We start from the raw sequence: 57,671 nt of genomic DNA, 5'->3' as shown, positions 1-57,671 counted from the left end.
GAAAAACGTTCATTATTATGTTGAGGATTTTCGATTTCATCTAAAACAGCGATAGCGTAATCGGAATAACTGATATAGCTCTCACCTTTTGAATTAAGGATTAATTGGTCTTTCCCCTTTCGGTAAGAACCTGTTCGTTTACCTTCTGGATTAAAGAATGCTGCTGGACTAATATAAGTCCATTGAATACCTTCTGTGTCTTGTAGCTCCTTAAGGTTTTTCATCATGTTAGATGCAGTCGGCAAGTAGGCTTCAGGAAAATCTGGAGTTTCTAGTAGTCTCACTGTTTTTGCTTCATCTACAAATAAACTTCCTGCACCTCCAACAACGACTAACCTTGTCTGTGGAGCACCTTTAAGAGCTGAAATTAATACTTTGCCAGCCTCTACATGTTGATGTTCATGTCCTCGTGCATTAAATGCATTTACTACTACATCAAAATTTTTTATATCCTCGGATTTTAAGTCAAAAATGTTCTTTTCGAGAACGGCAACATGTTCATTTTGCACCTTTGATGCATCTCTTACAATCGCAGTAACGTCATGAGCTCTTTCTACAGCTTCTTTTAAGATAAGCTTTCCTGCCTTACCAGTGGCGCCGATAATACCAATATTCATTTATAGTCCTCATTTCTTTTTGATGTAACAATTTCGATTACCTGTAATCATTTTAATTACATGTTTGGATTTTGTCAATACACTAGAAGCATCCAAGTTATTTTCCCTTATTTTTCGAATTTATTTACCATGTAATTAATTAATTACACGGTGAATAATGAATACGGATAAAAATTAAAAATGCCCCGGCATTATAAGCTAGGGCATTAAATATCTTACTTATCCAATGATTGACCCGCCAGCCATTCCATCAGCGTGGTGGTTTTACCATCAATACTCTTTGAGACCTCATTATTGTACACATAGATCCAGGACCAGTGTCCATCATATTCATATGGTGTACCGTCTGCTTTTTTGTATAGCCCTGTAGTATCGACCACTTTATCGAACAGGGACATATGGACATCTTTCGCTCCAGCCTCAATCAGTCGGCTGTAGGTTGGAACAACATACTTATTAACAGGCACTGTTGTATCTGTTTTAGCTGCAACAAACCAGATGGGAAGGTCCTTCATACTCTGAATTTGTTCGTCCGTAATAAGAGAATCCTTTAACGCCTCGCAAGTCGGGAATGCGGCCGCAAAGTACTCCGGATTATCACGGATCATCAACATCGTCATATAGCCCCCATTTGAATCTCCACCAATAAGAATCCGATTAGGGTCAATGTCTTTATTGTTTTTCACATAGTCTTTTATCAGTGACATGAGCGCATCTTCATATTTTGACGTTCCGTCGCCGAATCCGGTGAATCCGTCCATCCAGAGGGTCGGAGTCTGCGGAGCCAGCACATACGCTCCGTCAAAATAGGATTGAATTTCTTCGGACGCAAAGTTAGCTGCCTTATTACCGGAAATCGGAACCGTCGGATTTGTACCGCCTTCACCCATGCCGTGAAGCCAAATGATTAACGGATTCTTATGATTGTCCTTTGCCGGTGTATAATCTGCATAGGTTAACGTCACATCATCGTAGGTTTCTTTTCCGGTTCCGAAATCATCTACCAGTTCTCTTACTCCGCCAGTAAAAGTGTCAGCAACCAATCCCGAAATCTTTCCTGCTGGTGTAAGAATGTCTTTTTGCTGGGTAATCGTATAATCACTGTCAACCCAGTCATTTAAAAATGTACCCAAATCGAAGTTCATTGGTGACCCCAAGGTATCAGCCGGGCCAATTTCCATTTCCAGCACGGCATATTTTCCGGTTTTCACCGCAGGGTTCCCTTGTTTGTCCGCTACATAAGCTTTGATGACTTTACGATTTCCTTCCCCCAAAAAAGGATTGGCCTGCCTGCTGTCACTTCTTTGCACATGAACATTGAATGTATCAGTAGTTACAGAATTTACAGGTACTGGTCTCCCTAAATCGACAATCACCTTCGTAATGGCTGGTCCCCAGTCTTCTATTTCAGTAACCGTCTGATAGGATGCTGGCTGAGTTTTGACCTCCTTGGCTTGCACTCCTGCACTGAACGAAAGGGTGGTACCCGCCGCTAAAGTACATAGCAATGCTATTTTCGCGTGTTTCTTGAATCCCTTTAACATGTTTCCTTACCTCCTGATGTTTATAGATTGCATGCTTTTCACGAAAGCACTTACATCTATTTTAAAAGAATGCCTTCGCTCAAATCCCGTCGATTGTTAGCCTATTTATGGTCAAATCTTGACCATTAAAAAAATCAAGATCGCAAGAATTCAAGTGCTTTCAATTTCGGTTGTATTTTTGTTCTTTTCGATATTGAGAGGGCGTAAACTGATAGATGCTCTTGAAGACTCGATTATACGACTTTTCACTCGGAAACCCATGGTTTAAGGCAATCTGCATGATTGGATGATCGGTATTCATCAATTCAGGAAACGATTTTTCCAGACGGATTGCATTTATGTAGTTCAGTAGCGTCATCCCCGTATGCTTCATAAAAAAGCGCGACAGATACTCTGGTGATAAATTAAATTGATTTGATAGCAGATCCAGGGATAAATTTTGCTGATAGTTTTCTTTGATAAAATTTGTAATCATGGTCAGCCGTTCGAGATATTTACGGGTTGTGATCCTGCTGCTGCTCTTTTTATGTATTTTAAAATGCTTTAACAGGAGATAGATTAGCTCATAGGTTAAGCTTGTTACTTTTATTGAAGCTAAAGGGTTGTTTTCAGAGTCAAGATAGGCATTAATGAGAGCATTCAAATTCTCTCGCAGCATAGTAAACTCTTTATTTTCCGAACTGTTTTGCCTATTAATTGAAATACAGTCAAACTCCACCTGGTCCATATCAGGATAAACGGCCTTAATAAATTCGATGGGAATAAAGAGCGAGATAGCCTTTCTGTTCTGTCCCCGGTTGACCGAAAAGGAATGGATGGCATTGGAGTTGATAACAACAATATCTCCTTCGCTTGATTCATACTCCTTCCCATCAATATAGATATTGTCGATCTTCCCTGAAAGAACATAGGAAATTTCAACACTCTCATGCCAATGCCTTGGGATAAATGTCTGATGATCTGACGTATGTATGATCATTTTAATAGGCAATTCTTCATGGAGTTTGATTAACTCATAGCTGTATTCCATTACCGTTCCTCCGTTATTTTTATTCTCATTAATTTAAATCATACGAATAAAATAAGGAACAGTCATGAGTCTTGGTAACTAGTATTTAGGCTGCACCAGCTGGCGTCCGATTGATATCGTGAGCGCCGCTCAAGAGAGATCTAGAAAAAGGGAGATTAATTGAAACATATTCGTTATAGCTACCGCTTTCCCTTGATGAAATATTAATAAACTATAAAAGAGCGCAAAATAATCCTATAAAGGTAGTATTTTGCGCTCTAGTTTTTAACCATGGTTACTTTATCTGTATCGAAAGATATTCGACTTAAATTAACCCTAGATCACGTTTGGTTTTTCTTTTCACTTTAGGATTTGATTCTTCTTTTGAGAGGGTTGAACACTCTGCAAAAGAAAAATGCTTACATCCTTTACATTGCTTTACATCCAGTTTTGAGAGAGCATGATTGATAGCAGCACCTGTATGGGCAAAGAAATTTTCCTCACCTGCCAATTGATAAAAACTTGTTTTCTTAAATAAATCTTCCAACTGTGGCTGAATACCAGAAAATATTACTTGCTGATGATTTTCTTTGGATTTTTTCACAAGATTCACTAGTAGCGCCTCCCCGGAGGAATCCACGATGGAAACTTTACTCATCCTTAACAGAAGCACTCTTGGTTCTAAACGCAGAATTTCATCCATTTCCTCCTCAAACTGCTCGGTGGTGCCAAAGAATAATGGACCTTCCACTGTGTAAATATTTATTTGCGGGCAGTTTGAACCGTGCTTCACCATTTCAGGTTTTACCAGTTTATCGTTTGGATCCGGTAAAACTTTTGATACTTTTAACGTACTGCTTATTCGGATGACAAAAACGAGGAGAGCTAAAATCAGACCAGTTCCAACGCCTGTAGTTAAATCTATTAATACGGTTAGTATAAAAGTAGAGACTAACACAAGAGAATCCATTGTTTTTAATTGTAAGACATGGGCAAATTCCTTGCGCTCACTCATATTCCAAGCGACAAACATAAGGATGGGAGCCATACTGGCCAACGGAATAGCAGAGGCATATGGTGCTAATATCACTATCACCAATACTACGACTACCCCATGTATGACACCCGAAACAGGTGAGAAGGCCCCGTTTTTAATATTCGTTGCCGTTCGTGCAATCGCTCCAGTGGCAGGAATTCCTCCAAATAATGGGGTTATAATATTGGCAAGTCCCTGTCCAATCAACTCTTTGTTACTGTTATGCTTACTGCCGGATAGGTTGTCTGCTACTAATGCAGATAATAAAGATTCTATCCCACCAAGCATAGCAATGACCAAGGCAGCAGGAAGCAGTTCAATCACTACATTGATCGTTAATTCAGGGAACTGAAATTTTGGCAATTCATTTGGAATGGCTCCATAAGTTGAACCGATGGTTGCTACCTGATTGGGAAAGAACATTGTAGCCACAACAGTGGAAACCATTAAACCTAACAAAGCACCTGGAATTTTTGGCAAATATTTTGGTGCTAATATAACAATTGCTAAACATATACTTGCTGTTAAAATACTGTATAGATTGATTGTATTTAAATTCATAAAAATTTCTTTCATATTCAAATGAAAGGCTTCTTCTTTTTTTAAGTTTTCTAGCCCAAGGAAATTGGCAATCTGACCAGAAAAGATAATCACCGCAATTCCAGCTGTAAAGCCGATTACTACAGGGCGAGGGATGAATTTTATATACCTTCCTAATTTAAACACGCCCATAAGAAGAATTAAAATCCCTGCCATGAAGCCTGCAACTAACAGCTTTTCATATCCAAATTGGATCACAACACCTAATAAAACCGGAACAAAGGCTCCAGTCGGGCCAGCAATTTGAAATCTAGAACCTCCAAAAAGAGAAACAAGAATACCAGCAATGGCTGATGTATAGAGTCCATACTCTGGCCTTACTCCTGAAGCAATCGCGAAAGCCATTGCTAAAGGAATCGCAACAATCCCAACCACTAACCCGGCAATCAAATCTTTTTGCAGAGAACGTAAACTGTATCCAGAAAACCTATTAGCTGAAACCATTTATTACATCCTTCCATTTGAATATTGTATAGTTCTTCACAAAGATAAAGCTAATTTTCAGCGCAAAAATGTTTTAAACCTTTACTGTTCGTTTATAAGCCTTTAAAACGAAAAATCATATTTGTAAAAAACCTCCTTCAAAGAATTTTTTCTTACCACCAGGAATCAAAATAGAAAAGAGTTTCGTGTTGTTCTATAAAATCCAAGTTATCTCTTTCCATGTAGAGATACGCTTTATGGGAAGAAGGGTTTCGCTATTTTTGATTTTTGATACATTTATACCAAATTATTCCTGTTAATTTTAGGGAAATGGTCCAAGAAGTTGTTAAAGAGGGTAAGAAATATAGTAAATTTTCGGGGGATAGAAAGTTTTATGAAAATCTATATTATTTTTATTAAGAGATTTGCTATTTGGAAACCGAGGACTGCTATAGGAAAGAATAGAGTGAGATTTATACATTCCAAATAATCTCACTCTAAAAATAACAACCTATTTTATTTTGTCTGTTTTTTTATTTTCAAGCCCGTCGCGGTCGATGACAATCATCTCCCAGTATTCCAAACTTGGAAGAGTGATAACTAACTCATCTTTCTCCCATTTATACTGAATTTCCTTTAACTGTCCCTGGTTGGCATCCGGACTATCCGAATAAACCTTTAAGTCAGGCAGTTCTTCTTGGCTCATTCCTATTGGGTATCGTACCGTTAATTCTTGTTGCTTAATTGGCTTTGATGCTGCATTTCTCCAGTTGGAATCATTATTTAATAGATTAATGAGATGAACTACGTCATAGTCCTCAAAACCATTATTCTTGTTTTCCCTAACAATTGACCAAATTGTATTTTTTTCTCCATCTCTGCTGACTTTTAGTGGCTGGCCTTTCTCTTCGACCTTTATCATCCGATCCGTCTCTTTACTATCAAAAAGAAGATTTTCGTAGGCAGCAAAAAACTTATAATAATCCTTCATAGATTCCTTTAGAGATTGACTCATTTTTTTACTGCGATTCGGATAATATTCATGTGCCAGCATATTAGGTCCTTCATCATATTTCTCAGCTGTACCCATTTCAATATGGGTCGCACCCATTGCCGCAAGTCCCGCATCCATTAAACGTACCGATGGTTCATCAAATAGTCCGACGGTCATAAGACGTAAATTAATAGAACCCTTTTGATTATCATCCTGTTTCAAAGTGATCTTATGTTTCCCTGAATCTAAACCTGGTAATACCACATATCCGTCTTCACTATAGGTATCTATATTTTTTGTACTATTAAATGCGACCGTATACGGATTCCCTTTGTCATCTAACACTGGTTTTCCATCTACATAGATTGTTCTTACAGTGTCAGCTCCTGCATTAGAATAAGTAAAAATAAAACTAGTTTCTCCTTTTTCCTTTAAATCTACGTCAAAAGTAACTTCATCCCCTGCATGTCCGAAATTTACTAACGTGTCTTTATAGATTTGCATCGGCGGCAGAGAATCGGTAGATTCCGCATGATACTTTTTACTTCCGATTTGTAAATAATCCAGCTTCACTCCATCATCATCAAGGTTTTCAACTTTAATGGTGATTTTATTTTTTCCTTCTTTTAAAGGAACTTCCGTCATGGCTTGATTTTTCCAATTATTACTGTAAGCAAAATCAATGTTATCCATTTTCTCATTATTTACGTAAACAGAACGCTTGGCTGTTCTTTTTGATGCAGAGTCATTGTTATATCTCCATACAAAATCATGCTTCCCTGCAGCTGGTACATTTACATCAAAGGTCAGAAAGTCCCCGTCTCCGTTAAAGTCATCTACATAACCCACTGATGTGGTGATTCCATGACCTTCTGGAGCAAAAGCTGCTTCTTCGACTTGATATTCCTCATCTCCAACCAGCAAACTATCTAAATTGATATACTCGCCATTTGAAGCCAGTTCAAATACCACCTTGTGCTCACCGGCAGGTACCGTTGCTTTGATGGACTTTTCCACCATCGCACCATCCCAGCCGCCCGGTGTGCTGGCAAAAATATTCTCAGAAACGGTTTTCCCATCCACATATGAGTTATTTTCTGGTATTAATTTTCCATCGACATAAATATTTACCCTTGGATTATTACCGGTACGATATTTAAACCGGAGAGTATCGGTTTCTTTTTCGTTATGAACGGTAAAGATGGCCCGTTGACCTGCCTGACCAAAATTATCGGTTTTTCCAGGAGTTATATAAATACTGTTCGTTCTAGCCTCAACAGGACTCCATCCTAGATCGGTTTTTTCTGCATCAATTACTAGATTGTTAACTTCCAACTGATCCACTTCAATTCCTTTTTCAGTGGTTTGATCTTCCATCTTCAATTGAATCTCATTCGTTCCTTTATAAAGATAGATGGGTACCTCAACCTTGTTCCAGCCATCATTTGTTTGATCAAAGTGAACGATTCCCGCTTTTTTTGCATTTACTAGAAGACTGCGTTCTGTTTCCGCTCCAGCATTTTTATAAGTAATGGAGATTGGTAACTCTTTAGACTCATCTGAATCCACTTTGAAAGACAGATAATCTCCCTGCTGTTTAAAGTTACTAATTTGATTACTTGCTGTTTCTATTATTGGCTTCTGAGCAGGTTCCCAGCCAACCATTGATTTTTCCGCTTGATAGCGAGAATCCCCTATCTTAAGATAATCTACGTTAGCGCCTGTATCATTTACCTTTTCTACCTTTAATACTACTTTATTTTCTCCTGCTTTTAACGGCACTTGAATGGCTTCGGAATCATCAAATGTCTCCCAGCTTCCAGTTGGTTCTAATTTTATAGAATTAGATATTAGCTCATTATTCACATACAGATGACGATTGACCGCAGTTGATCCTACACTATAGCCAAATTGAATGGGATAAGTTCCAGCCTGGGCCGCCTTGACTGTAAACTCGATATAATCTCCATCTATCTCAAAGTTTTCCACATGTCCAATTTTATCAACTTTACAACTGATTAATTCTGCATCTTCAGCTTCATATTCTTTTTGAAACGAATCGTTCTTAACAACCATACTATCTACGTTTAGCCACAGATTGTTGGTGTTAAGCTGAAGCTTAATTTTATTGGTTCCTTTTTCTAAGTGCAGTGATAAATTCTTATTGGCAACTGGATTTCCCCAACCTGTTTTTTCATTGAAAGTAATGGCATTCTCTACAAGTTGGTTATTAACAGATAACTTCCCTTCTGGACTTGCGTCATTATCATGTCCATATTTGAGATCCACATTGTAGGTTCCTGCTTCCGGAACATCCACTGTCCAAATAATTTGATCCTCGTCTTGTCTGCCGAAGTCCCCTACCCAGCCCGGGACTTTTTGAATACTAGAGGAAAATTGCTCCGCTTTCGGAATGCCTTTCAGATTTGCAGCCTCATAGTGAATTCCCGTTGCCTGTTTATAATTCATATATCCTGCAATAACTACAGCTTTACCTCCATTTGTCTTACGAGTATCTTCTACTACTTTAACTAGATCACGATAGTTGTCCTTGTCCTGCCAAATTTCACTATAATCAAAATCCGTGTTAGTCGTTGGCTTAGGGACATCCTTGTAGCCTTCATTTCCTCCAACCATGTTAAAGGTAACAAAATCCTTCTTACTATTATTTTTCACAAGAGAGTCTTTAACCGAATTAATTAGAGAATCATAGTCCTTGGAAAAATAACGTTTTTCACCTTTGTAGTCATATAAATAATCATTATCATTTGCACCCCATTGATCAAGATGCATTCCGTCAAAGCCAAATTCGTTTACGCTTCTGGTAAACTGCTTGTTAATATAATTTTGCCAAGATGGATTGCCTGGGTCCTGAAGATAAAGGCCTGTATTAGCCCAGTCAAAGATAAAACCTTCCTGATCCTGTTGAGAAGGATTGGGAAACTGGGCATTCTTCCGATACAATCCCCATTCTTTTTTCACACCAAAATCCTGATAATTTTCCCTTCCTGCGTAGTTCATTTGATAAGCCATTGCGGCAGCATTATATTTTTGAGCTGCTTGAACCTGTTGCTTTATGGTCAGCGGAAACAACTTACGCCCTAATAAATCATTGTAAGCTGTACTCGGACCGATTTCCTCTGTTATAAAGTTTCCGTCTTTGTCTAAAATTGGTTTCCCATCACTGTCTGTTTTGGAATACACCGATACATCGTGGCGCCACATCCAATCATAAAATTGGAATCCGTTTAAATAATATTCCTGTGTAAGCTGCTTCATCTTTTTATCGCTTTCAGCTGCTGTCTCCTTAGGAAACTCCGTCGTATATCCGTAACGTGGATATTGAGTCCAATCACTGGAAACATCAATCGCAGCGGTTAGCGTTTGATTGGATCCCTCGACTGATGCTTTTACCAGATAACCGCGGAAGTCATCAGTAGGTGGTGTCCAGACGATTTCCAATCCCTTTACATCTTTTTTAACCTGAATATTTTTCTTTCCTTCCGCTACTTTCTCATTTAAATGATAGACTTCCAAGTTAAGAGTGCCTTTCCACTGCGAGGCGATAAAGATTTGCAGCATCAAGTCGGTGTACTGCCGGCCAGCGGTTAGACCCATCGCCGATGTAGTCAGAAACACCCTTGTCACGTGCAATGTTGATCAAATTTGGCACAAAGCCCTTGTCACCCTTGCCATGAACGGATGGAGCAAGCGAAACGATTGATGACCGCACCCCACGCTTTGATAAAGCTAACACCGCGTTATTCGCCCACACCATTCGTTATTATGAAAAGGAAGGATTGTTTGACAGTCGGCATGTCCGTCGGGACGAAAATAACTATCGTAATTATTCAGACGAGATTATAGAACGCCTGAAACTTATAAAGAAGTTTCAGGGCGTGGGTTGTTCTCTTTCTGAACTGAAGGAAATCTTGCTGGATCATGATGCAAATACTCGTACTAATGAACAAGTGATTGAATGGATTTCCCAAAAGATTAGCGAGATTGAACGTAAGTGGGATGAATATGATCAAATGCTTAGTACTCTTAAGTTGATGTTGGAATACAGGATGGCATTGAAGAATGACACACAAAAGGCTCATTCTTTGTTAAGAGGTTGATATACTGAGTAAATCGTACATTGGCATGACTACAAAATTTAATCACATTGAATATACCTTTCCGTTTTATCGTGATGCCAATTTAAAAAGAACCCCTCAGGGTTCATTTTATATTTTCACTCTACATTCTAAAGAAGCAATGATTAAGCTCGGATTCAGTATTCTTACATTTTAGAAAATACAAATACTATCTAAATGAAAATACCTGATTTTTGGTTAGGCAATTTTTCGCTTTCAATTCTGGATTTGATTGTTTGTAATATATCCAACAATTGTTGGTTAGCGTACGTGTGCGAATGTGTTCCTTCATTTTCAACATACCGATGCTTGATGTCATTCTCTTCGAGGTACGCATGGAATGAGCGGTTCGCCTCGATCAGGAAATCGTTCTTACCACAATACAGGACCAATTCCGGATTTGGTCCTTCGGCTGCGTTCATTCGCAGCGCCAGAGATTTCAAATCGTTAGCCGAACCATCAAAATCCTCTCTCTTACCGAAAAAGAGCTCTCTTCTCCCTGCTAGTGCGTCCACGCCGTTTACCTCAGGTGTGTCAAAAAAGTCGCCTACCGCTCCAGAAATGGAAAATACGCCCCCGAATCGATCTGGAAAATGGAAGGCTGTTTTCAACGCACCGAAGCCCCCCATTGAAAATCCGGCTACGAACTGATTTTCCCTTCTTGATGAGATGTGAAGAAGCGCTTCTACTCTCTCCGGCAATTCCTTGGAAATGTAAGTCCAATAGTTCCCGTAAGGTGAATCGGTGTAAAAGCTGTTACTTGCTCCCGGCATCACGACTACCAAAGGGACGTTTACATCCCATTTCACCATGTGCTCTATCTGGGTGTATCTCATTAACAAACTATTACCTTCGCTGTATCCGTGAAGCAAGTATAAAATCGGCCAGCCGCCTTCGGGTGGCGGACCTTCAGGCACAAGAATATCGACACACACCTGATGTCCCAATGAAGTGGATAGAAACTCGGTTTTCAAATAATTCATTCTCATCACCCCGTCATAATGCTTGGAAGAAGAGGAAAAATTTTCTACAGCCATCGAACTCTCGTATTGGATTCATGTATGCCCGCCTTTGTAGGTTAAAGTGTCCCCGATTGAGATGCACATGTCCATGAACTCCCTCTTCTTATTAAAGAATAAATGAATGAAAGGGGTTCCACTACTACAAATCCGACTTGTTTTTTTATATTTTTAGACTTTTTTAACCTGCATATTAATTTTTTGTAATACCCACAAACAACCTGTCCGACTGCTTTCGCTGCCACTAAAAGGGCATCTTCATCAATATCGATTTTGGGATGATGATTAAATTAAGGCTTTTCAACCCCTTTTGATACTATAATTCTCAAAATTGACATATCGAAAAAATTCGATATACTTTAAAACATGGAACCAATCGATGTATTTAAGGCGTTATCCAACGAAACTCGACTTAACATTTTACAGTGGCTGAAGGAACCAGAGAAGCATTTCCCAAAACAAGGCGCTCACCTGCCAAAGGAGGTAAGTTTAAAAGGGGGAGTATGTGTAGGGGATATTCAAGAAAAGGCTAAAGTTTCTCAATCTACGGTTTCACACTACTTAAATATCTTGCAAAAAGCGGGTCTGCTTGAATCTGTTCGTTATGGGCAATGGACTTATTATAGGCGGAACGAAGAAGTCATTCTTCAGTTAGCTGAATACTTTAAAACAGAAATCTAGGATGGTTATTTCTGTTTTTTTAACGCATTATATCGAATATTCTAGATATATAATTAAATGGATTTAAGGAGGTTTTTAATCTAATGCGTTACTTATCATACATCCTAGCATTATTAGCAGGGTCAGCGCTTAGTTTTGAAGGAGCAATCTACGGTGAACTAGGAAAAACAATAGGACAGTTAGAAACTAGTTTTTATAACTTCTTTATGGGTTCGATCATCATGGGGTTATTATGGATATTTTTTGGAAAAGGTAAACTTTCCTATGCGGTTGAAGCACCTAAATGGTCTCTGCTTGGTGGAGTCTTAGGGGTTGTATACTTAACGGCTATTGTGATTAGCGTTCCTTTTGTTGGTGTTGGAATATCAATGGTTGCTGTAATAATTGGTCAATTGGTCATGAGTATGGTTATAGAACATTATGGTTGGCTTGGCAGTAAGCAAACAAGAATTAATAAAGAAAAAGTATTTGCAGTTATTTCAATGATGATTGCACTTATTTTGATATACTAGGAGGTCTAACCAATGAATATATTAATGATTCTCTTCACCTTAATAGGTGGTATTACATTAAGTGCACAATCATCTATCAATGGAACATTTAGCCGAAAAGCTGGAACAATTGAAACTACCCTTTTAACTTTTTTAACTGGTTTAATGTTTCTTACCATTATTATTCTTTTTTTTGGACAAGGCAATGTACTAGGGATACTAGAAGCACCTAAATGGCAGTTAAGTGCCGCATTTCTAGGCACTATGTACCTGCTTCTCACTGTCATAGCTGTTCCAAGAATCGGAGTCATAGCCACCAATATTGCTGGTATTATTGGTCAGCTTGTAGTTGGTATGCTTATTGATCATTTCGGCTGGTTTAATAGTTTAGTAATATCCCTAGATTGGAAACGTTCTGTGGCCCTGCTATTTATGGTTATTGCTATTTATTTCATCTACAAAGGAAATAAACGCTCGAACGAGGAAACCAAATCGCAACCATTCTAATAGTTATAAACGCTGCAAACCTAAAAGAGCTTGCAGCATTTTTTAATGAGATATTTTTGTATCTTGCAACAGAACTTGAAGTGGTATTAGAATTTCAAAAATAAACCATGAGCATTCAATGCATAATTATGTTAAAATAAATAGTCCTTTAGATAGAAAGAGAGAGGAAGAGATATTAATTCATATGCAAACTAAAACACCTCAGAATTTATTTAAAAACCTAATCAGCCTCATTAAAGGGAAAGTCTTTGTGATCAATGTACTTCCTGTGCTGGCAGGATATTTTTTATCTTCGCATATTAATCATGTTCCACTTGCTGAACATATTGGCTCTTTCTTTGTGACATTAATAGGAAGTGCCTTGGTCATTGCTGGTGCTTTAATGTTGAATAATTGGTATGAAGCCGATTTAGATAAACTTATGGAGCGGACTAAAAATAGACCGAGTGCTACTGGAGAGTTCAGTAAGAAGTTTGTTTTAACTTTAGGGATTACAACAAGCATAATAGGCTTTTTAATATTGTTTTTTACTAATGCCGAAGTGTTTTTATTTTCATTCATTGGCTGGCTTTTTTATGTGGTCTTGTACACATTTTGGAGCAAACAAAAATACTCATGGAACACGATTCTTGGTGCCATATCAGGATGCGTAACACCGTTAATCGGATGGTCTGTGTTATCTAGCAGTTTTCAACTTATTCCTATGATGATGGCCCTCATCGTCTTCATTTGGCAAATGCCCCATACTTATTCCATCGCCATACGAAGATTTGATGACTACAAACGGGCAGGCTTCGCCATGTTACCTGTTGTATCAGGCATCAAGAAAACGAAGATCCACATTTTATTTTATCTAATCTGTTTGATTCCGATGCCATTCTTTATGAAATCTCTTGGTTTGTCTTTCATCGGATTTATGACACTTCTAACTATCGGATGGATAGCTTTATCTATAAGCGGATTTGCTGCACAAAACGAAGAACATTGGGCGAAAAGGATGTTTAGATACTCCGTTATTCATATGATGTTATTTCTTATATCTATTATCGTTTTGTCCATTTAAAAAGAACCCTTGAGCCAGGGTTCTTTTTATTTCTCGACTCTATATCCTAAATGAAGCAAATAGGCAATCCTCATGTTAAGAGGATTGCCTTTTAATTGTCTCTAAATCTAATACATTCCCCTGTTTCAAAATCTTTCATTTAAATGTCTAAAGAATGATGACGTTTGTCCAAACCATGGTTGTCTTAAGACAATATAATAAACTGTACTTATCATGTAAACCAAAATAAAACTGGTGAAGCTAAATCCTTCATAATAAAACAGAAAGGATACGGTGACAAGGCGAATGCGAACCATTGTATTTATTGAAACCAGTAAACATGGCTCCAGTAGAGAAGCAATCAAAGCGGCAGAAAGACTTGGCTATTTTACGGTGTTATTCACCAATAAACAAAGATTCATACAGCAAAGAACAGAATTCCCCGACGTCCATCAAATGATTCTAGTGGATTTATCCAGTAAGGAGGAAATAAGAAAAAACCTCAATCAACTACTAAAACAAGGGAAACAAATAATAGGCATAATGAGTTTTGTACATTCTTACGTTCATTTAGCAGCAACGATTTCAGAAGAATATTGCTCAACCGTAATTTCTACGGATGCCATTGCCAAGATGGAAAATAAAGTTTTAACCCGTGAACTTCTCAAAGGACACCCAAATTCCCCCTATTATGAACTTTATAACCCAAATAGATTTTCATTAGACTACTTTATTAATGTAGGCAAGGACTATTTACCTCTTATTGTTAAGAATCCCACATCTGCCGGTTCAAAAGATGTTATGTTGGCAAATAACGAGGAACAGTTAAAACTGGCCATGCAAGACTTACTTAAAAAAAATGAACAGGTCTTACTGGAAGAGTATTTAAAAGGCCCTCAATATCTAATTGAAGTTTTAGTCCACAATGGAAAAGTCCATATTGTAGCAGTCATCGAACAAGAAATCACCCATTTCCAACGCTTTATCATAACCGGATATAGCCTTCTGCCAAAGCTCAATCAAAGAATGAATCAAAGTATATATAAAGCCGTCAGTTCCATTTTACAAGCCTTCCAGATGAGAAATGGTGCCTGTCACCTTGAGATGCGTTTAGTAAACGGTGTATGGAAGTTGATTGAAATTAATCCGAGAATTTCAGGCGGTGCGATGAATCGTATTATTGAAGTGGGATATGGGATTAATTTAGTGGAGGAAACGATTCAATTAATGTTAGGAAATGTGCCTAACCTTACTAGAAAACACAGTAAGTATGTGTATGCACATTATTTGACGGTTGATTCTAAAGGGAAAGTAAATAGGATTACGGGGAAAGAAGTCACCTCAGAGTATCCCGGTGTAGAAGAGGTGTATATAAAACCACGAAAAGGACAGATCGTACGTCCGCCTATATCAATGGGAGATCGTTGTGGATACATTTTGGCCTCATCAGATAAAAATAAAAGCGAAGCGGAAAGAATTGCCGTGCAAGCAGCTAGCAATATAGAATTCTTCCTTGATCCACTTTAAAATCCAAAGTGATAACCAGTGAGTCTTTAATTTTTAATAATGAAGCAAAATTTCTAGTCTTTTTATAATATCTCTGTTATATGAATGTTGATTTCATTATGTTTGAAAAATAAACGGGAAAATTCCGTTTAAATCGGGAAATACCCATATTTCCTTAAAATTAAAGGAAGTTTTTCCGATTATATTATCCAAATCTTTAGATTTTGTCTTATTTAGAGCAGTTAATCGGAAAATCTCCTCTTATATCTGCTTCTTAAGCTTCCCCTATATACATTAGCCGAAAATTCTCCGCCTATGAATTCTTATATCTAACCGAAAATCAACAATGAATAATAACAGAGCCATCTAATAAAAAGTCTATCGAGAGGTGAAAAAGAAGTAAATGACGCTAATTGGCATGCTTCATCATCGTAAAGATCCAAATAAGGTAAAGAAAGCCTATGCTTATGCATCTGTAGCCAAAGCAGAAGGTGTAGACTTTTTTTACTTTACCCCAGGGAAAGTGAATATCAAACAGCATAAAATTTTAGGAAAAGCTCTTGAAAATGGGCAGTGGATTCAAAAGGAATTTCCTTTCCCTGATGTCATTTATAATGCAAGTTATCTTCCAAGTGAGAAAACTAGACCTATCTATGATTACTTATATGATAGGATTCCGTTTACCAGCCATTCAATTGGGGACAAATTATCGGTATATACCAGAATTAAAAAGGCAAAGAAATATAAGGATTATCTTATTCCTTTTTATGAATTAACGAACGTTCAGATCTTTTTTGACATGATCAAACGTTATCAAAAAGTAATCATCAAACCATTATCCGGGCATCAAGGCGGCGGCATTGTTTTTATTGAAAGAGATGGAACCAATCGGTACAAAATGAATGATGCAGGATTAGAATCATCTATGAATGAAAAACAAATGTCAGCTTGGCTGTCTCATAAAGTCCAAGAACAAAACTATGTCATTCAACAGTTTATCACCAGTCAAACCAAATCGGGTCATGTGTTTGATTTCCGGCTCCATGTCCAAAAAAATGGACAAGGAAAATGGGTGGTGACTTCTATCTATCCACGGATCGGACGTTTAGGGACGATTACTTCTAATATGGGCAGCGGCGGCTATAGTACTTACCTGGATATTTTTTTACAACAAGAGTTTGATGACTCTTGGTTTGATACTAAAAAGTATCTCGAACAGTTTGCAATCAATTTTTCCAATCATTTTGATTCCTTATATGACAATGAATTGGATGAATTAGGAATTGACGTCGGAATGGATGCAAGCCATAAACTATGGCTGTTTGAAGTGAACTGGAGACCAGGTCCGCCTAACATCTATAGTCTTGAATTAGATGTAGCAAAAAATACGATACAGTATGCTAAATATCTAGCAGAGCAAAATAAACGTTAACATCAAAAAAGTCAGCTTGCCGCTGATGAATCTCACCTTCGTTGGGTTGAAATTCATTAAGGTAAGCTGCCTTTCTATTACTTGTAGAATTCAACCTTTTAAGTATCCTAAAAATTTGACCAAGTTATTATATTACTTACAGTTATTAAGGTGTTGGAGGTATTTGAGAATCAGGAGGATTGCCATGGATGTGTAATGGCGGGGGTGCCAATACTGGAACCTGTCCCATTGCAACGTGGTTTTCGATATACTCAAATTCAGCATTTCCATCCATGCTTTCACTCTGGGCCCATCTGCCGTTTGTACTTTCCGTTCCTTTTGAAAAGTTCATAAAAGAATAGGAAACCTGTTGTTTCTCTTGTTCACGATTAAAAGTATTTGGTACCACAAATCTTTAGATAAAGGTAAACCATATCGTAAGAACTTTAGTATTTAACATAATCTTGATGGTTTGGGGAATTTAATAGAGTTCCTAAAAGAAGTTGAAAGAGCAGCTGTCGGTTATCAACATTCGGTTGTTTTAAAATCAACTGGACACTACCATTTTCCCGTTATTCAATTCTTAGAGGAAGAAAAATATGTTTATATTATCGTTAATCCCCTTATCTCATATAGAGCCAAGAGCTCAAGCCTACGAAAGGCAAAAACAGATGCGATTGATGCTTATCATCTGTGTGCACTGTTTTATAAAGAGGAATTAGAGCCTTATAAGAAGCGTGGGGTTCAACTCTTAAACCTTCGTAATCTAACAAGACAACAAGAGAGTATTGCGAAAATTTCAGCGAAAACAAAGATACAGCTACATTCTTTAATCAATCAGGTTTTTCCCGAATACCGAGGGGTGTTTGGAAGCCTCTATTCAAAGGTATCTTTACTTACTTTACTAGCCTTCCCTACTTCTAAGGCTGTGTTAAGTGAAACTCCAAAGTGAATTTTGGTTTGGTTTCGTTACTTAGACAGGAAAAATAGAATACCGCATCGAATAAGAAAATATGTAGGTGAAATCATGCCTGTTTTCTGTGACCGACACGAATGACAAACTTCGGCTTTCTGCTTAAATTGTTAATAGATTAGCAATCCAAATCCCTCTTGAACAAAGGAGAACTAAAAATGAGAAAACTTGTTCTATTTCTGCACGCATCGCTTGACGGTTTTGTAGAAGGTCCGAACGGTGAAATGGACATTGGCTGGGTTTCCTACGATGCTGACTTTGAGAAACACTCGAAAAATATTCTGAGTACTGCCGACACTGTCATATGGGGACGTGGGACTTATCAGATGATGCACAGTTACTGGACATCTGTGCCTTCGGACCCTTCAGCTTCGCAGCATGAACGGAATCATGCCGAGTGGATCGAAAAGACAGAGAAAATCGTTTTTTCCACGACGCTGGAGAAAGTCGAATGGAACAATTCCAGACTGGTGAAAGAAAATGTCGAGGAAGAGATCAAGAACCTCAAACAGCAGCCAGGCAAGGATATGGTCATCCTCGGCAGTCCTGGGTTAGCACACTACCTTATGCAGCTTGATTTAATAGATGAGTATAAAATTACGGTTTCTCCCGTCCTGATCGGCAGCGGATTGCCGTTATTCCAAGGTCTCATGGAGAGGGTCAATCTTAAACTTATTGAAAACAAGACATTTGATTCTGGAGCCATAGCCCTCGTTTATCAGACGGTTAGATGACCTTGTCTTCTAAAGCAGATTACGACGGATACGATAGCTCAATAAGCCGCCTCTTCAACAAGGCGGTTTTCTTATCGTAAAGATCAACATCAGGATTTAACATAGCCTTTTTTAAATAAATTTGTCTTTTTATTGAACTATTCTGCCAGTTACTTTAAGTGCATTTCTTCACATCTCTTTGGTCCATCCGGATTACTACAATCGTGTCTCCAGATCCTAACTTGTCTAATAGCTTGTCTAATTCTTTCGTGTACTATTTCATCGACTCCGAATTTAGAAAAGGCTGCAAACCGAGTGTCCAAATTCTAATCCTTGGAACTAACCCTAGCATATCCGTAAATCATTTTCTTCCCCCCATGGTTCACTTACTCTACCTTGTTCATGCTGCCTTTCCTTATTTCTTATTTAGTTTTATAGTGATCACCATAATAATCAATATCCAAATCTGTAACCATACTTTTAATTTCATGGGCCACACTAGCCACCCATACAATAGCCCCTATGGTGAGCCCTATGCATAATAATGTTATAATTCTTTTCTTCTTTTTCTTCATTGATGTTTCATTCCTTTTATGTAATCTCTCATACAACAAAGTTGTATCATTTCCGCTTAAGTTTTGGAACAACCTTTTAGGACACTCTAAAGTAATAAAATTACATCCTCTTAAATTATTAGACAATTTGTTTCATGGGGTAGAGCCAAAGCATTTATTAATTATAGACTTAAGGTGTTATTTTATTGCCTTCAGGTTTACATACTGTGAGAGCAAACGTCAAAAATCCCGGTATCTAGGAATAGGAAAACCGGGCTTTCTGCTTGGGTTTACAACTATGTCATTCGTTAGAGATTGGTAGATCTAGGACCGTAATAAATATAACATTGCTTGTTTACAGTTTAGTTAATGGACAGGGACAATTTGGTAACATTTCCATTACTTTTTAGGAAACACTCAGCTTATATGTAAAATGTTTATCTAGATTACTATTGAAATTTGACTTGAACAGATTGTTACTGATTACTATTAGGAAGAAAAAAAGACCATTAAGCGATGAATTAGTTTATTCATCCTTCAATGGTCCTTCTATTGCTCCTGCATACCACCAATATTGCTAACTAGTAGATCTTTAGCACGTAACAGTAGATTTCGCTAAATACAATTTTGATTGTTTTAGCATTTTTCCTTTTTTAATACTCTCTAAGCATTATTTTGGGGCGATTCCGGGTGCAACTGCATAAATTCAATTCGATTGCCATCCGGATCTCTTACCCAGCATTGATAATTAAGATCGGCACCCTGCTTCAGTTCATCATCAAGGGTTAAACCGTGGCTCTTTATATGGTTAGCGATTTCATTTATATCCTCTACCTCTAGACATAAGTGTGAATAACCAATAGTAGAGAAGTCAGTAGTTACTTCTTTGCTTCCGCCGTAGAACAGCTCAATGAATTGCCCTTCCCGAACCTTTAAATAAACAATCCAAGGTTCACCGTTATCTTTATTTAATTCAAACGCTTTTTTAAAGCCAAGAACATTACAGTAAAAGCTTAAAGACTTCTCCATATTTTCTACTACAAATGCTAGATGGCCAATGCCTTTAATCATCGGTTATCCTCCAAATCACCGTATTTTAACACTATTCGCAATCATCATCATTCGTACGCTTCAGAGTAATCTATAAAACTTTTTAAAAAATACTCTGTCACTTCGTTGGCTGGCAGGTCCTCCTTACTTTGAACAGCGGACTTGTCGTCCGAAGCGAAACAGCCAAGTACTAGGGAAAAGCATAACCCCAGCGCCATGATATACTATAAATACCTGTTTCGATTATACTCACTCCTTAGTTGGTATAATCAATAAACTATTCAAATTTATAGTAAGTTGAAATATATGCGCTGTCAATTCGTTTCTTTTATATTCAGTAATTAGTGACTTAAAAGGATACTTTTGGATTATAATATTCTATCTTTTCATAATGAGTGTATATTTTTTCGAACGGTGTTATTGGGACAAAAATGTATTTTCCCAAGTGATTAACACGTTTCATATATATGTACCTTATAGGAAAAAAGAAAAGGAAAGACTTATCAATAAAAACCGATCAGTCCACTATTAATTTTCTTACTCCACTAAATGGCAGTTATATATAGTATCAACAATAAAACATTGATATGGTGCACCCTTTATCATTGTTTATATGTATCCATAGAATAGGCGTTTAAGGACTTGATTTGGAGCCTCTGTGGGTACGATTTGTCTTGAAAGGCTGAAGCTGGGTTTCATCAGGCAAACGAGCCTATCATACCCACCTCTCCAAGTAAAGTCCTATCGTTGTTTACGTTGAAAACTATAATTATTTACTATATATAATGCTTCTACAAAGATACAACTTTGGCATTTTTCATATCTTTACTTACGTTGATTACGGTGGAAAATCATACTACATATAAGCACCCTTTAGTTTAATAAGCAACACGTCGAAAATACTGGTTTATCCTAGCATACTCTCCAATTTGTCCTTTACTAGCACCCATTCTTGGTCAATTACACTATAAAAAAAGGAGTCTCTTAGATAACCGTCAGGCATAACCATATGATTCCGAAGCACTCCTTCTTTTAGCGCACCCAGCCGTTCAATTGCCTGTTGGGACCGCACATTTCGACTATCTGTTTTCAACTGAACACGGATTGTCCCAAGTGTCTCAAAGCAGTGTTTCAAAAGAAGATACTTACATTCTGTATTTATTCTAGTTCGCCAAACAGTTGGAGATAGCCATGTCCAACCAATTTCCAAGTTACGGTTCGATATGGATATATTAAGAAAACGAGTGCTTCCTACAATTTTCCCCGAATCCTTATCATAGATAACAAACGGAAATTCGCTTCCTTTCTCTCTCGCTTGGAGTGCTCCATTCACAAGGTACTTCATATCTTCAATCGATTGAACCTTCATTGGCATGTATGACCATATATCTGGATTGTTTCCCACATCAAATAATTCCTGTACGTGATAATCTTCCATAGGTTGTATCTTTACTGTCTCCCCAATTAATACTACTGGTGTTATCTCCATAATTCTTCTCTCCTTTTTCTTCTTTGGTAGAATTATAAAATCAAACTGACCTATTTTTAAGTGCCAGTTGTTTATTTTTTATATGGGTCAGATAAAAGAGGGAGGCTAAGTAACTCTTCTTGCACTAAACTCCCTCTATATAGAAAGGAAAATCTTACGATTTCTCTTGTTTTCTCCAAATTTCGTAGTAGTTTGTTTTAAAATCCATTTGAGGATTGGAATTATAGTGTTCTAAAGGATAATTTTGGGGGCAAAGTGAAAAAGAAACTTATAGTTAACCAAACCAACCTTATCCAAAAGTTGGATAAAAAGCTAAAGTATGGTCGCACTGGTAGATCTCCACATTTCTCATGGAGGTCAACCCTCCCATATCTCACAGAGTCTTTTCTCCAAAATTCCTTCGTCCAACCTTTCCATAAGGTGGATTTCAGTCATGCTGCCCGACAGGGTCCTTGCCAGTATTATAGTTGATTAACTGACTAATCTGTGCTTCAAATGTCTAAACAATAAAACTACTACCTAATGAATTTCACTAAAAGAAATTTAAGCTGCTATCTGAAATTTCGCCATATGAGGAATGTCCCTTAACATACGTTCTTCACTAAATTCACACTGCTTTTTACCGATGGTAAACAGAATACGTATGAGCTTATTACATATTGCAATCAGCGATTGTATCTTTTTTAATGGATTATTTGGGCGTTTTGTAAAATACTCATGTAATGCTTTAAAAGCTTTATTTTTAGCGACCAAAGGCATTGCCACCCGAAAGAGGAGTGCCCTTAAAGTCTTCCTTCCTCTCTTGGTAATTTTGGTTTGTCCTTTGTGCTTTCCAGATGTATTTTCCTTAAGACTAAGCCCAGCTAATTTGATAATCTGCCTGGGGGGTGGGAGTAGTGACTTAGATCTCCTACCTCTGAAAAGAATCCCGCAACGGTGTCTTTTCCTATTCCCTTTATTGCTAACATTTGTTCAACGCCTGGAATATGTTCAAGAAGTTGGTCTATGTTTGATTCCAGTTCTTCGAACTTTTCAATTATAAGTTCATATTTATCTATTAACGTACGCAGCTCTAATTTAGCCATATCAAAACCTTCACGAATGCCAATTGAAACCATTGCCACCTGCTTTAGTTCGTTTATTTTACTGAGTCCTACTGCACGTTTAACAACTTTCCGAAGATGTAGTAATATATCTTGTTCCGAAAGGTTGACTAACTCATGTGGTAATAAATTTAGTTTTAATAATTGAATCGCCGACTTACCTTCCCAATCTTTAAATACCGTAAGGAATTCTGGAAAGTAGCGGTCAATCCAATTATGGATCTGTCCCTGAACTGCTTGAAGATCAACAGCTAAGAGATCACGTATTTTTCGAGCCACTCGGAGTTCTGCATAAACTCCTTGCGGAATGTTCGGTTCAGCATATCTCCCGTCTTTGACCAACTGTGCAATGACTCTTGCATCCTTTACATCATTTTTAGTTGGAGAGTTATCATCTAACTCTTTGCTTTTCTTTACATGCATAGGATTTACGACTACAAATTTGATATTTTGTTCTTTTAGGAAATGAGCTAAATTAAGCCAATAATGACCTGTTGGCTCCATTCCTACGATCACTTTTTTCATTTTGTTTTGATCCATTAAATGTTTAATCCACTCTATGAAACAGTTAAAGCTAGAATTTGTACTTTCAAAGTATAAGGGTGCCGAGAATTCTAAACCTCTAAAGTCTTGGGCTCTTGCCACATGCTTGTATTTAGCAATATCAACACCTATAATTAATGTTTGAGAAGTAATTTGAGCAATCTTTTCATTTTGGTTATAATTCATTTAAATAGCCTCCTGGTAATTTGTTTGTGTCCTTTTTGCCGCCAAGCTTTGGACACTCATATCTTACCAAGGGGCTTTTTTATATTCAAACCTCATATTTCTTCATTATAGGAATGCTGCCCGTTACTTTAAGCATATAAAAATCAAAATTGGGTATCAAAAAGATATATGCCGGATTGGGGTTGACTGATCTGTGGAATGGAGGAGATGCACATGGAAAAGATGAATCGAGGGATTTTGACGGCGCTGTCGGCGATCGGCATAGCGCAAGGACTTAAAATTATAACTCACAAGAAGTTAACGGGAGATTGGGACTTGAAGCAGGCTTTCACAACGGGAGGTATGCCTAGTTCCCACTCCGCAGGTGTAGCAGCTCTAGCTTCCTATGTGGCGGCGAATAAAGGATGGCGACATACTGAGACATCGCTTGCAACAGTGTTTGGCGTGATTGTGATGTATGATGCTCAGGGAATTCGTCGCCATACAGGAGAAATTGCGCAGCTCGTGAACGATCTTGAAGATAATCTAGTGAAATTTTCGGGTGAATTTCCTAGCTTTGAGTATGTGGAGCGAGAGAAAGAACTGAAGGAAATTCTCGGTCATCAGCCGGTGGAAGTAGGAGCTGGTGCGTTGCTTGGCATTGTGCTTGGTCTTATTTCGGCGAAAATCGAGGATAGTAAGCAAATGAAACACGAAGAGATGGAATTAGAAGTATAAATCATTCCAATACGCTTTTTTAATATTAAATGAGTCCTATCGCGACTCCTTTTAGCTTCGGATCTAATCGCTGGCTTTCATCAATATTATTCGTCGGTTTTTTTAAATGTATTTTATAAGTGAGTGTGGGTAAAATCACAGCCCTTTTTTACGAGGGTTTACTGATAGTCTGATATTATTATGATTACATTAACTCGTTCAGAAGAGGGCTTAGTTGAAGAGTAATATTAATCCAACAAGATCTTCCTCGATACATTTAAAGTTTTAATCAGCACGTACTATCAAAAAAGCTCGGTTGTTGCCAACTGAGCTTTTTCGTTTTATAGTAAAGCCAAAATCATCAGTTTCGGATGTTAACTCATTGCAGTTCCAAGAATAATGTCTGGTACTTTCCCATATTGAGAGTTGTTCACTACAGTTAATGCATACATCCGGCTCGAGCATTTTCTAGATTCCTCCTTCCAATTTAGTTCAGAAAAGAAGCGATGGAATATCCAACTATATTTTGTTCTAATCGTTTTATTGAGGAATCTCTCAATATCGAAAACTAATGAAATTTAATCATGCCATAGGATTTTGGTTCTGTTAAACTAAAATACTTCCTTACATCTGACAATATCTTAGTCCTTCATCACCTCCCCTAGTATTATCAATTAATTACCCAATAATGAGTAACAGTCAAGAACATACCATTTTATTGAAAATCGGTGTATTCTTGGCTGTTTTTTTAATACTTGTTGTCTAAATAAAGCGGATCGAAACCATCTTCTTATGAAATTAGTAGTGGGATGGTAAATGTAGCTCCTTGTTGACCTGGACATCTAGTAAGTTAAAGAAGAAAATGTCGTAAAGTAGCATTACATCCTGGGATACCATCATCTGTTGTCTTATTTTATTAATGTATAGAAAAGGCGCTCTAGTGATCGGAATGCTGCCCGAACAACAATAAAAAAGAGCTGCAGCTGCAACTCCATCTTTAATCAAACCCCCGTCGCTTTAAGTACAATTCTTCTAGTTTAAACGGCTATAATTACACTTATTTTTCTCAAAGAATTTATTTGTTTTATCGAGCATTATTATCCCTGCCTTATTTTCAATATTCTGATTCAAAAAAACCTAATCGTAAGTGGACGAACAATCATCTCATTAATCGCTACATCTGATGGTTGTTAAATTGCAAATGCAATGGCACGAGCAATGCTAGCAGGCTCGATTACAATTTTCATATCTTCATCAATTGCAGATTTTAATTCTGATCCTGAAATTCCTTCTGTTAACTCTGTATCAATAGATCCTCATATTTATTTTCTGAATATAGGAAGTTTAATTAAAATTTCTACATTTACCGTCCAAAAGAGCGACTGAAAGATTGTCCAGATTGCACAATCTGACGTACATTCTTTAAACGGCGAGACTCATATTCCAAAAGAGCCTCAACTGCTGCAGTACCTTGTATTCCCTTTGCAACACAGTCTGCCAAGGTAGCAGCATCTTGTAATGAAGCATTAAATCCCGATGCAGTTAGTGGTGTAGGTAGATGGGTAGCATCTCCAACAATTGCTATACGTCCTTTCACAAGTTTGTCAGGAATGTATTCGGCAATTGGTGTTCCTGTAAGGTTACGTGTTTGAATGCTATGAAGAGTCGCGTCTAACCATGGTTGGGTCCATCTAACAGAAGCTTGTTCAGCTAGCTCAACCAGTGTCTGTTCTGGTATGTCAGGAGCATTAAGCGAATGTCGCACAACGTTTCCTTCCACACATCCAAGACGACGTAACAAATCATTTCGAGTGTTATCGTACCAAGCCCATCCTAGTCTTCTATGTCCTAGAGCACGAGAACCGTCTGTTCCAGCAACAATAGAACCGAGTAAAAAGTCACCAATACCTTCTGGCATAGTAGTCATCGGGGCATTACGGCTAGGTCGATGTTCTTCAGGGATATCATTCTCATCTACAATAGCTACCCATATCAAGTATCCCGCAAAAGTTGCGTCCGGTTTATGCGGTGCAACATGACGTCGCACCGTGCTGCGGTGACCATCAGCACCAATCAAAATATCTCCGCGGAATGTCTCTCCCTTATCCGTCACAATCCAAGCAGAGTCGTCGTCCTGATTAACAGTTTGAACGCGAGTATCATAACGTAAATCTATTCTAGGATCAGCTTCGGCTTCTGCACGCAATCGAGACTGTACAGATGACCATGCCTCAACAGACTTAATTCCACCAGAAGCAAGTTTTCTTAAGACTTTCGCTGTTATAGTTCGATCAATATCTCCACTGTCAACTTGCAGAACAGCGCCACTACGTGGTTTCGCTCCAGCTCTTTCTAAAATTGTAACATTTAATCCTGCTCGCGCTAGAGCAATCCCTGCCATTAGTCCTGAAAGCGAAGCACCGACAACTACAGCAGATTCGTTTGTTTCTTGAATAGATTCGGTAATAGAGTCATTGATTGATTCACTCAGGAAATTATCCTTTCCTACATTTTTTTCAGTCATTGTATTTTCTCCTTATCCTACTTGCTACTAATTACACCAAGTAAAAATTTGCAAGTGTTGAAATATTGCCAATACTATTTCATAATCTTAACCTTTATACTTCTATCCTGAGCCGTTAGCACAAAGAAAAAGAGCTACCGCAGCAACTCCTTGTTCAACTCTTGCCCAGTATGTTTAAGACATTTTTTCACATAGTCAACATCTTATTTGTTAATCATTAAATGTTAAATTTCATGTTAATTAACGATTTCACTCTTTCCATGTCGTTAGAACGATTAAACAAACTCTCTTTTGTATCCAAAGTTTTAATTAGTTCCATATCCTCTGGATTTAATTCAAAGTCAAAGATATTAAGATTTTCGATCATTCGTTCTTTACGTACCGATTTTGGAATGACTACGATGCCCCTTTTTGTTAACCAACGTAATATTACCTGAGCAACAGATTTATTATATTTATCTGCTATTGCTATTAATACTTCATTTTTAAATATATTATTTTTCCCTTCAGCAAAAGGTCCCCAAGACTCAATTTGTACATTTTGTTCTTTCATAAATTGAGCATTTTCTATTTGTTGGAAAAACGGGTGTGTCTCAACTTGATTGACAGCAGGTTTAACTTCATGATGCTTTATTAAATCTAATAGGCGATCATTTTTAAAGTTACTAACTCCAATAGCTTTAATTTTTCCTTTATGATATAATTCCTCCATTGCTCGCCAAGAGCCATAGATGTCACCATAAGGTTGATGAATCAAATATAAATCTAAATATTCTAACTGCAATCTGTTTAATGCATTTTCGAATGCTTTTTTTGCACTATCATAACCAGCATCTTGAATCCACAGTTTTGTAGTGACAAATATTTCTTCTCTTGATATACCACTACGTTTAATCCCTCTCCCAACTGCTTCCTCATTTTGGTAAGCTGCAGCCGTATCAATTAATCGATATCCTGCCATAAGAGCATCACAAACAGCTTGTTCACATTCTTTTTCATCTTGAATTTGAAAAACCCCAAAGCCGATTATGGGCATCTCAACTCCATTGTTCAAAATTACCTTTTGCATATTGCTAATCCTCCATTTTCTTTCATAGACATAATATAGCAAGCATTACCTTGTCGTAACACCATAATTAATTATGACCAACTATGGAGTGTGGTACATATGGCTCTTCCAAGTACGCAACTTCTTCCGTTGATAAAGAAACAGAAAGAGCAGCTACTGCATCTTCGAGATGGGAAATTTTTGTAGCACCGACAATAGGAGCTGTTACCGGTTCTTTCTGCAGCAGCCAAGCAAGTGCAATGTGAGCGCGTGGAACATCATGTTTTTCCGCGAGTTCAGCAACACGCTCCACTACCAACCGATCGGCATCTGCAGTTGCATCGTATTTAGCTTTCTGAACTTGGTCGGTTTCCGAACGATACGTAGCTTCCGACCAATCTCGTGTCAATCTTCCTGATGCGAGTGGGCTAAATGGAATCACACCGATTTTTTCTTCCTTACAAAGCGGAAGCATCTCCCTTTCTTCCTCACGGTAAATGAGGTTCAGGTGATTCTGCATGGATACAAACTTTGTCCAGCCGTTTTTCTCAGCAATATGATTCGCCTTTAGGAACTGCCACGCATGCATCGCAGAAGCGCCAATATATCTTGCTTTCCCAGCTTTTACAACATCATGCAGTGCTTCCATCGTTTCTTCAATCGGGGTGTTGTAATCCCAACGGTGAATCTGATAGAGATCCACATAATCCGTTTCTAAGCGCTTAAGACTCTTATCAATTTCACTCATAATTGCCTTTCGGGAAAGCCCGGCACTATTCGGACCTTTATGCATAGGGAAATGAACTTTTGTTGCAAGGACGATTTCATCCCGATTTGCAAAATCCTTTAAAGCACGTCCCACAATTTCCTCACTCGTTCCGTCTGAATACATATTTGCTGTATCAAAGAAATTGATCCCTAATTCTAGTGCCTTTTTAATAATCGGACGGCTTTTTTCCTCATCAAGTACCCATTTATGAACCCAACGCTCTGCTACACCAAAACCCATGGTACCCAGGCAAATTCGTGATACATCTAAACCAGTATTTCCAAGTTTTACATATTGCATTTTTTTATCCCTCTTTCTAATAGATATAATGAATCATATAAAGCTTGGTCTATAATTTAATAAAAAACATGTATCGATAGAAATTGTCAGCTTGCTTTTAAAGTTTACGCTCACTTGTGATATGATTCTCGGTATTTCCTTTTATTACAGCTTTATATATCAAATTTAACGTTACCGAGAAATCTCACGCTTGCTGGATCGTAATGATCAAAGATAAGGTTCTTTTTCGTATCTAAGGTAGCAATCGTCTCCATATCCTCTTGGCTTAATTCAAAGTCAAAGATATTGGAGTTTTCGATGATTCTTTCTTTACGAACAGTCTTTGGAATCACAACGACTTCTCTTTGTGTTAACCAACGTAAAACCACCTGACTAACGGATTTATTATATTTTTCTGCTATTGATACTAAAACTTCATTCTGGAAGATGTTATTTTTCCCTTGAGCAAAAGGACCCCAGGACTCGATCTGAACATTGTTCTCTTTCATCAATTTTGCACTTTCAATTTGCTGAGTGAAAGGATGCGTTTCAATCTGGTTTACGGCAGGAATCACTTCATTATGATCCATTAAATCTATTAGACGGTCCATCTTGAAGTTACTAACTCCGATAGCCCTGATCTTTCCCTCACGATACAATTCTTCCATAGCACGCCAAGAACCATATATATCGCCAAAAGGCTGATGAATTAAATACAAATCTAAATAATCCACTTGCAATTTTTCTAGTGATTTTGCAAATGCTTTTTTTGTACTTTCATAACCGGCATCCTGAATCCAAAGTTTCGTTGTAATGAATATTTCCTCTCTTGGCACACCACTCCGTTTGATTGCTCTGCCAACCGCTTCTTCATTTAGATAAGCAGCAGCCGTATCAATCAGACGATAGCCTGCCATAAGGGCATCATAAACACTTTGTTCACATTCATTTGCATCTTCAATCAGATAAACACCAAAACCGAGAATAGGCATCTCCACACCATTGTTCAAAATTACTTTTTGCATATTGTAATCCTCCTATTTCTTTTGTTATTAAAATTTAAAACTACCTACCAACCGATGGGTTTTCCATCTCTGAAAAATCCCCCATTAGGTCCTTCAGGTCCAATAGTCGCTAACCAAAGGATAGACTCAGCTGCTTGCTTTGGAGTTCTTGGAGCAGATGGTCCACCCATATCTGAACTTACCCATCCCGGACAGACTGCGTTTATTTTGATATCTCCTTTGATTTCCGCAGCTACCAATTGCGTCAATCCATTCAAGGCAAGTTTAGACAACTTATAGGCACCTGTTCCTTGAACGGACATGTCTCTCATCGCCCCAAGTTCTGAAGATACATTAATAATTCTCCCATAACCTTGCTTTTTCATGAGAGGAATAAAGGAATGGATGACATGGTAAACGCCGAAGAAATTAGTTCTCATCGTTTTCTCTAACATGGAAGGGTCCATAGTCAATAACTTTTCATACTCATCCAAATACACGCCAGCATTATTAATCAAAACGTCTAATCTTCCATACCTTTCATTTACTGTAATCGCAGCTTGACGGATGCTTTCTTGATCTTCGACATCCATCACCACAAACGAAACATCCAGATCTGACTCCTTAAGTTTTTGGGCAGACTCATGACCCCTCTTTGGGTCACGACTAGCCAAAATAACCTTAAAACCATTCAAAGCCAATTGTTTAACCAACTCATATCCGATTCCTCGATTCCCGCCGGTGACAAAAGCAACTTGTTTATTCTGTGACATCTTGCTCCTCCTTTTCTCTCCTCATAATAATCTTTGCTAATCCTTATTGAGAAAGTTGTTTTTTGGAACTATACATGGTGTTTCTCATTAAAATGAATACTATGCTCAATATCAAGAATAGCGCCCCTGCTAATAATACGCTTTGGATACCCATGCCCGATAGAAACATTCCGCCTACTGCCGAACCAATGGTTATTCCTAAACTACCAAATGCTAGAAACAATCCATTTGCAAATTCAGGAGCTTCTGGAACTGCAGACGCAATCCAATATTGACTAATATTATTACCAACAGCAAATAAGATTCCCCATAGCAATATAATGATAAACATAGGTGCAGTTAACGCCCCCATTAGGAATACTAAGATGTAAACAGCTCCTAATGCGAATGGATAAGACACTACAGATTTGATGGCATTTTTAGTAAGGATCGTCCCTCCCACGAGGTTTCCTATTAAACTAGCCACTCCAAATATAACTAACATTAAACTGATTGTTTCCCCTGATATTTTAGTAATGGTTTCAAGATACTCAGCTAGGTAAGTGTAAACACCAAATATAGCAGCGTTTATAAATATGACAGCAAAAATGGATAGCCATAAAATTGGTTTTTTTAATACGCTTAATTGTGCTCCGTAAGAATTTCTCTCCTTAACAGGCATAGATGGTACAAACAGTAATATACCAATGAATGCTATAGCATTCACGACAGCAAAGAATATCAACGCATTTTCAACTGAAGTTGCATTAGCAATAAAGGTAGTGATTGGTACACCTATTACCATACCTGCAGATACGCCCAAAATCACTTTAGAAACAGCTTTTGGAACTTGTTCCTGGGAAACTGAGCTAGCTGCTGCTGTTAAAGCTATTGAGATATAAACTGGATGTAAAAAGGCTGGAATCACACGAGCAATTAATGCAATTGTAAAGTTTGGTGCAAATATGGAGACAATGTTACCCAGAACGAAAACGCCAAGTACAAGTAACAAGACCTTCTTTCGATTTATACCAGAGAATAATAAAGGCAAAATTGGTCCAGATACAGCAACAGCAAGTGCGAAGAAACTCACTAGTAACCCTGCTGTAGATACACTGACATGAAAGTGTTCAGCAAGTAAAGGTAATATTCCAACGACTCCCATTTCTGTATTTAAGATGCCGAAAACTCCTAAAGTTAATATAAAAATAAACAAATTATTGCGGTTAGACATTATACCCTCTCCTATTTTCATTAATTATAAATCTTAACTTTTTGGTAATGCATTTCTATTAATAGCTGAACAGATACGTCAGCTGTTTCATGAACGGAAGATCTGGATTTGTACCATTGTGGATACTTATAACATCACCACCTTTCAATAAATAAACGAACGTTCGTTTATTTATAATCAAAATAATAATTAGATATTTTAACCTCTTTCTTTATGTTCATTCTTTACACCTTAAAGGAAAGACTGGAAGGAGTTAGATACTTAGAACTTAAACATTAATCGAACGTTCGTTCATTTTAACTCTAAAAAAATATTAACTTCCACTCGTTGTATATTAAACGAACATTCAATTATAGTCAATATATATTTTTATCAGAGAGAGCATGTTTTTTATACAATGGAGTTAACTAATACAGATTTAACCATTTGCTCCCTCTGAATGAAAAGTTTCAATGGAATCGATTTTCAAGCTTTTACAGCGTCCCAACTCATACGAATAATTTCCTTTATATTTTCCTCATTCAGTTCTGAATTTCCATTAAAATGTTCTTTAGCCAATTCAATGACCGGTCTAAAAGTAAAGATAACCAGCAGATTCGTATCAACTTGTTTAAAAACATGTTGCTGTTTCCCTTTTTCAAATAAACTCTTATAGAGCGGTTCAAACAATTCAAAACTTTCTTCAAGAGAGATTTTGTGAAGTAGGGGTGAATTTTGAAACTGCTCTATAAACAAAAAGTAATCTTTATTGGTTAAGATAAAATGAATAAATTTTCTTAAAGAAGTTTCAAATGCTATTTGTAATGGAGTTGAATCATCGAAATTGGTGAATATTTCTAGACTCATCTTCTTTTTGACATTCAAAAATAATTTATTAAGCAAATCCTCCTTATTTTCAAAATAAACGTAAATAGTCGAAGCAGATACATTGGCTTTTTTAGCGATCTTCGACATAGAAACTTCAGCAAGACCCTGTTCATTTATTAACTCAATTGTTGCATTAAAAATGCTTTCGTTTTTATTTTCATCTTTATGTCTCATATGGCATATGTTAAATGAACGTTCGATTAAAGTCAAGTCGTTCTGAATGACAACTATATGCACAATCACAACTATTCTTATTAAAGTGCTATAGATTCCTCTCTAACAATATCCCCACTTGTTCTGCCACGACTTGAGCCGGTTCAGGTATTCCATTCGTGAAATACGATTCCACTATACCAACGATAGCTGTTCCAAAAAATTTAAGGATAACATCTTTACTTAATCCTTGATTTTTTCCTTCGGATATATCTACTTCATCTTTTAATTCTTCGATGACAAACTCTAGGAAACGATTACGGAAAGAAGGGGCTCCACTACTTGCTAACATAGTCGAAAAAAAAGAATAATTACCTTCAAAGTATTCAAACCAAATCAGATTCCCTTCAACAAAATCCATTTCAGATGCCGATTCGCAGAGTTTCCTTAGTTCATTAACATGTTCTTCAATGAGCTTATCCAATAAATCAAATTTATCCATGATCAAATGGCGGGTAAAATTGCAGGGATACATTTTACTATACAAATTTTTAAGTAATTTCATCACAAATGGCTTTAAACCAATAAAAAATGAGTGCCAATTTCATATACAAATTGGCACTCATTTTAACTTGCATTTTTAATGTTTGTGATAGGAAACGGAACCCGTTCACCTAGATGTCCCTTTTTTTATACTTTACAGGTCTTGAACGCCCCTCTGTCTTGTAAAATCACCTATAACTGAACCTACTTTTACTGGGATTTCAACAATCTAAAGTTTTAAATTAATAAGAAAATCCATATCCAGATAATTTCTTGATATCACTATTAAGTTAATTGTTAAAGCTTCTCTCCATCCGTTGCAATCACATCTTTGTACCAATGGAAAGATTTTTTCGGAGTCCGCTTTAATGTTCCATTACCATAATCATCTTGGTCAACATAGATGAAGCCGTAGCGTTTCGACATTTCAGAAGTACCCGCACTGATTAAATCAATACATCCCCAAGTCGTGTAGCCAATTAAGTCTACTCCATCTTGAATGGCATCTCCCATTGCTTTGATATGCTCACGCAGATAATCAATTCGATAATCATCTTGAATCGTACCATCTTCTTCCACCTTGTCATATGCACCTAAGCCATTTTCTACGATGAATAAAGGCACTTCATAACGGTCATACAATTTTTTCAAGGTGATTCTTAATCCAGTTGGGTCAATTTGCCAGCCCCAATCAGATGTTTCAAGATAAGGGTTCAAAATTCCGCTCGAGAAGTTTCCTTTTTGTTTTAACTTTTCCGGATCACCGCTCGCCACCATCGTCATGTAGTAACTAAATGATAGGAAATCAACAGGGTGCTGGAGCAAGATTTCTTCATCACCAGGTAACATTTCGATTTGGATATTATTTTTTGCAAAATAGCTTAACATATGGCTTGGATAATAGCCGCGAACCTGAACATCTGTGAAGAAAAGATTCTTTTGGTCTTCTTCCAATGCAACTAGGACATCTTGTGGATTACAAGTTTCTGGATATACTTCCATACGAGCTAACATACAGCCGATTTGTGAACCAGGAATGATCTCATGGCAGGCCTTAACCGCTCTTGCACTAGCCACAAATTGATGGTGAAGCGCTTGATAAACGGCTTGTTCCTTATGCTCCACGCGGTCGATCAGAAGTCCAGAACCGATATATGGTGAAAATTGAGAGATATTGATTTCATTAAAAGTTAACCAATACTTTACTTTATCTTTGTAACGGTTAAAAACGGTTTCTGCATAATTAACAAAGAACTCAACCACGCGGCGGTCAGCCCAGCCGTTGTATTTTTGAACTAAGTTAAGAGGAATTTCATAGTGTGATAGAGTCACTAATGGCTCGATCCCATATTTTTGTAATTCAGCAAACACCTTGTCATAAAAAGCTAGACCTTCTTCATTAGGAGTCAGCTCATCTCCATTTGGAAAAATACGCGGCCAAGAGATAGACATACGGAAGACTTTAAAGCCCATTTCCGCAAACAATGCGATATCTTCCTGATAACGGTTGTAAAAATCAATTCCGCGTCGCTTTGGAAAGTTTTCTCCATCCCCTAACGATAATAATTCTTCTAATTCCTTCTCGCTTTTAACATCCATTTCAGGATCATTTCCGCGTTCCTCTTTTGGCACAAATTTAACCATATCGAAAATGGATAAACCTTTGCCGCCTTCATTATATGCACCTTCTAATTGGTTTGCTGCGGTTGCGCCGCCCCATAAAAAGTCTTTAGGAAATTTAAAATTAGTCATGATTTCTTACCTCCAATGATATGTAGGATTGATGGTTCCGGCTTTGAGGCCGGAACCATATCCATTAAAAGTTTGAACCTGAAATTACACAAGAACTAATAGCTTTTCATTTTTATCAACTTTTCCTGCCTGTAATACTTTAACTTCTTGATAATCTGGCGTGTTTGTAACAACAATCGGTGTTACGACTTGATAGCCTGCTGCTTTAATCGCTTCTACATCAAATTCAACTAATAAATCCCCTGCTTTAACCATATCACCTTGATTTACATGAGCAGTGAAATGTTTACCTTCTAATTCAACTGTATCCATCCCCACATGAATGAGGATTTGTGCACCATCTTCAGATGTTAAACCAATCGAATGTTTTGTTTTAAACATCAGGGTTACTTCTCCATTAACAGGAGAGAAAACTTTTCCTTCAGATGGGTTAATCGCTACACCTTTACCCATTGCTTCACTTGAAAATACTTGATCTTTTACTTCAGATAAAGGAACGATTTCACCTTTGATTGGGCTAGCTACAGCTACTGGCCCATCTTGTTTTTTCACTTCTACTTTTGTTGCTTCTACTTTTGTTTCTTCTTTGCTTGCTGTGTCTTTGAATCCAAAAACATAAGTTAAGATAAATCCTAGTACGAATGATACTACAATCGCGATCATCGCACCCCAGAATGGCATATCAAGTCCTGCACCTGGTTTGATATAACTTGGAATAGCGAAGATTCCCATGCCGCCGAACATCCATAATTTACTTCCAAACGCACCCATCAATCCGCCGCCGATTCCACCAGCAATACAGCTCATGATGAAAGGCTTTTTAAGCGGTAAAGTAATACCGTAAATCGCTGGTTCTGTTACACCGAAGATACCTGAAATGAATGCTGGGATACTTAGAGATTTCAACTTCTTGTTTTTAGTCTTTAACAAAACAGCTAGAACAGCACCAGTTTGTGCAAATGATACAAAAGTGACTGTAGCTAAAATTGGGTCAAAATGCATTGATGTAATGTTGTTCATTGCAATTGGAACAAGTCCCCAGTGAAGACCAAACATAACGAATACTTGCCAGAAACCACCAAGGATTAAACCAGCCACGATTGGGCTTAAATTATAAATCCAAATAGTTGCGGCACCTAGTAAGCTTCCAGCCCATGTTGCAATTGGTCCGATCACTAGGAAGGTTAATGGAACCATCACCATTATGGTTAAGAATGGAACTACGAATGTTTTTACTACATCAGGAATGATTTTCTTGAATCCTTTTTCTACCTTTACTGCAAAAAATGCTGCTAATACAATAGGAATAACGCTTGACGCATAGCTCATTAAGATAACGGGAATTCCTAAGAATGTGATATGAATATCAGATTGGAATAACGTTCCTTTAAATAAAGTGTAAAGTGGCTTTCCTGCTGACAGCGCTGTCAAACCTGGATGAACAAGAGCTGCAGCGATGGCCATACCGACAAACGGTGTACCGCCAAATTTTTTCATTGCTGTGTAACCTAGGAAGATCGGTAGGAAATTGAACAAGCCATCTCCAGCGATATTTAATAGGTTATACGTTCCAGAAGTTGCTTCTACCCAATGTAAAGCTAAGAATAAAGCGGCCAAACCTTTTAACATACCTGTTGCTGCAAGTACACCTAAGATTGGAGTGAAAACTCCAGAAATCATGTCGATAAATTTGGCACCAAGACCGACTTTTTTACCATCATCATCATTTGAAGCGTTTTCACTAGCGCCGCTAAGACCGCCCACTTCTAATACTGCCGCATACACATCTGGCACGTGGTTGCCGATAACGACTTGATATTGTCCGCCACTTTTCATGACCGTAACAACACCATCTAAGTTTTTAATTTCCTCTGTCTTTGCCTTGTTTTCGTCTTTCAATTTGAAACGAAGTCTTGTTACACAGTGGAAAACACTATTAATATTTTCTTTTCCGCCAACTAACTCGAGAATGTCTTTCGATAACTTCTCATATTTCATGTTAGTAACCTCCATAAATTTAAAATAGAAGAATAATAGATTTCGCGCGCGGAAAGAATAACAAAAAGACAGGCAAAACCAAAAGCACGGACCGTTCGAGCAATGCGCTCGGGACGATCATGTGATTTAGGTTTTGCCTGCCTGACCAGTAACAATCCTAGTGAGTATTCTGTTATCGCTTTCATGTTTTTACTATACTATCATTCCGAGTTTCCTGTCAACGGTTTCATAAAATTTTTTTGAATAAAATTGTCGAAAATTGAAAACAACCTTAGCAACGCTACTAACCGCCTATTCTTTTCATAAAATAGGGCAGCTTTCTGTTCACCATCTCCCCCCTTGGAAAATTGGAGTTCAAAAGCTGCCTTATGCTTTGAAAAGTTTCAACCATATTAATTTCTTAAATATTCAATGACATCATCCATGTCTGAGTCATTCGCGTTCGTTTTGAAATAGACAATGTCATTTGGGATTAAAAATGCATCAAAAAACCTTTTCATCTCATCTGCATCTGAAAAATGGTAAACATGGTCTGGATTTACCCCTGCCTCTATCGCTGGCTTCTGAAAATCTTTTGCTATAAACCCTTTAGTGATAAGAATATCGATCCCCAAAGCAGCGACTAAATGTCCTGCCTTTTCGTATTCTTCATCTGCATATTTACCAAGCGCGCACATTCTTCCCAGAACAGCAATTTTTCTTTGATTTGGCAATGCAATCTTGCTTAGCGTTTCTAACCCTTTTTTCAGGGAAGCCGGATTTGACTTCCATGTATCGTCCACGAGCGTGACTTGATTACGTCCTTCCATGATTTCAAAATGGGATCTCATGTGATGATAAGAGGATAATCTTTTTAACGCATAATGAATATCCACTCCTAACACTGCGGCGGCGGCCAATGATGCTACTGCATTATAGACGCTATGATCACCAAGACCCGGAATATATCCTTTATATTCATTATTCTTATATTCCATCCAAAAAGTCATGCCGGACGCTTCATATTGATACTTCTCAATCCTAAACATAGCATTCTTGTTTTTTCCGAATGTGATAATTTCTCCCTTAAATTTAGACGTATCAATGGAGGCAAGATGTGGGTCGTCCGAATTTAGGATAAGAATTCCCTCATTATTCATACCTTCCATGATTTTTGCCTTTTCGGCAAGATAACGATCAAACGAGCGGATTTTATCCGTATGATCTACATCTATCATGGTCATAATTCCAATCGTCGGGTAAAAATACTTACAGGATTCCGTCATATCCCCTCTTTTAGATACGGCTGTTTCAAACACGGCCACATCCGTGTCTTCCTCAATTCCCAATAAATATGAAAGGTTGTAATAATCGGCGTTTTTGCTGGAGATGGTTGCTTGAACATTGTGTTTTTCTTCTAGGATATGTTTTAGCATTTCCTTCGTAGTAGACTTACCGCATGTACCAGTAATGGCAACGACAGGAATGTTAAACAGATGCCTGTAATAGGACGTGAATTGAAAGAAACTCTCTTTGAGGTCCTCTACCATAATGATTTGCTCAGGCTTTAAACTTTCCATTTGAGAAAATGGTGTATCTGTAACAATAAACACATTCTTGTACTTCTTGATCCTTTCAACCGGCACCTCCAGGTTGCTCAAACGAAAATATAAGGTATGACTCCTAATTTCAGGTCTGGCATCAGTGACTGTCTTAATCCGTATACCTTTTTGCTTTTCATTAGGCTGAATGTTCATTGCCGTTAATATGTTTTCTAATAATAAAGTCTTCAAAATATCCCTCCAAAGTTCCTTTTTAAAAAAAGCATCTCCCCTCATAAAACAATTCCATATTCTTATAGTGAACGTTTCACTTTGAAATCACATGCTAATGTATCATATGACGAGCTACCCATTGCAGGTGTGTGATAAAGACTAAGTTTAGGAATTAAAGGGAACTTTTAAAGATATTTTCGTGCAAAAAAAGACCGCAGGTGTGGAACACCTGCAGTCTTTTTTATCGTAGACATATTTAATTTATACAATCTGGATAGAGCCAAACTCACCATGCGGGTGGTTTTGTACTTTAAATCTTCTATACTCATATTCTAATCTTGATAGTGGCAACTTATAAAGCTGTTGATCTTCTTTGTTGTATACGTTAAAGAAAATTAATTTATTGATAAGTTTTTGCCGCTTCTTTTCATCATTCTTTCTCATCAGAAACACACTCCCTTTAGTTATACAAAACATTCCTGAATACAACAACTTATATATCTGTTTATTAGGTTAATTTCATTATAAACCTATAATTCCTACCTGTAAAGTAAGAATTAAAACAAAATAAAAAAGGCACTATCATCATGACAGTGCCTCCCGAGATACTTATCCCTTGTATGCTTTCTGTAATTCCGCAATATCAAATTTCTTCATTTTAAGAAATGCTTTCGTAACACGCGCAAGCTGCTCAGGTGTGCCCTTTGACATCATCACGTTCATCTCACTTGGCACAATCTGCCAGGATATACCAAACGGATCTTTCAGCCAGCCGCATCGCTCGGCTTCAGGAACAGCAGAGAGCTTTTCCCAGTAATGATCAATCTCTTCTTGAGTGTCGCAGTACACCATAAATGAGATGGCCTCGTTGAAGCTGAATTTATGATTGTGTGCGCTATCCATGGCGGAAAACCACTGATTTTCAACCATAAAATCAGCGTTCAAGATGGTTCCTTCTTTGTCAGGTTCCATACCTTTTGGGTAACGGGTGAGAAGTCCCTGCTTTGCGTTATTAAAAACTGATAAGTAGAAATTAATCGCCTCTTCCGCCCTACCGCATTGATCACCTACAAACAAAAATGATGGCACGATGGCAGGCCGCTCCTCACTTTCTGGATTGGTTAGGATTAACTGCCAGGACAAGCCAAACTTGTCTTGGATCCAGCCAAACTTCTCACTGAACGGATACTGATCAAGAGGCATTAACGCTATGCCGCCATCGGTCAATTTTTTCCAAACCTCATTTAACTTTTCGCTCGCATTTTTATCTTTCGATGGGTCAAAATTCACGATGAAAGAGATTGACGGGTTGATTTTGAAATATGGTCCTGCGCTGATTGCCATGAACTTCTGTCCACATAGCTCAAAAGAGACGATATTTGATTCTCCTGAGGGCGTGTCGTTGATTTGCGTTTTACTAGTAATTTTGGAGTCTGGAAAAATGGAAGTATAAAACTCTGCTGCTTCTTTTGCCTCTTTGTCATACCATAAATGCGGGACGATTTTTTGCTTACTATTAGGCATAGTTATTCCTCCAATAAAATCTCTTTATTAATGCTCAAATATTTTATCCTTTATAAATAATACCAAATTTTTCTTTAACACTTCTACCATACCCGAGAATTGTAAAGGAAAGCAACCGTATATTATTGTTTTTGAGGACATTTGTACTGCGGAACGTCAAAAACGCCTTCAAATCATTTGAGGGCGTTTTTGACAATTGGAGGCAATACTCTCTTACCAGTTTAATTGTTTCATTTGATATCGGTTTTTTTACCTAGCTTCCTGCAGCGATAACATTTGAATGATTGTTCTCATGACCGCATCTTCTTCATTAGAACGTATAATAAAATTCGTAGCATCTTTTAATTGATCAACAGCATTACGGACTTAACGTCCATGTACAGTTCTCTATTAAAATCAACGCTATTATTCAAGAATGTTCCATCCATATCGGTTAACACTAATTTAATCATCTGATCTACTCCTCTTATGATGAATTATCTTAAGTTAGCTTCCTCGTCCAAATCTTCTTGGGTTTTTTCTCTGTCCTTATAGTAATATTTCATATCGTGTTCATTGATGGTGCGTGCAAGGATTGCCAACAGCAACCGAATTAGCAGGAATATCTTTCGTCACTACACTTCCAGCACCGATGACACTGTTATCGCCAATGGTTACCCCGGGACAAATGATGCTGCCTGCTCCGATCCAGCAATTATCCCCAATTTTCACCGGATCCGCATACATATATCCTCGGGAATTAGGATTGATTGGATGACCAACAGTAGCGATGGTTACAGCCGGACCAAACAAAACATCTTTTCCGATGGTGATTTTCGTATCTTCAATAAAATTACAGTTAAAATTAATATAATTACCCCCGCCAAATTCGATGTTCGTTCCATAGCAAAAGTAAAATGGCGGCTCGATCCCCCCAAGAGTTAAAACAACTCAATAAAGACAATTTTAAAGAAGAAAGGAAAGCAGACAGCTACATTACTTTCGAAAACTTAACAGACGAAGGTATTACATACAAAAAGGTTGGTGTCTATACTAGCTTTTTCGTCAAGGAAGCTGATCAAGAAGTTGCTAGAAAACAAGTCTGGTTGAATCTAGATACAAATGAAGTAGTAAGATACGATGTATTTAAGTTTAATGCTGATGGCGATGCTACTCAAATCGCTCAATATGATAAGAACCAAGAAAAAGCAGAATCTCAATCTGGTACATATAGTGCAAAAGGCTTTAAATTTAGCGGTGTAAGCTTTGCTTGTAGTATGGCCGGTATTATTGCTTGTACAGCTGCCTTTGGTGGTTTGACTGTGTTTGTTCCAATGGTTGGTGCCGTAGCTAGTTTAGGTTGTGCAATTGCCTTTAACGTTGGTTGTTCCTTCAGTTGATAAATCAAAATTAAAACAAAAACAAGCTTAGGGGATGTACCCTAAGCCTGTTTTCTTCTATAGAATATTTTTAAAAACAATACGTACCATATTGTTAATATTAAATAGCCAATAAAATAACTTAACGTAAAACTTTCGATAGTTTTGATTACCATCAGCCTGATTGCAAAGCAAGCAAAACCAATTGCAAATATTAAATTACTTACCTTCATTAATTTTTTTAGAAAATTTAACGTAGTAATGTTCCAAGGTAGTTTTCCAAAAATAAGCCAAAGATTCGATAGTACAAAAGCAAGTGCAAATGGCAAGTTTGAAGAAATATTAATTCCCCCCATTGCGATTGGAACTGCCAAAGCACCTAAACAGCCTATTGATAACACTGTATAGTACTTTAAAAAGTTTAATGATTTTTTCGATTCGTTAATATTTATATCTGAATATTCATCTAATATTTCATTTGCAAGCTGTCTTGGTGGCAAGAAATCTTTTAATACTATATGAGGTAACTCCTTTTCCGGAACACCCTCTCTTTCCTTTTCTACTGCACTTTCAAACAAATCCGATTTTATCTCGGCTATATGTTGTTCTTTGATACTTTTGGGTAAGTCAATCAGGTTTCGACTTAAATCATTTATATATGAGTCAATCACATTGTTTGAAAAGAAGTACTGTTTTTCCAATCTTTATTCATCTCCCCTACTTATAGTCATCAACGAATGATAAATATCGTTATAACCGTCCAACCTTTCTTTTAATATTTCACTACCTGCCGAAGTGATTTGATAATATTTTCTCTTTGGACCTTCCATTGGATCCTCCCAATAAGAAGTAGCCCATCCGTTTTTGGTTAATCGATTTAAAATTGGATAGATGGTTCCGTTTGGAATCTGAAAAGCTCGGAATTTATTTAATTCACTTGTAATTTTATATCCATACTTAGCCTTTTTGCTTATCAGAGAAAGAATCGCTACCTCAAAAATACCCTTACGCAACTGTATAATCCATTTTTCATTATTTTCCATATCCTTACTATATAGGAGTGGAATATATATATCAATCATATATAGTATAAATGTATAAAAACGGGAATAAATTACTATTCCTCCTTTTATTCTTAAACGCAAAAAAAAAAAACAGCTCAAGGCTGTTTTGAACATACAATTAATTGGATCCTACATATTCACTGTACATTTCCCATTTTTTTGTATACTTATCAAAGAATTTACTGTGTTCTTCAGAAGAGTTAACTTCCCAATATGTATGCTGCACAGCTGTTTTTTTATAAACAAACCTCATATTTCTTCAATACAGGAATGCTCCACATTTCAATAGGGAGAGGATTCAGAATTGATTCTTTTTTCTTATTAATTCATCTCTATCGGATGCCATTGGAGGCTGTTCCAACCATCTATTTTTAATCATGATATTTGCTCCATCTTCAGAATACATCTGAACTTCCATGGATAGCCTGTTGTACATTGCACTAATATCTCCTCTAGGACTTTGACTAACAGCTGTACCATAATAGCCAACGCTCAAAGTAATCAAACCACTTGTGAAGAACATCATCAGTTTATCAGAAAAAGTATGGGATGTACTATTTGTTATTTCTGAATCCCAACCCATAGGTGCTGGAAGTTTACTTTCCTCTAGCTTACTTCTAAATAATCTAATATGTTTATTCCCAACTTCTAAACCCTTTAAAAAGAATTGTTTTACATCCTTATCCTTTGCAACCTGACTAAAGCCAGTAAGTGCAGCTACTCCCAAGGCATTTCTTTGTAGATTCGCAAATAAATTATCGACTTCGGCAGCAATTAATGGTCTTTTTTCTCCGAACACATCTAACATAAACCATTGCTTTTTTACAAATTCAACCTCCTCTAAATTAGGAAGGCTAGGAGACCTGATAAACAATCCTTTAGACAATAATAAATCAGTTGACTTATCATATAATTGCATTGTTTCTGTAAGACATTCCATGTAATAGGATTTAATATCAATTCTTACAGATGTTCCAACACTACCAGCATAAGTTGTAAGCCCAACCTTAGACATTTGGTGTATAAAATTTAGTACAAAACTGTCGGAATAAAGTCTAGGAGCAGTTAAATCAACATCCTCTTCTATACTAAAACCATATGGAACTACATTTTTTTCCTCTGTTAGTATTGCAGTAATCTTTTGAATATGTGACTTTGATAATTCTAAAGCAAATTCAATTATAGGCTTTATTTCAACATCCTCAGCTTTTTCTAGAAAATATGTAAGAACACATAGGCTTGAGCTATCATTTAAGTATTGAAGCCAAAGTTGACCAATCTCACCCGCTGTTAGCCTAATCTGTTTTTCTTTTTCATCCATAAGTAACCCTCCAAAAAAGTTATACTAAAAAATACTTTCCCCATAAATTACCTATTTTATGTGTTAGTTACCTGATACGTCCCCTTGCAAAGAATGAGCCAGCAATCGCTAAATTGCATACTACTTCTTATACTGTACTTTTTTCAACTAAACCCGTTAGTGCAGTAATCATCCCTTCACAAATAATAATAAATATTAGTGCGTATACAAGTTCACTGTTAAATAATTATTCAGAAAAATTAATAAACATACTACCAAAACATACATCAGTTAATTGCCAGAAACAAACAATTGCCCGATACTTTAATACAATTCTTTAGGAAATAAGCAGATTGTCTCATCAACCTATCCATACAATACTTTCAATGAATCCTATTACTTAGATATTTCTCGAATGTAATCTTCCCCATTTTTCGACTAGGATTGGTATTTTTCCCATCGGAAAAAGATTTGGATAGTCTTCCTGGTAGAGAAAAGCTTAATACTTTATTGGTTTCATTATTTATGTTGATTTTCATTTCAGCCATTTCTCTTAATGTCATGATATCTGGTCCACCAAAATCCTCCGCTCTTCCTTGTGGACCTTTTTCCACTAACCCGGTGAGATGATTGGCATATTCACTTACATCAACACTTTGGAATTTAAAGTTCCCAGGGACAATATACCTTTTAAAGAGGGATTTTGATAAAAATATATTCTCGACAAAATGGTGGAACTGAGTTGCACGGACAATTGTATGAGGGACGGAACTATTTTTCAATAAATCTTCTGCTTCAAATTTTTCTTTATAATATTTAAAGGGTATTTCTTCTATCCCCACTATTGATGGATAAATAAAATGTTTTATATGTTCCATTTTGCTTAAAAACTCTTTAAAACCTGAAACCTCGACCATTTTTGAATGTTTAATCGGACTTGTTGCTGCGTGTATAATTATATCTACATCTTTTATTGCTTCCTCTAATCCTTCACCATACAATAAATCACTATAGACCCACTCGAAATCTCCTATTCCTTCAGGTTTTCTTCTGGAAGTTATTTTAACTTTATAATCAGATCCCTTTAATTGCTTAAGCAAAGCTGAACCAAGCTGCCCCGTTGAACCAGTAACTAGTATCCTCAAGGTACACACTCCCGTACTATTGGATTTCTTTTATATTGTATTATTCAGAGGTCGGGGGCTTTATTCAATTAAACTAACTTTTACTTTAGGTGCATTTCTTTGAAATTTTGCTTATCTTCAAAAAAAAAGGACCATCCAAAGATGGTCAAAGTTTTTCAAGAAGAGATATGGGGGAAAAGTAGCTGTTAAGTATTTACCCGGACTCTTAATAGTTAAACAAGAAATGCAGATAATTTTTTCCTTTTTTGATTATATTTTTTAAGAGTATACGATCTTCATATTTTCTCTTCTATTATTTTCTGTTTTAAGTGTATAATATTTCCTATTACAACATATTTTACAGTGTATACTTTTGTTTTCAAGGTGCCTCCTACCCTCATATTATTCAAGCGATTGACTAATTTAATCATTTTGTAGGTATTTTTCAATACTACTAGATAGTAGGTGTTAAAATAATTGGATTTTATTAGAGTAAATAAAGGTAAGAATAGCTGGAAAAGGTATTTATCCTCATTTATTGTGATTATGTTGTTTATCACTGTCGGGGCGCTGCCCTATGTCATCATTAGTGACTGGATTGTTAATTCGGATGGAAACCCCCATACCTATTTGGATTTAGATAAAGGGGAGTATGTAGGAATTAACCCGTTACTTAATTTTACCTTGATGAACTCTCAATTTTTGTTTTGGCTTCTGGGCCTTTTTGTCGCGATACGTTTCATTCATAAACGGAGATTTATATCGCTCATTACGCCCAATAGAAAAATAAATTGGAAGCGAATCGGCTTTGGATTTATGACCTACTTTGTCATTCTGGGTCTGACTACCATCATCGATTACCTCTTAAACCCTGGGGATTACTCATTCAACCATATTAAAGTTTCGGACTTTTTGATTTTATTTGTGCTCGTGTTGGTTTTAACTCCAATTCAAACGACCTGTGAGGAATTATTTTTCAGAGGATATCTCATGCAATTTTTCGGAAAATGGATTCGCCTGCCTTTTCTTTTAGCTCTTATCACAGGTTCGATTTTTGGTGCACTTCATTTTACCAATCCTGAAATGGGATATTCCCCCTTATTGGTTGGAATGGATTATTTGCTAACCGGATTCATCTGGTGTTATATCACCGCAAAGACGAACAGTACGGAATTGTCAATTGGAGCGCACGCAGCCAATAATATGCTGTTGGGATGGTTCATCACGATGGATGACTCTGCCTTTGGTGACCTTCCATCCTTATTTATTGTCACAAATATTGACCCGGCGATCTCCCTCGTGTGGACTGTTGTTTCTCTTGGAAGTTTCCTATTTATTTCGCTGAGAAAATACAAATTTACCAGACTATAATAAAGATGCCAGTAACCTTTCTATTTGAAAGATTACTGGCATTTTTTTTAAAAAGAAAACAAATTGCTGCTCAAATTCCACTTCATATAACTCTCCGCATAATTCTCGTGCAAATACAAATTTTATTTGGTCTGCATTCCTTTTAATCTCAATTTAACCTAATTATATTGTGTTTAACTAGCTGTTCCAAACTGCATTCACTTGCCCTTGATGTCACGAAGTGTTCAAATCTTTTTGACTTGTTTGTGAACAGATTCATAAAGAACTCCAATTCAAAATTAATCAATCTATAATAACAACATAAATAAGTTGAATGTAATGTTAATCACTTATGATCCTTATTCAATCAACCCACTAAATTAGAGAAAATGTTTATTTCAAAAAACTGGAAATTATTTAAAGCTCTTCATGTAGAAAAATTAAAAACCGAAAATCATTCATTGGAGGAAATTAAAAATGAGTATGTTTTGTTTTCAATGTCAAGAAACTGCAAAAGGTACAGGTTGTACTGTTGTTGGAGTATGTGGAAAAAAAGATGATTTAGCCAATATGCAAGATTTATTGATTTACACGATTAAGGGCGTATCGATTGTGAATACAATCGCTCGTGAAATCGGTATAAATCAAAAGAAAACAGATGAGTTCGTCATCAATGGTCTTTTCATGACAATTACAAATGCAAATTGGGATAAAAATGAATTTTTTAATACAGTAAGAGAAGGATTAAAGCTCCGGGAAGAGATTAAAGAAGCAATCTTAAATGCAGGATACACGTTAGACAACAACAGCGATTTTGTCACATGGAATGGTGAAACTAATTATGAACTTGAAGTGAAATCTGCTTCTCAAGAAGTTAGTGTTCTTGCAACAAGAGATGAAGATATTCGTTCATTAAGAGAGTTAGTGACTTACGGTTTGAAAGGAATGGCTGCCTATTTAGAGCATGCGGCAAACCTTTACTATGAAAATGAAGAGCTAAATGCGTTTATGCAAAAAGCACTTGCAATGATCACTGATGATTCCATAAGTATGGAACAATTGATTGATCTTTCAATGGAATGTGGAAAGTACGGCGTTCATGCCATGGAGCTTTTAGACACAGCCAATACATCAACATATGGTCATCCTGAAATGACAAAAGTAAACATTGGTGTACGCCAAAATCCGGGAATTTTAGTTAGCGGTCATGACTTGAAAGATATGGAACAGTTATTAAAACAAACAGAAGGCACGGGTGTAGATGTGTATACACATAGCGAAATGCTTCCGGCCCACTATTATCCAGCCTTCAAAAAATATGACCACTTTGTCGGTAACTACGGAAATGCATGGTGGGAACAAACTCGTGAATTCGAGAGCTTTAACGGTCCGATTTTAATGACAACCAACTGTATTGTACCACCAAAAGCATCTTATAAAGGAAGAATGTATACAACTGGGGCAACGGCTGTTGAGGGTGTGACTTATATTCCTAAGAATGAAGATGGTACAAAGGATTTCTCGCGTTTAATTGAGCATGCAAAGCAATGCCAGTCGCCAGTAGAAATTGAAACAGGTGAAATTATTGGAGGATTTGCTCATAATCAAGTGGCTCAAGTAGCTGATCAAGTGGTAGAAGCAGTGAAAAACGGTGATATTAAACGATTCTTTGTCATGGCTGGCTGTGATGGCCGCCATAAGAGCAGAACTTATTATAAAGAGTTTGCCGAAGAGCTTCCAAAAGATACGATCATTTTAACAGCCGGTTGTGCAAAATATCGATACAATAAACTGGATTTAGGTGATATCAACGGTATTCCAAGAGTCCTTGATGCCGGTCAATGTAACGATTCCTACTCTCTAGTCATGACTGCATTGAAGCTGAAAGAAGCATTCGGATTAGAAAGTGTAAATGAATTACCGTTATCTTACAATATCGCATGGTATGAGCAAAAAGCGGTGATCGTTTTCTTATCTTTACTTTACTTAGGTGTGAAAAATATTCACGTTGGACCAACCTTACCAGCCTTCTTATCACCAAATGTAACGAACTTCTTGGTTGAGAATTTTGGTGTAGGCGGCATTTCCAATACTAAAGCCGACTTGGAAATGTTCATGAACACCTCTATTGATATTCAAGGCAGTGCATTAGTTTAATAGGTTAAAAGATAAAATCCAGGGAGAGTCAGTGGCTTTCCCTGGATTTTATTCGTTTATATATAGGATTTGGGAGTCATCCAAAAATGGATGATATTCACCCCATTTAATAATTTCACATAGATTAATTTAGAGGTTTATTCCGCAACTTTTCTAGGATTGAGGGCTTCCCTTTAGTAGAAAACCAGTCCACACCTGCCTTATATCAATGGAGGTATAACATATGACAAAATTTAATTCCTTTCATGGAACCATTACGATGATTACTGATTTTGAAGGAGATGGCTGCAATAAATTAATTACTGTAGAAAACGGAATGGGAGGAATTGTAAATTTCGTAATCACACCTACAACTTACTTTGTTGACCATGCAATGGTAGCCGTTGGTGATCGAGTGACTGGATATTATGACGAGAATGCACCTGCTATTTTAATTTACCCACCACAATATCAAACACTTGTTATGGTAAAGAAAAGCCCCTATCAGAATGTCAAAGTAGACTATTTTAATAATCAGTTGGTGAGTAGTGATGGGTTATTACGATTAAATGTATCTCCCTATACCCAAACGGTTTTAACAAATGGTCAATCATTTACAAGAAGCCTTGCAAACCGAGACCTCATTGTTATTTATGGACCTTCCACGAAAAGTATTCCTGCCCAAACCACCCCTTATCGGATTGTAGTTTTGTGTTAGGGGCTTGAATGAGCAACTTATTATTTATATGGGTAACCCAATTGTCTACCGAGATAAAAATTTTTTGAGGTGCTCGGTCGTCAATGAGCTCTCTTGTCTACCGAGATAGAAGTTTTTTGAGTTAGCCGGTCGCCAATAAGCTCTATTGTCTACCGAGATAGAAGTTTTTTGAGTTGGCCGGTCGTCAATGAGGTCTATTGTCTACCGAGACGGAGATTTCTTGAAGTGGTCGGTCGTCAATGAGCTCTCTTGTCTACCGAACCAGAAGTTTTTTGAGTTGGCCGGTCGTCAATGAGCTTTATACTCTATTATTCACCGATAATACTTCCTCTATTCTATCTTTACTCCAATTAAAAAAGGTAGCTTAACTACCTTCTTTCACGGATGGAACGTGTCTTAAAGGAACTCCCTTTTCCTTATTGGTTCTTGTCTTCCAAAATATAAATAACGAGAAAATCACAAAAAACAGACAAACAAAGTATACATTTCGATACCCTGCAAACTGGGCGATGACACCCCCGCCTAGGTTCCCTATTAATCTGCCAATGGTCGAGCCATTGGAATAAATGGTTGTTGATAATCCCGGTGAATGAGGCAGTATATCTGTGAAATAGCTCAACCCATTTCCCATAAGTATCGCCACAGCAGTTGCCTGCAGAAGCTGCGCTGCAACCAACTGCCAAGAAGCAGTTGATACACTTAAGATAAGATAATACATAACCGAAACCAAGCAGCCAAGAATCATCAGAGAATGGTTCGATATCTTTTTGCTCAAGGCACCAAGAACAATCATAATCGGAATTTCCAAACCAGCTGACAAACTAACCACCAATCCCACTTCTGAATGAGTCCCATGAAGCTCATTCACAATAAAAAGCGGCGTATTAATACTGTTAATCGCATTGACTGCAAATAAAAAAATAAAGGCAATAAGCGGCACCATAATCTGCTTGTTTTTTACAGATGGTGACCCAGCACCTGCTCTCTTCTTACCATTTTGAACCGTTTTTCTTTTTTTAAGAAACAGAATGACAAGAGAGGCAATGATCAGATAAATGGCAGATGTCCCTAAAAAAAGTCCCTTATAGCCGAGCGCACCCAAAATGAAGGTACCGCCTAATGGCCCAATGAGGAAACCAAGAGATACAAGAGAACGCAAGGTAGACATTGCGAATGTCTTGTCATCGGATTTGCTCTCATTAGCGGACTCCTGGGCGGAGGCATATATTTGCGGCATGGCAGCCGCTCCTAAGCCATTAAACAGAGTGACGACAAACAGTAAAATATAGAAGTTGTGAAACACTAAATACGAACCATATCCCAGTGCAGAGGAAAGCATGGCTAAAATAATTAACCCTTTTCGATCTAGACCGTTATCGGAATTTTTCGCAATAAGCGAGTTTACCACCACTCCGCTTAAGGAACTGATCGCCATAAAAACGCCAAAAGCTCCTGCACTCATTCTTAAATCTTCAGTAAAATACAAGGATAAGTAGGGCTGAGTAATGGAAATGCCAATACCGACAAGCAGCATACAAATGACAAATAAACTATAACCTTTAATCGCAAACAAGTTCTTCAACCGTGCAAACACATGTAGCCCTCCCTTCCTTCAAGCCTACTCTTCTACAATATTTACACTTAACAATTAAAATTATGGTTGATTATTTCAATCAATTTAAATTCTTGTTTCTCATATTCAAATTTCAATATGCAGCAATTGCCAATTCTTTCTTTTTGAGTAATCGAACTTGTATGCTCCCAATACTGCATAAATTTTCTGCAAGCGGCTCCGTGAGATACGGCTAAAACCACTTCATTATCTTCTTCCATTATTTTTTGACAAGTCTCAACCACTCTTTTTTGAAATTCCTTTTCTTTTTCTCCACCATAATTGGCAAAAAAATCACCGTAAGGCAGGGATGGATTTAAATCTTCACTTTCCCCTTCAAAAGTTCCAAAATTCCATTCCTTTAGCCCTTTTAGTCTTATATAAGGCATATCAGCCACAATTTCTAAAGTGTCACAAGCTCTTTCGGATGTTGAGCTATAAGCATGGTCGAAAACAATATTGTGCTCTTTAAAATACTTAGCAGCAGTCTCTGCTTGTTGGATTCCTAGTTCGGTAAGTGGTGAATCACACCACCCCTGAATTTTCCTTCGTATATTAAATATCGTTTGTCCATGTCTCATTAGATATAAAGTCTTTTTCATACGTACCCCCATCGATGAATTTTAAAAAAACATTTACTTACTTATCTAAGTTAACGGCTCCCACGAGCCATTTCATTATTTTCCCCTCCTAAATCCACAGAAAAAGCGTGTGTAGAATTCACACGCTTTTTTATGGACTTAACACCTTAACATGGTGAGTAATGTGTGATAAGAAAGACCATTAAATATCAAGTTGGCGAGTCCCGATCCATTTTACCATTTCAGGATCTTGGTGTGAGAAGAACAAGCTTTGTTTCGTATCTAAGGCAGCAATATTTTCCAAATCCTCTTGACTCAATTCAAAGTCAAAGATATTGAAGTTTTCGATAATTCTTTCCTTACGAACAGACTTTGGAATCGCAACGACGCCTCTTTGCGTTAACCAACGTAAAACCACCTGGGCAACGGATTTATTATGCTTTTCAGCAATTGATAATAAAATTTCGTTTTGGAACAGGTTATTTTTCCCTTCTGCAAACGGTCCCCAAGACTCAATTTGTACATTGTTCTCTTTCATCAAGTTAGCACTTTCTATTTGTTGGTGGAAAGGATGTGTTTCAACCTGATTTACAGCTGGGACCACTTCATTATGAAGTATAAAATCAGTCAGACGATCTGGATAGAAGTTGCTAACTCCAATTGCTCTGATCTTACCCTCACGATACAATTCCTCCATCTCACGCCATGAACCGTAAACATCGCCATATGGCTGGTGAATTAAGTACAAATCTAAATAATCCAGCTGCAGTCTTTCCAGCGATCTTTCAAATGCCTTCTTTGTCTTTTCATATCCGGTATCCTGAACCCATAATTTCGTAGTGATAAATAATTCATCTCTTGCTACACCACTGCGCTTGATGGCTCTGCCCACCGCTTCTTCGTTTAAATAAGAAGCAGCGGTATCAATCAGACGATAGCCTGCCATAATCGCCTCATAAACAGCTTGTTCACATTCTATTTCATCTTGAATTTGAAAAACGCCAAAACCAAGGATTGGCATTTCAACACCATTGTTTAAAATAACTTTTTGCATTAAAAATTCCTCCTGTGATTCAATTAATATCTAATTTACTTTTATCTAAGAATATCCACCACTGTGATTACCATTAGAGGATACATATATTATGCAACAAAAGGAATTCAGGCTGATATCACAATCGTATCAAATGATTGCCTAATCCTCTCACATCCATTTACTAAAAAAATGAATTAACCTTATAATAGAATCATCACAAAGGAAAGAACAAAGGAGTAGCTTATGTTTGAACAATTATATAGACAAAGAGTTGAACTTGCGAAAATCATAGAGGGCCATACTGGAAAGGATGGAACTCAAAGAACCGCCATTCCATCCCTGTTCTTCTCCCGTTACTCTGATGAGTCCGGTCCAGTTTATGGTGTTTATAAGCCAGCCTTATGCATTGTGGTTCAAGGGATGAAGGAAGTTTTGCTGTCACAGGAGCTCTTTAGGTACGGTCCTGCCGATTATCTTGTGGCATCCGTTAATCTGCCAATTACCGGACAAGTCACGGAAGCCTCAGCCGATGTTCCATATCTGGCTCTTAAACTTGAATTTACTCCGAGTGAAATATTGGAGGTATTACGTGAATTCCAAATGGACGCGGAGAAGAAGGAAAATGCTAAACGAGGCATGTATGTCAGCAATATAGAACCATCATTGCTAGATGCGGTAACACGATTAGCTCGGTTATTGGATACTCCGAACGACATTAAAGTACTTGCTCCTCTAATCGTGAAAGAAATCATTTATAGGGTTCTGCAAGGAGATCATGGGGGGATATTAAAACAGATAGCGATAGCCGGAAGTTCGACCCATCAAATCAGTGATGTGATCGGACATATCATGAATAACTATGAAAAGTCACTTAAGATAGAGGAACTGGCGGAGATAGCAAATATGAGTGTTTCTTCTCTTCATCGGCACTTTAAAGAGATAACCGCAATGAGCCCGATTCAATTCCAAAAACAACTGAGACTTCAGGAAGCCCGAAGCCTGTTATTATCTGAATCAGCAGATGCAGCGGATGTTGCATTTCGGGTTGGCTACGAAAGTCCATCGCAATTTAGTCGTGAATATTCCCGGATGTTTGGTTTACCGCCTAAGGAAGATGTAAAGCGAGTGAGAGATAACACTGACCAAACGATAAACCTCTGATCCCCCTCCTCCCTGTATTTAGCAAACCAAAAAGGTCGCAAATGGCAGTATATTTTTGTGGATGGAAAAGAAGGCTTAATAAAATCTTATATATTAGGTCTTCTATTCAAATCAATATAATATGGCAAAAGTATACCATTATAAAATAAATCAAAAAATTTTGATAAACCAATTGACACAAGAAAAAAATGGATATATTATGAATACATCAAGAAAATTTGATGTAAAAAAGAAGGTGGGAAATATGTCCGAAGAAATGAAGCTAAACATTGAAATTCAGGATGTTTCGATGGACCGGATATTTGAACAATATGAACAAAAGTTTAAAGCACTCGCCGATAAGAAAAGGTTACAAATCATGAATCTATTGACCAAAAATGGCAGCATGTGCGTATGCGACTTGTCCCCCCTGATCGATATGGCACAATCAAAACTGTCCTATCACTTAAAGATCCTTTTGGATGCCAACCTGATCAAGAAAGAAACAAAAGGGACATGGAGTTATTACGATTTAAACCAAGAAGAGCTAAACCATCTTTTGTCATCTGAACTTTGCTGCCTTTTCAAACCGACTTGCGACTAATTTTTTTTATATTTAATATCAATTTTTTTTGATTAATATATCAATAATAGTTGATTAAGGAGGAGTTCACCATGTTTTTTAACGAAAACGAAGTGTATCAAATGATGAAATTGCGCCAAGAGGAAACAGAAAGGAATGCTTTGAACGCTTGGAAAAATGAGGTAGTGGAAAAAGAATCCATCCTTGAAAAAGTAGTGAGGAAATGGAATAACCGCAATAAATCCTTCAGCATACCACAACAAAATTGCTGCGCTTGCCATTGCTAAAGGAACCTAACAAAAAATAACATAAAACTCGGAGGGAATCGAAATGAAATATGCGCATGTTGGCCTTAATGTAACAAATCTGGAAAAATCTTTGGAGTTTTACAGAAAATTGTTCGGGGCTGAACCTGTGAAGGTAAAGCCTGATTATGCAAAGTTTCTGCTTGAAAGACCAGGTTTAAATTTCACCCTCAATCTTCGGGATGAAGTAAGTGGAAATCAAGTAGGTCATTTCGGGTTTCAAGTGGAAAGTACAGAAGAGGTCATTGCTCATAAGAATAGGCTTTCTGGTAGCGGTATTCTTTCCCAATACGACGAAATAAACACAACCTGCTGCTATGCACTCCAGGACAAATTCTGGATTCATGACCCCGATGGAAATGAATGGGAGTTTTTCTACACAAAGGGTGATATCGAACAAAAAACCTCGGATACATCATCTTGTTGCGTAAATGAGCCGAAGGTTGAAAAGGCGGAGTGTTGTTCGACTATTCCTCAAATCAACTGCTGTTCATGATTTAAACCATATAAAAGGGTCTCACTCCTTGTGAGACCCTTTTATTAACAACATCTTCCCGTATTGCCGATCATCGAGATCCCTGATCCATTGCCACTTCGGTCTAGAATCAGGTCTTCCGTACTCGGTTCAATAATGGGATCGATTGCTACTGTTATTTCATTAATGGTGACGATGATATCGTCTGCTTCCGGCTCATCCAGAGCCAGTCCAATTCTTGGCGTTCCTCAGCCAAAGCCATCAAAGAAGATTCGAATGTTCTTAGCATTCTCTTCTTCGAACATTTTCTTAAATTCATCTCGAGCTTCGTCAGTAATTTTCATGTTCGTTCCCCTCCTAGTGATTATTCTCTCGTTTCTGCAAAACGTTTAATACGATTCCCAATTTCATCACGGACACGTTGGAAGAAAGCCCATTTTTCCTCGTCTGTCCCTTCAGCTTTAGCCGGATCATCAAATCCCCAGTGAACTCGTTTAACATGAGGAGGAGTTACAGGACAATGTTCTGCTGCATGCCCACATAAAGTAACCACTAATGCCGCATGATTTAAAATATCAGGATCGATAACGTCAGATGTTTGGTTTGAAATATCAATGCCTGCTTCTTTCATTGCTTTTACCGCATTAGGATTTAATCCATGAGCTTCAAGCCCGGCACTTTTTACTTCCCACTCACTACCTAGATGCTTCTTAGCCCAACCTTCTGCCATTTGGCTGCGGCAAGAGTTTCCTGTACATAAAAAATAGATTGTTTTTTTGTTTTCCATATAGTTTTCCTCCATTATTAAACGGATTGTTCGTTAAAGTATTTTCGTCTAAACCATAATGCCACATTAACCAGTGCAATCATGACCGGTACCTCCACAAGCGGTCCGATAACGGCTGCAAATGCTGCGCCGGAATGGATTCCGAATACCCCGACCGCAACGGCAATTGCAAGCTCAAAATTATTGCTTCCTGCTGTAAAGGAAAGAGTTGTCGTCACCGCATAGTTTGCACCAATCTTCTTTCCTAAGAAGAAAGAGACGAAAAACATCAAGATAAAGTAAATCAATAACGGGATTGCGACCCGAACCACATCAAACGGCAAGCTCACAATCATATCTCCTTTTAGAGAAAACATGACAATGATCGTGAACAGCAGAGCAATTAGTGTAATCGGGCTAATTTTAGGAATGAATACTTTCTCATACCATTGTCTGCCCTTCGCCCTGACCATCGTAAAGCGAGTGAGCATCCCTGCAATAAACGGGATACCAAGGTAAATGAACACGGACTTTGCCACTTCAAGGATGGTAATATTAACAATGGCGCCATGGATTCCAAGCCATCCCGGTATAACCGTAACGAACACATAAGCATAAACTGAGAAAAACAGCACTTGGAAAATCGAGTTGAATGCGACTAACCCTGCTGAATATTCGGTGTCCCCTTTTGCTAAATCGTTCCATACGATGACCATGGCAATGCATCGTGCCAAACCAATCAAAATCAGCCCTACCATATATTCCGGTTTGTCTGGAAGAAAAATGATGGCAAGCAGGAACATTAAAATCGGTCCGATAATCCAGTTCTGGACCAATGATAAAACAAGAACTTTGACATCCTTGAAGACCCTGCCGATTTCCTCATAACGGACCTTCGCAAGTGGTGGATACATCATTAAAATCAAACCAATAGCAATCGGGATGGATGTCGTTCCGACCTGAAGTTTGTTCAATCCGTTCACCAATTTTGGGAAGGCAAAGCCTAATCCAACCCCCACCGCCATCGCTAAAAAGATCCAAACCGTTAGATATCGGTCTAGGAACGATAGGCGTTTCTTTTCTTTATTTGCACTCATTTTTCCACTCCTTTAGCAACCGCAACGAAGCGTTGCATTGCTTTTTTCTATCTGGTTAATTTTTTCTGTCTGATCCGGAGCGTGCTTCAAGATATCAACCATAAGTCCGAACAGGTCGCTCTGTTCGTTCAAAGAATAATAGACCCACTGTCCTTTTCTAGCCTCATTTACGATTCCTGCATCTTTTAATTTTCTAAGATGCTGGCTTATAGAAGGCTGGCTCATGTCAAATACTTCTTGAAATTCACATACGCAGCACTCTCGATGCTTCATAATGGATACCATGGTTAAACGTGTTTTATCCCCTAAAAGCTTTAAGAGCAAGGCTGTGCGATCCAATTCCATTCGGTTAACCCCCTATTATTAACATATAATTATTTCCTTATATAAGATAAACCAAAATCGTGTTATCTTCAAGCTTTAGAATGTTAAGAATTCGTAAATAATAAAGTAGGGAAACCTTTTTCAAGGCTTCCCCCTTATCAAACCGTACGTGCCC

At 37.4% G+C, this 57,671-nt stretch carries 50 protein-coding genes and 5 pseudogenes (1 of these 55 running past the window's edge); 18 read left to right on the top strand and 37 right to left on the bottom strand.

The window, feature by feature from the left end:
- The 6 genes and pseudogenes from GXK58_RS20115 to GXK58_RS27345 all read right to left on the bottom strand — a co-directional run.
- A protein-coding gene (locus GXK58_RS20115) for an NAD(P)-dependent oxidoreductase (RefSeq protein ID WP_160724968.1) crosses the window boundary here: on the bottom strand, window positions 1–617 show its 5' portion. 22 nt of this gene lie to the left of the window's left edge; only the first 617 of its 639 coding nucleotides appear in the window; the start codon lies at window positions 615–617; its stop codon lies off the left edge, out of view.
- Between the two features lie 215 nt (window positions 618–832).
- On the bottom strand, window positions 833–2,161 hold the full coding sequence (locus GXK58_RS20110; protein ID WP_160724967.1) for a prolyl oligopeptidase family serine peptidase: 1,329 nt from the start codon (window positions 2,159–2,161) through the stop codon (window positions 833–835).
- 160 nt (window positions 2,162–2,321) lie between these two features.
- Complete coding sequence (locus tag GXK58_RS20105; protein ID WP_160724966.1) at window positions 2,322–3,191, bottom strand: AraC family transcriptional regulator; 870 nt, start codon at window positions 3,189–3,191, stop codon at window positions 2,322–2,324.
- A gap of 304 nt (window positions 3,192–3,495) precedes the next feature.
- The gene (locus GXK58_RS20100) at window positions 3,496–5,250 is read right to left on the bottom strand and encodes a SulP family inorganic anion transporter (protein WP_160724965.1); all 1,755 of its coding nucleotides are present in this window, start codon (window positions 5,248–5,250) and stop codon (window positions 3,496–3,498) included.
- 490 nt (window positions 5,251–5,740) lie between these two features.
- Complete coding sequence (locus GXK58_RS20095; protein ID WP_237389729.1) at window positions 5,741–9,805, bottom strand: glycoside hydrolase family 66 protein; 4,065 nt, start codon at window positions 9,803–9,805, stop codon at window positions 5,741–5,743.
- A pseudogene (locus GXK58_RS27345) lies at window positions 9,774–9,989 on the bottom strand (3-beta hydroxysteroid dehydrogenase); the annotation flags it as partial. The gene GXK58_RS20095 and the pseudogene GXK58_RS27345, both read right to left, overlap by 32 nt.
- Window positions 9,990–10,023: 34 nt before the next feature.
- Here GXK58_RS27345 and GXK58_RS27335 point away from each other — a divergent pair.
- Window positions 10,024–10,344, top strand: coding sequence for a MerR family DNA-binding protein (locus GXK58_RS27335; protein ID WP_272928167.1), 321 nt, complete (start codon window positions 10,024–10,026; stop codon window positions 10,342–10,344).
- A 191-nt stretch (window positions 10,345–10,535) separates the two neighbouring features.
- On the opposite strand, the gene GXK58_RS20080 is transcribed toward GXK58_RS27335, so the two are convergent.
- Window positions 10,536–11,399: an alpha/beta hydrolase gene (locus tag GXK58_RS20080; RefSeq protein ID WP_160724963.1), complete on the bottom strand. Its 864-nt coding sequence runs from the start codon at window positions 11,397–11,399 to the stop codon at window positions 10,536–10,538.
- Between the two features lie 182 nt (window positions 11,400–11,581).
- Window positions 11,582–11,671 (bottom strand): annotated as a pseudogene (locus GXK58_RS27330) (hypothetical protein); the annotation flags it as partial.
- A gap of 76 nt (window positions 11,672–11,747) precedes the next feature.
- Between GXK58_RS27330 and GXK58_RS20070 the strand changes: the two are divergent.
- The 6 genes from GXK58_RS20070 (at window position 11,748) to GXK58_RS20045 (ending at window position 17,040) form a co-directional block, all read left to right on the top strand.
- Complete coding sequence (locus GXK58_RS20070; RefSeq protein WP_160724962.1) at window positions 11,748–12,062, top strand: ArsR/SmtB family transcription factor; 315 nt, start codon at window positions 11,748–11,750, stop codon at window positions 12,060–12,062.
- Window positions 12,063–12,145: 83 nt separating this feature from the next.
- Window positions 12,146–12,574: a DMT family transporter gene (locus tag GXK58_RS20065; RefSeq protein ID WP_160724961.1), complete on the top strand. Its 429-nt coding sequence runs from the start codon at window positions 12,146–12,148 to the stop codon at window positions 12,572–12,574.
- A 12-nt stretch (window positions 12,575–12,586) separates the two neighbouring features.
- On the top strand, window positions 12,587–13,060 hold the full coding sequence (locus GXK58_RS20060; RefSeq protein WP_160724960.1) for a DMT family transporter: 474 nt from the start codon (window positions 12,587–12,589) through the stop codon (window positions 13,058–13,060).
- Between the two features lie 184 nt (window positions 13,061–13,244).
- The gene (gene cyoE / locus GXK58_RS20055; RefSeq protein WP_160724959.1) at window positions 13,245–14,123 is read left to right on the top strand and encodes a heme o synthase; all 879 of its coding nucleotides are present in this window, start codon (window positions 13,245–13,247) and stop codon (window positions 14,121–14,123) included.
- A gap of 285 nt (window positions 14,124–14,408) precedes the next feature.
- A complete protein-coding gene (locus GXK58_RS20050; protein WP_160724958.1) occupies window positions 14,409–15,629 on the top strand; it encodes an ATP-grasp domain-containing protein in 1,221 nt (406 codons plus the stop codon).
- 382 nt (window positions 15,630–16,011) lie between these two features.
- Window positions 16,012–17,040, top strand: a complete 1,029-nt coding sequence (locus GXK58_RS20045; RefSeq protein WP_160724957.1) for a YheC/YheD family endospore coat-associated protein — start codon at window positions 16,012–16,014, stop codon at window positions 17,038–17,040.
- Window positions 17,041–17,185: 145 nt separating this feature from the next.
- Here GXK58_RS20045 and GXK58_RS20040 read toward each other — a convergent pair whose 3' ends face one another.
- The gene (locus GXK58_RS20040; RefSeq protein ID WP_160724956.1) at window positions 17,186–17,428 is read right to left on the bottom strand and encodes a manganese catalase family protein; all 243 of its coding nucleotides are present in this window, start codon (window positions 17,426–17,428) and stop codon (window positions 17,186–17,188) included.
- Between GXK58_RS20040 and GXK58_RS20035 the strand changes: the two are divergent.
- Both GXK58_RS20035 and GXK58_RS20030 read left to right on the top strand, forming a co-directional pair.
- Window positions 17,378–17,956 (top strand): annotated as a pseudogene (locus tag GXK58_RS20035) (IS110 family transposase); the annotation flags it as partial. The gene GXK58_RS20040 and the pseudogene GXK58_RS20035 overlap by 51 nt on opposite strands.
- Before the next feature lie 194 nt (window positions 17,957–18,150).
- Complete coding sequence (locus tag GXK58_RS20030; RefSeq protein WP_160724955.1) at window positions 18,151–18,726, top strand: dihydrofolate reductase family protein; 576 nt, start codon at window positions 18,151–18,153, stop codon at window positions 18,724–18,726.
- A gap of 1,196 nt (window positions 18,727–19,922) precedes the next feature.
- On the opposite strand, the gene GXK58_RS20025 is transcribed toward GXK58_RS20030, so the two are convergent.
- From GXK58_RS20025 to GXK58_RS20015, 3 genes and pseudogenes are all read right to left on the bottom strand, one after another.
- Window positions 19,923–20,330 carry a VOC family protein gene (locus GXK58_RS20025; RefSeq protein ID WP_160724954.1) on the bottom strand — a complete coding sequence of 136 codons (408 nt, stop codon included), beginning with the start codon at window positions 20,328–20,330 and terminating at the stop codon, window positions 19,923–19,925.
- 886 nt (window positions 20,331–21,216) lie between these two features.
- Window positions 21,217–21,798, bottom strand: coding sequence for a GNAT family N-acetyltransferase (locus tag GXK58_RS20020; RefSeq protein WP_160724953.1), 582 nt, complete (start codon window positions 21,796–21,798; stop codon window positions 21,217–21,219).
- Window positions 21,799–22,341: 543 nt separating this feature from the next.
- A pseudogene (locus tag GXK58_RS20015) lies at window positions 22,342–23,630 on the bottom strand (IS110 family transposase).
- A 213-nt stretch (window positions 23,631–23,843) separates the two neighbouring features.
- Here GXK58_RS20015 and GXK58_RS20010 point away from each other — a divergent pair.
- Complete coding sequence (locus GXK58_RS20010) at window positions 23,844–24,347, top strand: divergent PAP2 family protein (RefSeq protein ID WP_160724952.1); 504 nt, start codon at window positions 23,844–23,846, stop codon at window positions 24,345–24,347.
- Window positions 24,348–25,689: 1,342 nt separating this feature from the next.
- On the opposite strand, the gene GXK58_RS20005 is transcribed toward GXK58_RS20010, so the two are convergent.
- The 15 genes and pseudogenes from GXK58_RS20005 to GXK58_RS27740 form a co-directional block, all read right to left on the bottom strand.
- A complete protein-coding gene (locus GXK58_RS20005) occupies window positions 25,690–26,850 on the bottom strand; it encodes an FAD-dependent monooxygenase (RefSeq protein ID WP_160724951.1) in 1,161 nt (386 codons plus the stop codon).
- A 217-nt stretch (window positions 26,851–27,067) separates the two neighbouring features.
- Window positions 27,068–27,919, bottom strand: coding sequence for an aldo/keto reductase (locus tag GXK58_RS20000; protein WP_160724950.1), 852 nt, complete (start codon window positions 27,917–27,919; stop codon window positions 27,068–27,070).
- A 67-nt stretch (window positions 27,920–27,986) separates the two neighbouring features.
- Window positions 27,987–28,967 (bottom strand): aldo/keto reductase, encoded by a 981-nt coding sequence (locus GXK58_RS19995; RefSeq protein ID WP_160724949.1) that lies wholly within the window; start codon window positions 28,965–28,967, stop codon window positions 27,987–27,989.
- A gap of 152 nt (window positions 28,968–29,119) precedes the next feature.
- On the bottom strand, window positions 29,120–29,971 hold the full coding sequence (locus GXK58_RS19990; protein ID WP_160724948.1) for an aldo/keto reductase: 852 nt from the start codon (window positions 29,969–29,971) through the stop codon (window positions 29,120–29,122).
- Window positions 29,972–30,015: 44 nt separating this feature from the next.
- On the bottom strand, window positions 30,016–30,723 hold the full coding sequence (locus GXK58_RS19985) for an SDR family oxidoreductase (protein WP_160724947.1): 708 nt from the start codon (window positions 30,721–30,723) through the stop codon (window positions 30,016–30,018).
- Between the two features lie 43 nt (window positions 30,724–30,766).
- The gene (locus GXK58_RS19980; protein ID WP_160724946.1) at window positions 30,767–31,936 is read right to left on the bottom strand and encodes an MFS transporter; all 1,170 of its coding nucleotides are present in this window, start codon (window positions 31,934–31,936) and stop codon (window positions 30,767–30,769) included.
- Window positions 31,937–32,401: 465 nt separating this feature from the next.
- Complete coding sequence (locus GXK58_RS19975; RefSeq protein WP_237389721.1) at window positions 32,402–33,040, bottom strand: TetR/AcrR family transcriptional regulator; 639 nt, start codon at window positions 33,038–33,040, stop codon at window positions 32,402–32,404.
- A 25-nt stretch (window positions 33,041–33,065) separates the two neighbouring features.
- Window positions 33,066–33,491 carry a TetR-like C-terminal domain-containing protein gene (locus tag GXK58_RS19970; protein WP_442862492.1) on the bottom strand — a complete coding sequence of 142 codons (426 nt, stop codon included), beginning with the start codon at window positions 33,489–33,491 and terminating at the stop codon, window positions 33,066–33,068.
- Window positions 33,492–33,796: 305 nt separating this feature from the next.
- On the bottom strand, window positions 33,797–35,251 hold the full coding sequence (locus GXK58_RS19965; protein WP_202171407.1) for a glycoside hydrolase family 1 protein: 1,455 nt from the start codon (window positions 35,249–35,251) through the stop codon (window positions 33,797–33,799).
- Window positions 35,252–35,335: 84 nt separating this feature from the next.
- Window positions 35,336–37,249 (bottom strand): beta-glucoside-specific PTS transporter subunit IIABC, encoded by a 1,914-nt coding sequence (locus GXK58_RS19960; RefSeq protein ID WP_160724944.1) that lies wholly within the window; start codon window positions 37,247–37,249, stop codon window positions 35,336–35,338.
- A 392-nt stretch (window positions 37,250–37,641) separates the two neighbouring features.
- Entirely contained in the window at window positions 37,642–39,021 is a 1,380-nt protein-coding gene (locus GXK58_RS19955; protein WP_160724943.1) for a UDP-N-acetylmuramoyl-tripeptide--D-alanyl-D-alanine ligase, read from the bottom strand.
- Between the two features lie 243 nt (window positions 39,022–39,264).
- The gene (locus tag GXK58_RS19950; RefSeq protein ID WP_160724942.1) at window positions 39,265–39,447 is read right to left on the bottom strand and encodes a Fur-regulated basic protein FbpA; all 183 of its coding nucleotides are present in this window, start codon (window positions 39,445–39,447) and stop codon (window positions 39,265–39,267) included.
- A gap of 165 nt (window positions 39,448–39,612) precedes the next feature.
- On the bottom strand, window positions 39,613–40,527 hold the full coding sequence (locus tag GXK58_RS19945; protein WP_160724941.1) for a VOC family protein: 915 nt from the start codon (window positions 40,525–40,527) through the stop codon (window positions 39,613–39,615).
- A gap of 356 nt (window positions 40,528–40,883) precedes the next feature.
- Window positions 40,884–40,979 (bottom strand): annotated as a pseudogene (locus GXK58_RS27745) (hydrolase); the annotation flags it as partial.
- 100 nt (window positions 40,980–41,079) lie between these two features.
- Window positions 41,080–41,253 carry a DapH/DapD/GlmU-related protein gene (locus GXK58_RS27740; protein ID WP_202171413.1) on the bottom strand — a complete coding sequence of 58 codons (174 nt, stop codon included), beginning with the start codon at window positions 41,251–41,253 and terminating at the stop codon, window positions 41,080–41,082.
- Between the two features lie 170 nt (window positions 41,254–41,423).
- Here GXK58_RS27740 and GXK58_RS19930 point away from each other — a divergent pair, with 170 nt between their 5' ends.
- Window positions 41,424–41,906 carry a putative immunity/bacteriocin fusion bifunctional protein gene (locus tag GXK58_RS19930; protein WP_160724940.1) on the top strand — a complete coding sequence of 161 codons (483 nt, stop codon included), beginning with the start codon at window positions 41,424–41,426 and terminating at the stop codon, window positions 41,904–41,906.
- A 41-nt stretch (window positions 41,907–41,947) separates the two neighbouring features.
- Here the strand turns inward: GXK58_RS19930 and GXK58_RS19925 are convergent, their stop codons facing one another.
- The 4 genes from GXK58_RS19925 to GXK58_RS19910 form a co-directional block, all read right to left on the bottom strand.
- Window positions 41,948–42,586 (bottom strand): hypothetical protein, encoded by a 639-nt coding sequence (locus GXK58_RS19925; protein ID WP_160724939.1) that lies wholly within the window; start codon window positions 42,584–42,586, stop codon window positions 41,948–41,950.
- 3 nt (window positions 42,587–42,589) lie between these two features.
- Window positions 42,590–42,928, bottom strand: a complete 339-nt coding sequence (locus GXK58_RS19920; RefSeq protein WP_160725017.1) for a PadR family transcriptional regulator — start codon at window positions 42,926–42,928, stop codon at window positions 42,590–42,592.
- Window positions 42,929–43,247: 319 nt separating this feature from the next.
- Window positions 43,248–44,270 carry a DUF3231 family protein gene (locus tag GXK58_RS19915; protein WP_160724938.1) on the bottom strand — a complete coding sequence of 341 codons (1,023 nt, stop codon included), beginning with the start codon at window positions 44,268–44,270 and terminating at the stop codon, window positions 43,248–43,250.
- A 362-nt stretch (window positions 44,271–44,632) separates the two neighbouring features.
- Complete coding sequence (locus tag GXK58_RS19910) at window positions 44,633–45,394, bottom strand: SDR family oxidoreductase (RefSeq protein ID WP_160724937.1); 762 nt, start codon at window positions 45,392–45,394, stop codon at window positions 44,633–44,635.
- Window positions 45,395–45,850: 456 nt separating this feature from the next.
- Between GXK58_RS19910 and GXK58_RS19905 the strand changes: the two genes are divergently transcribed.
- The 3 genes from GXK58_RS19905 (at window position 45,851) to GXK58_RS19895 (ending at window position 49,577) form a co-directional block, all read left to right on the top strand.
- Window positions 45,851–46,744 carry a CPBP family intramembrane glutamic endopeptidase gene (locus GXK58_RS19905; protein WP_160724936.1) on the top strand — a complete coding sequence of 298 codons (894 nt, stop codon included), beginning with the start codon at window positions 45,851–45,853 and terminating at the stop codon, window positions 46,742–46,744.
- A 462-nt stretch (window positions 46,745–47,206) separates the two neighbouring features.
- On the top strand, window positions 47,207–48,880 hold the full coding sequence (gene hcp / locus GXK58_RS19900; protein ID WP_202171412.1) for a hydroxylamine reductase: 1,674 nt from the start codon (window positions 47,207–47,209) through the stop codon (window positions 48,878–48,880).
- A gap of 223 nt (window positions 48,881–49,103) precedes the next feature.
- Window positions 49,104–49,577: a hypothetical protein gene (locus tag GXK58_RS19895; RefSeq protein ID WP_160724934.1), complete on the top strand. Its 474-nt coding sequence runs from the start codon at window positions 49,104–49,106 to the stop codon at window positions 49,575–49,577.
- Between the two features lie 364 nt (window positions 49,578–49,941).
- Here GXK58_RS19895 and GXK58_RS19890 read toward each other — a convergent pair whose 3' ends face one another.
- The 3 genes from GXK58_RS19890 to GXK58_RS19880 all read right to left on the bottom strand — a co-directional run bounded on the left by GXK58_RS19890 (window position 49,942) and on the right by GXK58_RS19880 (window position 52,824).
- Window positions 49,942–51,171, bottom strand: a complete 1,230-nt coding sequence (locus tag GXK58_RS19890) for a sugar efflux transporter (protein ID WP_160724933.1) — start codon at window positions 51,169–51,171, stop codon at window positions 49,942–49,944.
- Window positions 51,172–51,218: 47 nt separating this feature from the next.
- Window positions 51,219–51,791: a histidine phosphatase family protein gene (locus tag GXK58_RS19885; RefSeq protein ID WP_160724932.1), complete on the bottom strand. Its 573-nt coding sequence runs from the start codon at window positions 51,789–51,791 to the stop codon at window positions 51,219–51,221.
- Between the two features lie 181 nt (window positions 51,792–51,972).
- Complete coding sequence (locus GXK58_RS19880) at window positions 51,973–52,824, bottom strand: aldo/keto reductase (RefSeq protein ID WP_160724931.1); 852 nt, start codon at window positions 52,822–52,824, stop codon at window positions 51,973–51,975.
- A gap of 225 nt (window positions 52,825–53,049) precedes the next feature.
- Here GXK58_RS19880 and GXK58_RS19875 point away from each other — a divergent pair, with 225 nt between their 5' ends.
- The 4 genes from GXK58_RS19875 (at window position 53,050) to GXK58_RS19860 (ending at window position 55,330) form a co-directional block, all read left to right on the top strand.
- A complete protein-coding gene (locus tag GXK58_RS19875; protein WP_160724930.1) occupies window positions 53,050–53,967 on the top strand; it encodes an AraC family transcriptional regulator in 918 nt (305 codons plus the stop codon).
- A gap of 256 nt (window positions 53,968–54,223) precedes the next feature.
- Window positions 54,224–54,550 (top strand): ArsR/SmtB family transcription factor, encoded by a 327-nt coding sequence (locus GXK58_RS19870; protein WP_272928169.1) that lies wholly within the window; start codon window positions 54,224–54,226, stop codon window positions 54,548–54,550.
- Between the two features lie 71 nt (window positions 54,551–54,621).
- Window positions 54,622–54,816 (top strand): hypothetical protein, encoded by a 195-nt coding sequence (locus tag GXK58_RS19865; protein ID WP_160724929.1) that lies wholly within the window; start codon window positions 54,622–54,624, stop codon window positions 54,814–54,816.
- A gap of 43 nt (window positions 54,817–54,859) precedes the next feature.
- Window positions 54,860–55,330: an ArsI/CadI family heavy metal resistance metalloenzyme gene (locus GXK58_RS19860; protein ID WP_160724928.1), complete on the top strand. Its 471-nt coding sequence runs from the start codon at window positions 54,860–54,862 to the stop codon at window positions 55,328–55,330.
- A gap of 343 nt (window positions 55,331–55,673) precedes the next feature.
- Here the strand turns inward: GXK58_RS19860 and arsC are convergent, their stop codons facing one another.
- From arsC to GXK58_RS19845, 3 genes are read right to left on the bottom strand one after another with little or no spacing between them, the layout of a single operon-like run.
- Entirely contained in the window at window positions 55,674–56,096 is a 423-nt protein-coding gene (gene arsC / locus GXK58_RS19855) for an arsenate reductase (thioredoxin) (RefSeq protein ID WP_160724927.1), read from the bottom strand.
- 17 nt (window positions 56,097–56,113) lie between these two features.
- The gene (arsB, locus tag GXK58_RS19850) at window positions 56,114–57,172 is read right to left on the bottom strand and encodes an ACR3 family arsenite efflux transporter (RefSeq protein WP_160724926.1); all 1,059 of its coding nucleotides are present in this window, start codon (window positions 57,170–57,172) and stop codon (window positions 56,114–56,116) included.
- Window positions 57,173–57,184: 12 nt separating this feature from the next.
- Window positions 57,185–57,517, bottom strand: a complete 333-nt coding sequence (locus tag GXK58_RS19845) for an ArsR/SmtB family transcription factor (protein WP_160724925.1) — start codon at window positions 57,515–57,517, stop codon at window positions 57,185–57,187.
- Window positions 57,518–57,671 lie beyond the last annotated feature (154 nt).

The sequence above is a fragment of the Bacillus sp. USDA818B3_A genome, assembly GCF_009928415.1.
Classification (GTDB): Bacteria; Bacillota; Bacilli; order Bacillales; family Cytobacillaceae; genus Neobacillus.
This window is presented reverse-complemented; position numbering and strand designations above follow the sequence as displayed.

Bases quoted from the DNA above. Each gene is read 5' to 3' on its own strand.
- GXK58_RS20110 (WP_160724967.1), bottom strand. From the start codon at position 2,161: ATGTTAAAGGGATTCAAGAAACACGCGAAAATAGCATTGCTATGTACT.
- GXK58_RS20105 (WP_160724966.1), bottom strand. From the start codon at position 3,191: ATGGAATACAGCTATGAGTTAATCAAACTCCATGAAGAATTGCCTATT.
- GXK58_RS20100 (WP_160724965.1), bottom strand. From the start codon at position 5,250: ATGGTTTCAGCTAATAGGTTTTCTGGATACAGTTTACGTTCTCTGCAA.
- GXK58_RS20095 (WP_237389729.1), bottom strand. From the start codon at position 9,805: ATGCTGCAAATCTTTATCGCCTCGCAGTGGAAAGGCACTCTTAACTTG.
- GXK58_RS20080 (WP_160724963.1), bottom strand. From the start codon at position 11,399: ATGGCTGTAGAAAATTTTTCCTCTTCTTCCAAGCATTATGACGGGGTG.
- GXK58_RS20070 (WP_160724962.1), top strand. From the start codon at position 11,748: ATGGAACCAATCGATGTATTTAAGGCGTTATCCAACGAAACTCGACTT.
- GXK58_RS20065 (WP_160724961.1), top strand. From the start codon at position 12,146: ATGCGTTACTTATCATACATCCTAGCATTATTAGCAGGGTCAGCGCTT.
- GXK58_RS20060 (WP_160724960.1), top strand. From the start codon at position 12,587: ATGAATATATTAATGATTCTCTTCACCTTAATAGGTGGTATTACATTA.
- cyoE (WP_160724959.1), top strand. From the start codon at position 13,245: ATGCAAACTAAAACACCTCAGAATTTATTTAAAAACCTAATCAGCCTC.
- GXK58_RS20050 (WP_160724958.1), top strand. From the start codon at position 14,409: ATGCGAACCATTGTATTTATTGAAACCAGTAAACATGGCTCCAGTAGA.
- GXK58_RS20045 (WP_160724957.1), top strand. From the start codon at position 16,012: ATGACGCTAATTGGCATGCTTCATCATCGTAAAGATCCAAATAAGGTA.
- GXK58_RS20030 (WP_160724955.1), top strand. From the start codon at position 18,151: ATGAGAAAACTTGTTCTATTTCTGCACGCATCGCTTGACGGTTTTGTA.
- GXK58_RS20025 (WP_160724954.1), bottom strand. From the start codon at position 20,330: ATGATTAAAGGCATTGGCCATCTAGCATTTGTAGTAGAAAATATGGAG.
- GXK58_RS20020 (WP_160724953.1), bottom strand. From the start codon at position 21,798: ATGGAGATAACACCAGTAGTATTAATTGGGGAGACAGTAAAGATACAA.
- GXK58_RS20010 (WP_160724952.1), top strand. From the start codon at position 23,844: ATGGAAAAGATGAATCGAGGGATTTTGACGGCGCTGTCGGCGATCGGC.
- GXK58_RS20005 (WP_160724951.1), bottom strand. From the start codon at position 26,850: ATGACTGAAAAAAATGTAGGAAAGGATAATTTCCTGAGTGAATCAATC.
- GXK58_RS20000 (WP_160724950.1), bottom strand. From the start codon at position 27,919: ATGCAAAAGGTAATTTTGAACAATGGAGTTGAGATGCCCATAATCGGC.
- GXK58_RS19995 (WP_160724949.1), bottom strand. From the start codon at position 28,967: ATGCAATATGTAAAACTTGGAAATACTGGTTTAGATGTATCACGAATT.
- GXK58_RS19990 (WP_160724948.1), bottom strand. From the start codon at position 29,971: ATGCAAAAAGTAATTTTGAACAATGGTGTGGAGATGCCTATTCTCGGT.
- GXK58_RS19985 (WP_160724947.1), bottom strand. From the start codon at position 30,723: ATGTCACAGAATAAACAAGTTGCTTTTGTCACCGGCGGGAATCGAGGA.
- GXK58_RS19980 (WP_160724946.1), bottom strand. From the start codon at position 31,936: ATGTCTAACCGCAATAATTTGTTTATTTTTATATTAACTTTAGGAGTT.
- GXK58_RS19970 (WP_442862492.1), bottom strand. From the start codon at position 33,491: ATGTATCCCTGCAATTTTACCCGCCATTTGATCATGGATAAATTTGAT.
- GXK58_RS19965 (WP_202171407.1), bottom strand. From the start codon at position 35,251: ATGACTAATTTTAAATTTCCTAAAGACTTTTTATGGGGCGGCGCAACC.
- GXK58_RS19960 (WP_160724944.1), bottom strand. From the start codon at position 37,249: ATGAAATATGAGAAGTTATCGAAAGACATTCTCGAGTTAGTTGGCGGA.
- GXK58_RS19950 (WP_160724942.1), bottom strand. From the start codon at position 39,447: ATGAGAAAGAATGATGAAAAGAAGCGGCAAAAACTTATCAATAAATTA.
- GXK58_RS19945 (WP_160724941.1), bottom strand. From the start codon at position 40,527: ATGCCTAATAGTAAGCAAAAAATCGTCCCGCATTTATGGTATGACAAA.
- GXK58_RS27740 (WP_202171413.1), bottom strand. From the start codon at position 41,253: ATGTATGCGGATCCGGTGAAAATTGGGGATAATTGCTGGATCGGAGCA.
- GXK58_RS19930 (WP_160724940.1), top strand. From the start codon at position 41,424: ATGGCGGCTCGATCCCCCCAAGAGTTAAAACAACTCAATAAAGACAAT.
- GXK58_RS19920 (WP_160725017.1), bottom strand. From the start codon at position 42,928: ATGGAAAATAATGAAAAATGGATTATACAGTTGCGTAAGGGTATTTTT.
- GXK58_RS19915 (WP_160724938.1), bottom strand. From the start codon at position 44,270: ATGGATGAAAAAGAAAAACAGATTAGGCTAACAGCGGGTGAGATTGGT.
- hcp (WP_202171412.1), top strand. From the start codon at position 47,207: ATGTTTTGTTTTCAATGTCAAGAAACTGCAAAAGGTACAGGTTGTACT.
- GXK58_RS19895 (WP_160724934.1), top strand. From the start codon at position 49,104: ATGACAAAATTTAATTCCTTTCATGGAACCATTACGATGATTACTGAT.
- GXK58_RS19885 (WP_160724932.1), bottom strand. From the start codon at position 51,791: ATGAAAAAGACTTTATATCTAATGAGACATGGACAAACGATATTTAAT.
- GXK58_RS19880 (WP_160724931.1), bottom strand. From the start codon at position 52,824: ATGCAAAAAGTTATTTTAAACAATGGTGTTGAAATGCCAATCCTTGGT.
- GXK58_RS19875 (WP_160724930.1), top strand. From the start codon at position 53,050: ATGTTTGAACAATTATATAGACAAAGAGTTGAACTTGCGAAAATCATA.
- GXK58_RS19870 (WP_272928169.1), top strand. From the start codon at position 54,224: ATGAAGCTAAACATTGAAATTCAGGATGTTTCGATGGACCGGATATTT.
- GXK58_RS19865 (WP_160724929.1), top strand. From the start codon at position 54,622: ATGTTTTTTAACGAAAACGAAGTGTATCAAATGATGAAATTGCGCCAA.
- GXK58_RS19860 (WP_160724928.1), top strand. From the start codon at position 54,860: ATGAAATATGCGCATGTTGGCCTTAATGTAACAAATCTGGAAAAATCT.
- arsC (WP_160724927.1), bottom strand. From the start codon at position 56,096: ATGGAAAACAAAAAAACAATCTATTTTTTATGTACAGGAAACTCTTGC.
- arsB (WP_160724926.1), bottom strand. From the start codon at position 57,172: ATGAGTGCAAATAAAGAAAAGAAACGCCTATCGTTCCTAGACCGATAT.
- GXK58_RS19845 (WP_160724925.1), bottom strand. From the start codon at position 57,517: ATGGAATTGGATCGCACAGCCTTGCTCTTAAAGCTTTTAGGGGATAAA.